38 protein-coding genes and 1 tRNA gene are annotated in these 45404 nt (G+C 64.9%); 22 read left to right on the top strand and 17 right to left on the bottom strand.

The genetic code is table 11. The annotated features are described in order from the left end of the window. Positions 1–45: 45 nt before the first annotated feature. Positions 46–1071 carry a tRNA (adenosine(37)-N6)-threonylcarbamoyltransferase complex transferase subunit TsaD gene (tsaD, locus tag CC207_RS16440; protein ID WP_028689043.1) on the bottom strand — a complete coding sequence of 342 codons (1026 nt, stop codon included), beginning with the start codon at positions 1069–1071 and terminating at the stop codon, positions 46–48. Between the two features lie 205 nt (positions 1072–1276). Between tsaD and rpsU the strand changes: the two genes are divergently transcribed. From rpsU to CC207_RS16415, 5 genes are all read left to right on the top strand, one after another. After that, the gene (gene rpsU / locus CC207_RS16435) at positions 1277–1492 is read left to right on the top strand and encodes a 30S ribosomal protein S21 (RefSeq protein ID WP_003255575.1); all 216 of its coding nucleotides are present in this window, start codon (positions 1277–1279) and stop codon (positions 1490–1492) included. Positions 1493–1773: 281 nt separating this feature from the next. Further along, entirely contained in the window at positions 1774–3762 is a 1989-nt protein-coding gene (dnaG, locus tag CC207_RS16430) for a DNA primase (protein ID WP_088852412.1), read from the top strand. Positions 3763–3829: 67 nt separating this feature from the next. Beyond that, positions 3830–5680, top strand: coding sequence for an RNA polymerase sigma factor RpoD (gene rpoD, locus CC207_RS16425; protein ID WP_028689045.1), 1851 nt, complete (start codon positions 3830–3832; stop codon positions 5678–5680). Between the two features lie 120 nt (positions 5681–5800). Beyond that, entirely contained in the window at positions 5801–9544 is a 3744-nt protein-coding gene (locus tag CC207_RS16420) for an EAL domain-containing protein (protein ID WP_088852411.1), read from the top strand. Positions 9545–9561: 17 nt separating this feature from the next. After that, a tRNA-Ile gene (locus CC207_RS16415) sits at positions 9562–9638 on the top strand. 80 nt (positions 9639–9718) lie between these two features. Here CC207_RS16415 and prfH read toward each other — a convergent pair. Further along, entirely contained in the window at positions 9719–10339 is a 621-nt protein-coding gene (prfH, locus tag CC207_RS16410; protein ID WP_088852426.1) for a peptide chain release factor H, read from the bottom strand. Further along, on the bottom strand, positions 10339–11475 hold the full coding sequence (locus tag CC207_RS16405; protein ID WP_088852410.1) for an RNA ligase RtcB family protein: 1137 nt from the start codon (positions 11473–11475) through the stop codon (positions 10339–10341). The genes prfH and CC207_RS16405 overlap by 1 nt, the downstream gene beginning before the upstream one ends. A 451-nt stretch (positions 11476–11926) precedes the next feature. Between CC207_RS16405 and CC207_RS16400 the strand changes: the two genes are divergently transcribed. Next, positions 11927–12298 carry a hypothetical protein gene (locus tag CC207_RS16400; RefSeq protein WP_088852409.1) on the top strand — a complete coding sequence of 124 codons (372 nt, stop codon included), beginning with the start codon at positions 11927–11929 and terminating at the stop codon, positions 12296–12298. Positions 12299–12352: 54 nt separating this feature from the next. Here CC207_RS16400 and CC207_RS16395 read toward each other — a convergent pair whose 3' ends face one another. Further along, positions 12353–13048 carry a CatB-related O-acetyltransferase gene (locus tag CC207_RS16395; RefSeq protein WP_088852408.1) on the bottom strand — a complete coding sequence of 232 codons (696 nt, stop codon included), beginning with the start codon at positions 13046–13048 and terminating at the stop codon, positions 12353–12355. Positions 13049–13204: 156 nt separating this feature from the next. On the opposite strand from CC207_RS16395, the gene CC207_RS16390 reads away from it, so the two are divergent. After that, complete coding sequence (locus CC207_RS16390) at positions 13205–13666, top strand: Lrp/AsnC family transcriptional regulator (protein WP_088852407.1); 462 nt, start codon at positions 13205–13207, stop codon at positions 13664–13666. Between the two features lie 16 nt (positions 13667–13682). Here CC207_RS16390 and CC207_RS16385 read toward each other — a convergent pair whose 3' ends face one another. Next, positions 13683–13973, bottom strand: a complete 291-nt coding sequence (locus tag CC207_RS16385; protein ID WP_028689051.1) for a DUF3077 domain-containing protein — start codon at positions 13971–13973, stop codon at positions 13683–13685. A gap of 637 nt (positions 13974–14610) precedes the next feature. Between CC207_RS16385 and CC207_RS16380 the strand changes: the two genes are divergently transcribed. The 9 genes from CC207_RS16380 (at position 14611) to CC207_RS16340 (ending at position 24655) form a co-directional block, all read left to right on the top strand. After that, positions 14611–16293 (top strand): NAD(P)/FAD-dependent oxidoreductase, encoded by a 1683-nt coding sequence (locus CC207_RS16380; RefSeq protein ID WP_028689052.1) that lies wholly within the window; start codon positions 14611–14613, stop codon positions 16291–16293. Between the two features lie 16 nt (positions 16294–16309). Then, entirely contained in the window at positions 16310–17092 is a 783-nt protein-coding gene (locus CC207_RS16375) for a carbon-nitrogen hydrolase family protein (protein ID WP_088852406.1), read from the top strand. 52 nt (positions 17093–17144) lie between these two features. Beyond that, positions 17145–19460, top strand: a complete 2316-nt coding sequence (gene pqqF, locus CC207_RS16370; protein ID WP_088852405.1) for a pyrroloquinoline quinone biosynthesis protein PqqF — start codon at positions 17145–17147, stop codon at positions 19458–19460. A 171-nt stretch (positions 19461–19631) separates the two neighbouring features. Further along, the gene (gene pqqA / locus CC207_RS16365; RefSeq protein ID WP_003243383.1) at positions 19632–19703 is read left to right on the top strand and encodes a pyrroloquinoline quinone precursor peptide PqqA; all 72 of its coding nucleotides are present in this window, start codon (positions 19632–19634) and stop codon (positions 19701–19703) included. A 91-nt stretch (positions 19704–19794) separates the two neighbouring features. Then, a complete protein-coding gene (gene pqqB, locus CC207_RS16360; protein ID WP_028689055.1) occupies positions 19795–20706 on the top strand; it encodes a pyrroloquinoline quinone biosynthesis protein PqqB in 912 nt (303 codons plus the stop codon). Between the two features lie 27 nt (positions 20707–20733). Continuing rightward, the gene (gene pqqC / locus CC207_RS16355) at positions 20734–21471 is read left to right on the top strand and encodes a pyrroloquinoline-quinone synthase PqqC (RefSeq protein ID WP_175406172.1); all 738 of its coding nucleotides are present in this window, start codon (positions 20734–20736) and stop codon (positions 21469–21471) included. Then, positions 21468–21743: a pyrroloquinoline quinone biosynthesis peptide chaperone PqqD gene (gene pqqD / locus CC207_RS16350; protein WP_028689057.1), complete on the top strand. Its 276-nt coding sequence runs from the start codon at positions 21468–21470 to the stop codon at positions 21741–21743. The genes pqqC and pqqD overlap by 4 nt, the downstream gene beginning before the upstream one ends. Beyond that, positions 21715–22863: a pyrroloquinoline quinone biosynthesis protein PqqE gene (gene pqqE, locus CC207_RS16345; protein WP_028689058.1), complete on the top strand. Its 1149-nt coding sequence runs from the start codon at positions 21715–21717 to the stop codon at positions 22861–22863. Before pqqD ends, pqqE begins: the two co-directional genes overlap by 29 nt. Continuing rightward, positions 22844–24655 carry a S9 family peptidase gene (locus CC207_RS16340; RefSeq protein WP_088852404.1) on the top strand — a complete coding sequence of 604 codons (1812 nt, stop codon included), beginning with the start codon at positions 22844–22846 and terminating at the stop codon, positions 24653–24655. Before pqqE ends, CC207_RS16340 begins: the two co-directional genes overlap by 20 nt. Positions 24656–24796: 141 nt before the next feature. On the opposite strand, the gene CC207_RS16335 is transcribed toward CC207_RS16340, so the two are convergent. Then, positions 24797–24955 (bottom strand): YqaE/Pmp3 family membrane protein, encoded by a 159-nt coding sequence (locus CC207_RS16335; protein WP_009681539.1) that lies wholly within the window; start codon positions 24953–24955, stop codon positions 24797–24799. A gap of 157 nt (positions 24956–25112) precedes the next feature. After that, entirely contained in the window at positions 25113–26390 is a 1278-nt protein-coding gene (locus tag CC207_RS16330; RefSeq protein WP_088852403.1) for an aspartate aminotransferase family protein, read from the bottom strand. Between the two features lie 208 nt (positions 26391–26598). On the opposite strand from CC207_RS16330, the gene CC207_RS16325 reads away from it, so the two are divergent. Then, a complete protein-coding gene (locus tag CC207_RS16325) occupies positions 26599–27522 on the top strand; it encodes a LysR family transcriptional regulator (RefSeq protein ID WP_062362936.1) in 924 nt (307 codons plus the stop codon). A gap of 385 nt (positions 27523–27907) precedes the next feature. On the opposite strand, the gene CC207_RS16320 is transcribed toward CC207_RS16325, so the two are convergent. The 9 genes from CC207_RS16320 to bioB all read right to left on the bottom strand — a co-directional run bounded on the left by CC207_RS16320 (position 27908) and on the right by bioB (position 38402). After that, on the bottom strand, positions 27908–29686 hold the full coding sequence (locus CC207_RS16320) for an acyl-CoA dehydrogenase C-terminal domain-containing protein (protein WP_062362933.1): 1779 nt from the start codon (positions 29684–29686) through the stop codon (positions 27908–27910). Positions 29687–29821: 135 nt separating this feature from the next. Then, positions 29822–31105: a diguanylate cyclase gene (locus CC207_RS16315; protein WP_028689063.1), complete on the bottom strand. Its 1284-nt coding sequence runs from the start codon at positions 31103–31105 to the stop codon at positions 29822–29824. 378 nt (positions 31106–31483) lie between these two features. Further along, entirely contained in the window at positions 31484–33289 is a 1806-nt protein-coding gene (locus CC207_RS16305; protein WP_028689064.1) for a phenylacyl-CoA dehydrogenase, read from the bottom strand. A gap of 250 nt (positions 33290–33539) precedes the next feature. Then, positions 33540–33836 (bottom strand): hypothetical protein, encoded by a 297-nt coding sequence (locus CC207_RS16300; protein WP_028689065.1) that lies wholly within the window; start codon positions 33834–33836, stop codon positions 33540–33542. 109 nt (positions 33837–33945) lie between these two features. Further along, positions 33946–34626, bottom strand: coding sequence for a dethiobiotin synthase (bioD, locus tag CC207_RS16295; RefSeq protein WP_028689066.1), 681 nt, complete (start codon positions 34624–34626; stop codon positions 33946–33948). Position 34627: 1 nt separating this feature from the next. Further along, positions 34628–35452, bottom strand: a complete 825-nt coding sequence (bioC, locus tag CC207_RS16290) for a malonyl-ACP O-methyltransferase BioC (RefSeq protein ID WP_088852401.1) — start codon at positions 35450–35452, stop codon at positions 34628–34630. After that, positions 35445–36176 carry an alpha/beta fold hydrolase gene (locus CC207_RS16285; protein ID WP_028689068.1) on the bottom strand — a complete coding sequence of 244 codons (732 nt, stop codon included), beginning with the start codon at positions 36174–36176 and terminating at the stop codon, positions 35445–35447. Before CC207_RS16285 ends, bioC begins: the two co-directional genes overlap by 8 nt. Next, positions 36169–37341 carry an 8-amino-7-oxononanoate synthase gene (gene bioF, locus CC207_RS16280; RefSeq protein WP_028689069.1) on the bottom strand — a complete coding sequence of 391 codons (1173 nt, stop codon included), beginning with the start codon at positions 37339–37341 and terminating at the stop codon, positions 36169–36171. Before bioF ends, CC207_RS16285 begins: the two co-directional genes overlap by 8 nt. A 2-nt stretch (positions 37342–37343) precedes the next feature. After that, entirely contained in the window at positions 37344–38402 is a 1059-nt protein-coding gene (gene bioB, locus CC207_RS16275; RefSeq protein WP_028689070.1) for a biotin synthase BioB, read from the bottom strand. Between the two features lie 90 nt (positions 38403–38492). On the opposite strand from bioB, the gene CC207_RS16270 reads away from it, so the two are divergent. The 4 genes from CC207_RS16270 (at position 38493) to rarD (ending at position 42059) form a co-directional block, all read left to right on the top strand. Next, entirely contained in the window at positions 38493–39230 is a 738-nt protein-coding gene (locus tag CC207_RS16270; protein WP_088852400.1) for a ComF family protein, read from the top strand. Between the two features lie 57 nt (positions 39231–39287). Further along, positions 39288–40052: a TOBE domain-containing protein gene (locus tag CC207_RS16265; protein ID WP_062362918.1), complete on the top strand. Its 765-nt coding sequence runs from the start codon at positions 39288–39290 to the stop codon at positions 40050–40052. A gap of 80 nt (positions 40053–40132) precedes the next feature. Next, entirely contained in the window at positions 40133–41107 is a 975-nt protein-coding gene (locus CC207_RS16260; protein WP_088852399.1) for a serine/threonine protein kinase, read from the top strand. Between the two features lie 64 nt (positions 41108–41171). Then, positions 41172–42059, top strand: coding sequence for an EamA family transporter RarD (gene rarD / locus CC207_RS16255; protein ID WP_028689074.1), 888 nt, complete (start codon positions 41172–41174; stop codon positions 42057–42059). 248 nt (positions 42060–42307) lie between these two features. Here the strand turns inward: rarD and CC207_RS16250 are convergent, their stop codons facing one another. Beyond that, on the bottom strand, positions 42308–42826 hold the full coding sequence (locus CC207_RS16250; protein WP_028689075.1) for a glycine cleavage system protein R: 519 nt from the start codon (positions 42824–42826) through the stop codon (positions 42308–42310). A gap of 460 nt (positions 42827–43286) precedes the next feature. Here CC207_RS16250 and CC207_RS16245 point away from each other — a divergent pair. Next, on the top strand, positions 43287–45404 hold a 2118-nt coding region (locus CC207_RS16245; protein WP_088852425.1), incomplete at its 3' end, for a malate synthase G.

The raw sequence follows: 45404 nt of genomic DNA, 5'->3' as shown, positions 1-45404 counted from the left end.
GGGCGCGAGCGCCATTTCTGAGGCGCCCGCACAAGCCGGCACCTTTCACACCGCCGGCAACTGCTCCATCGGCCAGCGCGCCTGCACGCTGATGGCCAGGTCCTGCCGCTGCCCGGCCAACAGGCGCTGGCAACCGGCATAGGCGATCATCGCGCCGTTGTCGGTACAGAACCGTGGACGGGCGTAATAGACGTTGCCCTTGATGCTGGCCAGCATTTCTTCCAGCGAAACGCGCAAGGCCTTGTTGGCGCTCACGCCACCGGCGATGACCAGGCGTTTGAGGCCAGTCTGCTTGAGCGCACGCTTGCACTTGATGGTCAGAGTCTCCACCACCGCCTGCTGGAACGCCAGCGACACGTCGCAACGGGTTTGCTCGTTGTCGTCCCCGGCGTCGCGGCATTGCTGCCAGGTGTTCAGGGCGAAGGTCTTGAGGCCGCTGAAGCTGAACTGCAGGCCCGGCCGATCGCACATCGGCCGCGGGAACACGAAGCGCCCGGGCGTGCCTTGCTCGGCCAGGCGGGCGATCTCGGGGCCGCCCGGATAATTGAGGCCGATCAGCTTGGCGGTCTTGTCGAAGGCTTCGCCAGCGGCGTCGTCCAGGCTCTCGCCCAACAGCTCGTACTGGCCGATGCCATCGACGCGCACCAGCTGGGTGTGCCCACCGGACACCAACAAAGCGACGAACGGAAATTCCGGCGGCTGCTCCTCGAGCATCGGCGCCAGCAGGTGGCCTTCCATATGGTGCACACCGATCGCCGGAATATCCCAGGCAAAGGCCAGCGCCTGGGCGCAGGAGGCGCCCACCAGCAGCGCGCCGACCAGGCCGGGACCTGCGGTGTAGGCGATGGCGTCGATCTCGGTGGCGACGCAGTCGGCTTCCTGCAGCACCTGGCGAATCAGCGGCAGCATGCGCTTGACGTGGTCGCGCGAGGCGAGCTCGGGCACCACGCCGCCATAGACGCGGTGCAGGTCGATCTGGCTGAACAGCGCGTCGGCCAGCAGGCCGCGCTCACTGTCGTATAATGCGACGCCAGTTTCGTCGCAGGATGTTTCCAATCCCAGTACTAGCATGGGTCCGTGCCTTGTTGAGGCTGAATTCGAAGGCGCGCATGATAGTCCCCGTGTCCGGTGCCGACCAGCGGTTTTCGATCAGAGGCTTTGCATTCCGGCCAGCTAAGGGTTAACATCCGCAACCCTTGAAAACCGACGTTCTCCAGCACACCTTATGTTTTGCCAGGAGCACGTCTACCCCGGTAATGAATTAAGGTAGCCCTGGATGCCAGCCGTCAAAGTTAAAGAGAACGAACCCTTCGACGTAGCTCTGCGTCGTTTCAAGCGCTCCTGCGAAAAAGCCGGTGTACTGGCTGAAGTTCGTAGCCGCGAGTTTTACGAGAAGCCGACCGCCGAGCGCAAGCGCAAAGCCGCTGCCGCTGTAAAGCGTCACGCCAAGAAGGTTCAGCGCGAACAGCGCCGCGCCGTTCGTCTGTACTAAGTACAGCCGTTCTACGCAAAGCTTCTGCCATGCCCGGCCTCGTGCCGGGCAGATGGCAGCGGTCGCTTCAAACCCTTGGCCATGCGCCTTGGGCGCCCCGGCAAAAGCCATGGGCAACCCGCATCAACGCGTCAGAACTGGTCCTCGACCAGGCGTGCACGTCCTTTCTGACGAGCCCTTCATGGGCTGGTGACGAGCACACTCCTCTTCCTGCGAGATACCCCACGCCAAACCCGCGCACAAGCGTTTAGACTTGCCAGTTGCCAGATGACGAGACTGCCATGGCCGGGCTGATTCCCCAGAGCTTCATCGATGACCTTCTCAACCGCACCGACATCGTCGATGTGGTGAGTTCGCGCGTCCAGCTGAAGAAGACCGGCAAGAACCTGTCCGCCTGCTGCCCGTTCCACAAGGAAAAGAGCCCCTCCTTCACCGTCAGCCCCGACAAGCAGTTCTACTACTGCTTCGGCTGCGGCGCCGGCGGCAACGCGCTGGGCTTCATCATGGACCACGACAACCTGGACTTCCCCCAGGCGGTCGAGGAGCTGGCCCGCGCGGCCGGCATGGAGGTACCCCGGGAAGAGGGCCGCCGCGGACAGAAGCCGCGCCAGCCAACCGATTCACCGCTGTACCCGCTGCTGGAAGCAGCCAGCGAGTTCTATCGCCAGGCCCTGCGCGGCCATGCCACTCGCAAGGCAGCGGTGGACTACCTCAAGGGCCGCGGCCTGTCCGGCGAGATCGCCCGCGACTTTGGCCTGGGCTTCGCCCCGCCGGGCTGGGACAACCTGCTCAAGCACCTGGGCGCCGACGCGTTGCAGCAAAAGGTGATGATCGACGCAGGCCTGTTGATCGAGAACGCCGAGAGCGGCAAGCGCTACGACCGTTTCCGTGATCGGGTGATGTTCCCGATCCGCGACAGCCGTGGCCGGGTCATCGCCTTCGGCGGCCGGGTACTGGGCGACGACAAGCCCAAGTACCTGAACTCCCCGGAAACCCCGGTATTCCACAAGGGCCAGGAGCTGTATGGCCTGTACGAGGCGCGCAAGCACAACCGCAACCTCGACGAGATCATCGTGGTCGAGGGCTACATGGACGTCATCGCCCTGGCCCAACAAGGCCTGCGCAACGCGGTGGCCACCCTCGGCACCTCCACCAGCGAGGAGCACCTCAAGCGCCTGTTCCGCGTGGTGCCCAGCGTGCTGTTCTGCTTCGACGGCGACCAGGCCGGCCGCAAGGCCGCCTGGCGCGCCCTGGAGGCGACCCTGTCGAGCCTGCAAGACGGCCGCCGCGCGCGCTTCCTGTTCCTGCCCGAGGGTGAAGATCCGGACAGCCTGGTGCGCGCCGAAGGCACCGACGCCTTCCAGGCCCGCATCAACCAGCACGCCCAGCCTTTGGCCGACTACTTCTTCGAGCAGTTGAGCAACGAAGCCGACCCGCGCTCGCTGGAAGGCAAGGCGCACATGGTCACACTGGCCGCGCCGCTGATCGAGAAAGTGCCGGGCGCCAACCTGCGCCAATTGATGCGCAACCGCCTGAAGGACATCACCGGGCTTGACCCGCAGCAGATGGAGCAGCTGGCGCAGAGCGCGCCAACGCCAAGCGTGCCGGACTACGACCCCGGCTACGATTACGACGCCATGGCCAGCTACACGCCTGACCATGGCGACATGCACTACCCGCCCGACTATACGCCGCAGCAGCAGGAGCAACGTCCCTGGACGCCAAACAAAGGCGGTAGCAAGAAACAGTGGGACGGCAAGCCATGGGACAAGAAAGGCGGCAAGCCCTGGCAGCGCGACGGCCAGCGCGGCGAAGCCCCGCCACGGGTGCCAGCGCCGGTCGAACCGCCGACACTCTCGGCCCTGCGCACCTTGCTGCACCACCCGCTGCTGGCCGGCAAGGTCGAGGACGCCAGCCACTTCGCCGACGAAGAGCAAATGTACAGCCAGCTGCTGGTGGCGCTGATCGAGGCCGCGCAGAAAAATCCTAAGCTAAGCTCAATGCAGCTGATCGCACGCTGGCACGGCACCGAGCAGGGCCGCCTGCTGCGCGCCCTGGCGGAAAAGGAATGGTTGATCGATGCCGACAACCTTGAACAACAGTTTTTCGACACTATAACTAGTTTGTCAGCTCGCCAGCGCGAGCGCATCTTGGAACATTTGATCAGAAAATCGCGTCAAATCGACTTGGACGGGGAAGAAACCGCCAAGCTTCGCGAACTGCTCAGACGCAATGTTCCAGCACAAAACCCGACCTCATCTGGCGCGTGAGGTCCAGGTTCGGGTATAATCCTCGGCTTGTTTTTTGCCCGCCAAGACCTTCAGTGGATAGGGTGTTATGTCCGGAAAAGCGCAACAGCAATCTCGTATCAAAGAGTTGATCACCCGCGGTCGTGAGCAGGGCTACCTGACTTACGCGGAGGTCAACGACCACCTGCCTGAGGATATTTCAGATCCGGAACAGGTGGAAGACATCATCCGCATGATCAACGACATGGGGATCAACGTATTCGAGAGTGCTCCGGATGCGGATGCCCTGTTGTTGGCGGAAGCCGACACCGACGAAGCCGCAGCCGAAGAAGCCGCAGCCGCGTTGGCGGCAGTTGAGACCGATATCGGCCGCACGACCGACCCGGTGCGCATGTACATGCGCGAGATGGGTACCGTCGAACTGTTGACCCGCGAAGGCGAGATCGAAATCGCCAAGCGTATCGAGGAAGGCATCCGTGAAGTCATGGGCGCCATTGCTCACTTCCCGGGCACCGTCGACTACATCCTCGGCGAATATGATCGCGTCACCAGCGAAGGTGGCCGTCTGTCTGACGTTCTCAGCGGTTACATCGACCCTGATGACAACATCGCCGCGCCGACCGAAGAAGTGCCGATTCCAGGTGCCAAGGCCGCTGCCGCGAAGGAAGAGGAAGACGAAGAAGACGAAGAAAACGCCGACGGCGATGACGAGGAAGAGGCCGAAAGCGGTCCGGATCCGGTCGTTGCCGCGCAGCGTTTCGGTGCGGTCAAGGATCAGCTGATCGACACCCTCAAGGTGCTGAAAAAGCACGGTCGAAGCCACAAGGACAGCATCGGCGCCATGCAGGCCCTTGCCGACCTGTTCATGCCGATCAAGCTGGTGCCGAAGCAGTTCGACGCACTGGTCGAGCGTGTACGCAGCGCCCTGGACCGTCTGCGCCAGCAGGAACGCGCCATCATGCAGCTGTGCGTGCGTGATGCCCGCATGCCGCGCGCCGACTTCCTGCGCCTGTTCCCGAGCAACGAGACCGACCAGACCTGGTCCGGTGACCTGGCCAAGCGCAACACCAAGTGGGCCGCCGCCCTGGGTGAGAAAGACGCCGCCATCGTCGCCTGCCAGCAAAAACTGATCGACCTCGAGACCGAGACCGGCCTGACCGTCGCCGAGATCAAGGACATCAACCGTCGCATGTCCATCGGCGAAGCCAAGGCCCGCCGCGCCAAGAAGGAAATGGTCGAGGCGAACCTGCGTCTGGTGATCTCGATCGCCAAGAAGTACACCAACCGCGGCCTGCAGTTCCTCGACCTGATTCAGGAAGGCAACATCGGCCTGATGAAGGCGGTGGACAAGTTCGAATACCGTCGCGGCTACAAGTTCTCGACCTACGCCACCTGGTGGATCCGCCAGGCGATCACCCGCTCGATCGCCGACCAGGCGCGCACCATCCGTATCCCGGTGCACATGATCGAGACGATCAACAAGCTCAACCGCATTTCCCGGCAAATGCTGCAGGAAATGGGTCGCGAACCGACCCCGGAAGAGCTGGGCGAACGCATGGAGATGCCTGAGGACAAGATCCGCAAGGTCCTGAAGATCGCCAAGGAGCCGATCTCCATGGAAACCCCGATCGGTGACGACGAAGATTCGCACCTGGGCGACTTCATCGAGGACTCGACCATGCAGTCCCCGATCGACGTGGCCACGGTCGAAAGCCTCAAGGAAGCGACCCGTGACGTGCTCTCGGGCCTGACCGCACGTGAAGCCAAGGTGCTGCGCATGCGTTTCGGCATCGACATGAACACCGACCACACCCTCGAAGAGGTAGGCAAGCAGTTCGACGTGACACGCGAGCGGATCCGTCAGATCGAAGCCAAGGCGCTGCGCAAGCTGCGCCACCCGACGCGAAGCGAGCATCTGCGCTCCTTCCTCGACGAGTAAAGACGAACCCCGGCCCAGGCCGGGGTTTTTCTTATGTGACAGAAGGTCGTTGCCACTGTCTACCCAGCGGGTGGAATGCCCGTCTACACTCGAATCAGACCCCCTGATCGAGAGGCCGCTATGCCCATGATGCCGGCCTTCCTGTTGCTGCTCCTGCTCACCTGGAACACAACGGCCGGCGCCCTGACCCTGACCGACGAGGAACAAGCCTGGCTCAGCGCCCACCCCGAGCTGCGCCTGGGCGTCGATGCTTCATGGCCGCCGTTCGAGTTCCGCGACCAGGAAGGTCGCTACCAGGGATTGGCCGCCGATTACATCGCCGTGATCCAGGAACGTCTGGGGGTCACCCTCAAGCCGATCGAGCCCAGCAGCTGGACAGAAGTGCTCGAACAGGCGCGCAGCAATCGCCTCGACCTGCTCCCCGGGATCATGTCCACTCCGGAGCGCCAGAACTACCTGGCCTTCACCCGCCCCTACCTGGACTTCCCGATCGTCATCCTCGCCCACTCCGGCGGCGCGCAACCACGCAACCTCAAGGACCTCTACGGCCTGAAGATCGCCGTGGTGGAAAACTACGCCCCCCACGAGCTGCTGCGCACCCACCACCCCGACCTCAACCTGGTGGCCATGCCCAATGTCAGTTCGACCCTGCAGGCCCTGGCCACCGACGAAGTGGACGCGGTGGTCGGCGACCTTGCCTCGAGCATCTGGAGCCTGCGCCAGCTCAAGCTGGACGGCCTGTATGTCAGCGGCGAGACACCGTACCGCTACCAGCTGGCCATGGCCGTGCCCCGGCAGCAGAAGGTGCTGGTCGGCATCCTCGACAAGGTGATGGCCGACATGAGCAGCAGTGAAGTCAGCCGTATCCAGCAACGTTGGGTGGGCAACGTCGTCGATCAGCGGACCTTCTGGCACGATGTCCTGCTCTATGGCCTGCCGGCGGTGCTGGTGCTGATGGCCATACTGGCGGTGGTGATCCGCATCAACCGGCGCCTGAGCTCGGAGATTTCCCGGCGCATAGCCCTGGAGCAGGAACTACGCAGCAGCGAGTACCACTATCGCGGCCTGGTCGAGAGCCTGTCGGCGGTGGCCTGGGAAGCCGACGCCAACGACTTCAGCTACAGCTATGTCTCGCCCCATGCCGAAGACCTGCTCGGCTACCCCACGGCGCAATGGCTCAAGCCCGGCTTCTGGCGCAGCATCCTGCACCCGGAGGACGCCCTTTGGGCGCAGGCCTACTGCGACAGCGAAACGGCAGCCGGGCGCGACCACAGCCTCGACTACCGGGTGATCCGCGCCGACGGCCACACCCTGTGGGTACGCAATATCGTCAGCATGATCGAGCACGGCCACAAGCCGCTGATGCGCGGACTGATGATCGATATCAGCGAAACCAAGCACACCGAGGATGCCCTGCGCCTGTCAGAGCAGAAGTTCGCCTCGGTGTTCCAGCAGTGTCCGGACATCCTGGTCATAGCCCGGCACAGCGATGGCTGCCTGCTGGAGGTCAATGAAGCCTTCGAGGAGCTGATCGGTCTGAGCCCCACCCAGGTGATCGGTCGCACCGCCACCGAGCTCGGCCTGTGGGGCGTGGCCGGCACCGGCCCGGCGCTGCTCGAACGCCTGCACCGGGGCGGCATTCGCAACCTGGAAATGACCTTCCGCCGCAGCAACGGCGAACTGTTCACCGGCCTGACCTCGGCCGAAACCTTCGAACTGGACAGTATGCCGGCACTGGTGGTAGCGATCCGCGACATCAGCCAGCTCAAGGAAACCCAGCAACAGTTGCAGACCTCCGAAGAGAAGTTCGCCAAGGCCTTCCACGCCTCCCCCGACGGCCTGCTGCTGTCGCGCCAGAGCGACGGCCTGCTGCTGGAGGTCAACGAAGGCTTCTGCCGCCTGACCGGCTACGACATCAGCACCACGGTCGACCAGACCTCGCTGGACCTGGGCATCTGGGTCGACCTCAACGAGCGCCAGCGCCTGGTCGACCAACTGCAGCGCGACGGATTCGTGCGCGATTTCAGCTGCCATATTCGTCGCAGCGACGGGCAGATCCGTCTCTGCGAGCTGTCCGCCCGGCCACTGCCGATCGGCGGCGTCGACTGCATGCTGACCATCGCCCGCGACATCACCGAGCGCCACCTGATGCAGGAAAAGCTGCAACTGGCCGCCACGGTGTTCGAGAACACCGCCGAGGGGGTGCTGATCACCGACACCGACCAGCGTATCAGCGCGGTCAACCGCGCCTTCAGCGAGATCACCGGCTACAGCGAGATCGAAGCCCTCGGCCAGACCCCGCGCCTGCTCGCCTCCGGCCAGCACGACAGCGCCTTCTACGCCGCCATGTGGCACCAGCTGACCGCCGAGGGCCACTGGCAGGGCGAAATCTTCAACAAGCGCAAGAACGGCGAGCTGTACCCCGGCTGGCTGACCATCAGCGCCGTGCGTAACCACGAGCGCGAGATCACCCACTTCGTCGCCGTGTTCGCCGACATCTCCAGCCTCAAGCACGCCCAGGCCAAGCTCGACTACCAAGCCCACCACGACCCGCTCACCGGCCTGCCCAACCGCGCCCTGTTCGAAAGTCGCCTGCAGGGCGCGCTGACCTGCGCCCAGGTGTCCAACCGCCAGGGCGCGGTGCTGTTCCTCGACCTCGACCGCTTCAAGCACATCAACGACAGCCTCGGCCACCCGGTGGGCGACCTGCTGCTCAAGGGCATCGCCCAGCGCCTCAAGGAGCAGGTGCGCGACGTGGACACCGTGGCCCGCCTCGGCGGCGACGAGTTCATCATCCTCCTGCCCGGCCTGCACAAACCCAGCGATGCCAGCGCCATCGCCAACAAGCTGCTGGCCGGCTTCCATGCACCATTCCAGGCCGGCGAGCACGAATTCTTCACCAGCGCCAGCATCGGCATAAGCCTGTACCCGCAGGACGGCACCGATGTCGCCAGCCTGATCCGCAACGCCGACGCCGCGATGTACCGTTCCAAGGCCAAGGGTCGCAACCGCGTCGAGGCCTACACCCGCGAGCTCACCACCCAGGCCAGCGAACGCATTGCCCTGGAACACGAGCTGCGCCGCGCCATCGAGCGCAACGAGCTGAGCCTGTGCTACCAGCCCAAGTTCAGCCTCAAGACCCAGAGCCTGGTCGGCGCCGAGGCGCTGGTCCGCTGGTCCCATCCCACTTTCGGCGAAGTGCCGCCCGAGCAGTTCATCCACTTGGCCGAGGAGAACGGCACCATCCTGCAGCTCGGCGACTGGGTGCTGGAGCAGGCCTGCCGGCAGATGCACGCCTGGAAGAAGGCCTACCACGCCTTCGGCCCGCTCTCGATCAACCTGGCCGGCGCCCAGTTGCGCCAGCCCAACCTGGCCCGGCGCATCGAACAGCTGCTGCGCAGCTACCAGCTCAAGGCCGGCGACCTGCAGTTGGAGATCACCGAGAACTTCATCATGAGCCAGGCCGAGGAAGCGCTGAGTGTGCTGCACCAGCTCAAGCTGCTGGGCGTTCAGCTGGCCATCGACGACTTCGGCACCGGCTACTCGTCACTCAGCTACCTCAAGCGCCTGCCGCTGGACATCCTCAAGATCGACCAGTCGTTCATCCGGGGCCTGCCCGACGATCCCCACGACGCCGCCATCGCCCGCGCCATCATCGCCCTGGGCCGCAGCATGCAGCTGACGATCATTGCCGAGGGCGTGGAAAACCAGGCGCAGCAGCGCTTCCTGGCCGCCGAAGGCTGCGAACAGATCCAGGGCTACATCGTCAGCCTGCCGCTGCCGCCGGACGAGTTCGCGGCGACCTTTCTTCGCATAGCACAAACGGATCTTTCGGATGGCACCCTATCGAAACCCTCGTTATAATCCAGCGCTCCTGCTGAGGGCCTATAGCTCAGTCGGTTAGAGCAGAGGACTCATAATCCTTTGGTCCACGGTTCGAGTCCGTGTGGGCCCACCAAACAGAAAGCCGCGCGATGCGCGGCTTTTGCGTTTTTGGCGGGACCACCTCAGATACAGTCCTATGGTCTCGCTCACAATCTACTCGTCAGCCGGCTCGAAGCGCTCGCCACGAAACACCCGATGTGGATTGCCACGCTCGACGCGGTGATGGAACAACCGCCGCTTCGCGCGCAGTTCGCTGTCGACCTGCTCTGCCTGTTGCGCCAGGCGTTGACCGATGAGCAGCAGCGCCAAGCGCTTGTTGGCGTGCTGGCTACGCTCGCTCTGTACCTTGACGCTGATGCCGCTGGCCAGGTGCGTGGCGCGCACTGCCGAGTCGGTGGTGTTGACATGCTGACCACCCGGCCCGGACGAACGCAAGGTCTCGAAGTGGATCTCGCTCGCCAATTCCGGTGCCGGTGGCGCAAACCGTGCGCACCCAAAGAACCAGTTCTTGCGCGCATGCCCCGGCCGGTACGGACTGCTGCACGTCCATTGCAGCGAGCCCGTCCAGTGATCTGCCAGGTGCTCGGCCTGCTCGCCCTCCAGTGCCAGCAACACAGAGCGCAAGGTACCGCGACGCTGCCCCGGCTCTTCTTCGAGTATCCGTACCGCCACGGCCTGGGCATCCGCTTCGGCCTGCAGCCTGAGCAATGCCTTGGCCACTGCCAGGGCACATTCTTCCGGCCCCTGAGCCGCCGAGAGTTGCAGTAGGATCATCAGCAGCACCCTCCGCGCGTCTTGTAGGTGAGCACCGGTTTCAGTCGTGCCAGCACGCGAACCAACCCCGCTTCACGCAAGGCACCCACCACCGAGTCGATAGCCTTGTAGGCCTCCGGCGCTTCCTCGTAGATCAGCGCCCGGTCGGCGCAGATCACGCGGCTGCCTAGTGCCGTACGACTCAGTTGCTCGACGCTGTAGCGCGAGACGAGGCGGTCCTTGCACTCGCTGCGCATCCATTTGCGTCCGGCGCCATGGGCCAGGGACAACAGGCTGCGCTCGTCGGCGATCGGCTGTACCAAGTAGCTGTAGTCGCCGCGCGAACCAGGGATCACCACCGCCCCCTGATCCGACGGTGTGGCGCCTTTGCGATGCAGCCAACCATCGAGCCCGTCGACCTGCGCTGGCGACACCAGGTTGTGGTTGATGTCGAGCAGTACATCGCCATCGGCACGCAAGCGGTCGAGCATGCGCCGGGCAATCAACTGACGGTTGGCTTCGGCAAAACGCAGCGCGCCGTCGTGCCGGCCCAGGTAATGAGTGCTGGCCTCGCTGCCCGCCTCCAGTCCGTGATGACCGAACAGGTCGACCTGCTCACGCAAGATCGCCTCGCCCAAACCACGCGAGCCGCTGTGCACCAGCAACAGCAGGTGTTTGCGCTCGATGCCCAAGGCTGCCAGGGCCGTATCGTCGTAGCTTTCATCGAGTTGCTGCAGCTCGGCGAAGTGGTTACCACCACCAATGGTGCCTAGAGAACGCTCGTGCCCCGTGGCAGGCAAACCGAAGCTGGCGACGGCCTCCTGCCACGTCTCGTCGAGCGGCAGGCCGAGGTTGCCAAGGCGTTTCTCCAGCTTGTCCAGATGCAGCTTGGCGGTCGGGATGTCCGTGCGCCACAGCGCCATGCCACAGCCGATGTCATTGCCGACCAGTGCCGGGTACAAACGCCCCACGGAAAAGAATGCCGCGCCGACCGGATAGCCACGCCCCGGATGCAGGTCCGGCATGCCGGCCACCCGATGCATGCCCCCTAGGCGAGCGGTGGTTGCGAGTTGTTGGATCGCTTTTCCTTCGATCCAGGTGTCGTCCGCGGCGACCAATACGGCGCCGTCGGACAAATTGCGAATGCAAGTGCCCATAGTCCAATCCTGATGGGTTGAAACAAAAAGATGTTCGGATTGGCAGGCCAGAGGCCGGGCGTTGCGGTACCGCTAACGAGTAGCGGCGAATGCGATCAAGCCAGGCGCGACCTGCAAAGGGTGATCAACTGTTGCATGATGTACCTCCTTTGCTGTCGGGTGAGAGAAGGCGGGCATCTTAGGTGTGTAATTGCCACCGTGCAACAACCTTGATCACATTTTCACCATGAGAACAACGTCATGGCCGAAAAACCTGACCGCTCCGCGGTACAAAAAACAATACACTGGCGGTACAGTGCCCAGCTTCCCCTGGATCTGTAGTTCGGGTCGCTCTGAGCAGCGGCAAAGTGCCTTTAGCACACCCGTTCTATTTCGCCATTACTGCCGCGTTTCTAGAATCCCTCCATCGCTTCGGCACCGGGTCGGAGCCCAGTGATCGAGGGAACGTCACATGAACATCCAAGGAACGCTTGGGGCCCTGCTCGTTGTGCCGATGCTGGCCACGCTCGCAGGTTGCGTGGCACCGGGCTCCTACAACCAGGGCCAGCAGCCCAGCCAGATGGCCGGCGGCAACGCCCCTTGCACGCCCAGTGCGACCGACAACCTGATCTCCACCGGCCGCAGCCTGCTCAGCATCGCCAACTCGGTGCTGGAAACCAAGCACAGCATGAATGGCACCTCGGCCACCTATGACCAGCGCATGCAGCTTGCGGAGAACGCGCAGAAGGTCAACAAAGGTAATCAGATGCTCGACAACGTCGAGAGCATGACTGCTGGCCTGAAGTCGCCTTGCGCCACGGCGCAGACCAGTGCGTCACGTTGATCAAATTCGATCAGGGCTGCGCAGCAGCCCCGGTCGTGACAGATTCTCGGCAATTCAAGCCGACGTCAGCACCTTGCAGCCCCGCCGCGAAATCTCGATCCTCGCATAACTTGCCTCACCGAGCCCGCTGATCCGATCAAGGCAGGCGGCAGGATCGTGCAGCGGCAGTTCCAGCAACTGTCGGGTATCGCGCTCCCACCAGCGCGATGCCAGCAGGCGCTCGATCATCGCTTCCGGGTATCGAAAACGCACGACCTTGGCCGGAAAGCCCGCCACCACGGCGTAAGGCGGTACGTCCCGGGTGACCAGGGCGCGGGTGGCAATGATCGCGCCCGTGCCCACCTCGACGCCTTCCATGATCATCGCGCCCTCGCCGATCCACACGTCGTGGCCGATCCGCGCCGGTGTGCTCGGCGGTTCGTATTGCCACTGGGTGCCGGTGAACTGGAAAGGGTGCGAACTCAGCCAATCGGTGGGGTGAGCGTATTTTTCCTGGCCGATGACCACCGCGCTGCCAATGGAGCAGTAACGCCCGATCGATTCGACCACCTGCAGCGAACCGCCGCTGCGGATATAGGTATGAGCCCCGATCGAGAGGTCGAGGGTGGCGGCGCTGACCGCCACATCGCCAATGCGCACTTCGGCCTCAAGCGCCAGCTTTGCCCGCTTGCCGAACTTGGAAATGCCTGTGCTCACCTTGCAACCGTGTTGGCGAATCCATCGCCGCCAGTACCAGTCCTTGAACTTCATGGGTCAATCACTCCTGCCATGGTCCAGGCTGCCCGATGGCAGCGGCCTGCCATCGTACCGTCTTGTCGGCGCAATGCCAGCCCCGGACGCCTCTGTGCGCCTTGCGCGAAGCGGTCGCGCTTGCATAGGCTAGCAGCTCGACAAAAGAGACCTACCATGCCGGCCACCTCCTCCATCGCCCTTGACGCCATCGATCGCCAGTTGATCGCGCTGCTGCAGATCAATGCCCGCGAAAGTGTCGCCACCCTCGCCCGCCAGCTGGGCATCGCCCGCACCACGGTGAACTCGCGGCTCGAGCGCCTGGAGCGCAACAAGGTGATCACCGGCTATGGCGTGCGCCTGGGGCAGCGCCTGATCGGCGGCGGCCTGCAGGCGTACGTGGGGATCAAGGCGCAGCCGCGTTCGGGCAAGGACATCGTGCGCCACCTCAGCGCCATGGGGCAGGTCCAGCAACTGTGCGCGGTCAGTGGCGAGTTCGACTACGTGGCCTGGCTGCTCAGCGACTCGCCGGAGCAACTGGACCAGTTGCTCGACCTGATCGGCAGCCTCGACGGGGTGGAGAAGACCACCACATCGATCATCCTCAGCAGCAAGGTGGACCGCGGCCAGCCGGGCTGACCGCGGCGCCCGATCCTCAGGCCTCCATCGCGTCGAGCAGCCCTTCCAGCAGCGCGCGTACCGTTTCCGCCGAATGCAGGATCGACCAGATCATCGCCCGCCCCGCCTCGGGGGCATGGTGCTGGGCGTAGTCGTCGGCGATTTCCTGGATGGCCCGGGCCAGCATGCTGGCGTGGACCAGGGCGTCGGCGGCATCGACGCCGGGGCGCACGGTGAAGATGGGGGGATGACTGGACTGGCAGGAGCAGAAGGACTGCTCGGTGGTTGGGTTCAGGGCGAGGGGTGGGTCGGGGACGATCTTTTTCATAGCGCAGTATCCAAGTTGAGCCAGGAATTACTGCCATCGGCGTCCTTCTCACGGGAATTGGGTGGCAGCCGTACGCGGGGTGAGAATCCGGCCAACTTGGAAACCGGCCAGGCAAAAGCCTGCCCGCGCAAGGCTGCCATAACGCATACCTCGGCGCTCAAGTTGGAAGAGGGTTCTCACGCCCGATCACCGAATAGGCGGTGACCGGCTGAAGTTAACCGCCAAGGGTTCTCCCAAACTGCCAGACCGAGGCTACATGGCGCGTAGGATACTTCCTGTTATTACTTGTCTCTGTAGGACCAAGCTGATCCTCGTCAGAAAGACGCGGTCGCTATAGGGGGCGCGCAGGAAACAAAGTTGCAAGCATCACCGGCTTGGGAACGGGCTTGCCCCGCGATGCGGTGTATGGCACCGACTTCGCCGGTGATCGCGGGTCAAGCCCGCTCCCCCAAAGAGAGCAGCTGATACCGGGTCAAAATCGTCATTTTATGCAAAAAATAGAACACTATGACGAAACAAATCACATAACGACGCCAATCTGCACCTTAATAACGAACACCCCACTTCATAAAATGGCCACCAGGCATTCTCTATACTCAGGCTCCGCCCCCTGCGCAGCCCCTGGCAAGGTCATTACATGAACAAGAAAAACCGCCACCCCGCCGACGGCAAGAAACCCATCACCATCTTCGGCCCCGACTTCCCGTTCGCCTTCGACGACTGGCTGGAGCACCCGGCCGGCCTGGGCAGCATCCCCAAGGAGCGCCATGGCGAAGAGGTGGCGATCGTCGGTGGTGGCATCGCCGGGCTGGTGGCGGCCTACGAGCTGATGAAGCTGGGCCTCAAGCCCGTGGTGTACGAGGCCTCCAAGCTGGGTGGCCGGCTGCGCTCGCAGGCGTTCAACGGCACCGACGGCATCGTCGCCGAACTGGGCGGCATGCGCTTCCCGGTGTCGTCCACCGCGTTCTACCACTACGTCGACAAGCTTGGCCTTGAGACCAGGCCCTTCCCCAACCCGCTGACCCCGGCTTCGGGCAGCACGGTGATCGACCTGGAAGGCCAGACCTACTACGCCGAAAAATCCGCCGACCTGCCGCAGCTGTTCCACGAAGTGGCCGACGCCTGGGCCGACGCCCTGGAGAGCGGCGCGCAGTTCGGCGATATCCAGCAGGCCATCCGCGACCGCGACGTGCCGCGCCTCAAGGACCTGTGGAACAAGCTGGTGCCGCTGTGGGACGACCGCACCTTCTATGACTTCGTCGCCACCTCGCGCTCGTTCGCCAAGCTGAGCTTCCAGCACCGCGAGGTGTTCGGCCAGGTCGGCTTCGGCACCGGCGGCTGGGACTCGGACTTCCCCAACTCGATGCTGGAAATCTTCCGCGTGGTGATGACCAACTGCGACGATCACCAGCACCTGGTGGTCGGCGGCGTCGAGCAGGTGCCGCAGGGCATCTGGCGCCATGTGCCGGAACGTTGCGCCCACTGGCCGGCCGGCACCAGCCTCAGCGGCCTGCACGGCGGCGCGCCACGCACCGGGGTCAAGCGCATCGCCCGGGCCAGCGACGGGCGCCTGGCGGTCACCGACAACTACGGCGACGTGCGCCACTACGCGGCGGTGCTCACCACCTGCCAGAGCTGGCTGCTGACCACCCAGATCGACTGCGAGGAGTCGCTGTTCTCGCAAAAGATGTGGATGGCCCTGGACCGCACCCGCTATATGCAGTCGTCGAAGACCTTCGTCATGGTCGACCGGCCGTTCTGGAAGGACAAGGACCCGGAAACTGGCCGCGACCTGATGAGCATGACCCTCACCGACCGCCTGACCCGTGGCACCTACCTGTTCGACAACGGCGACGACAAGCCTGGGGTGATCTGCCTGTCATACGCGTGGATGAGCGACGCCCTGAAGATGCTGCCGCACCCGACCGAAAAGCGCGTGCAGCTGGCCCTCGACGCGCTGAAGAAGATCTACCCCAAGACCGATATCGCCGGGCATATCATCGGCGACCCGATCACCATCTCGTGGGAGGCCGACCCGCACTTCCTCGGCGCCTTCAAGGGCGCGCTGCCGGGCCACTACCGCTACAACCAGCGCATGTACGCGCACTTCATGCAACAGGATATGCCCGCCGAACAGCGCGGCATCTTCATCGCCGGTGACGACGTGTCGTGGACCCCGGCCTGGGTGGAAGGCGCTGTGCAGACTTCGCTCAATGCCGTGTGGGGTATCATGAACCACTTCGGTGGCCAGACCCACCCGGACAACCCCGGCCCGGGCGATGTGTTCCACGAGATCGGCCCGATCGCCCTGGCCGACTGAGCGAAGGAGTAGCGCCATGCGCATCGCCCTGTTCCAGGGCACGCCCAAGCCGTTGGACGTGCCCGGCAATCTCGAGCGCCTGCAGCACCAGGCCCAGCAGGCTGCCGCCCAAGGTGCGCAGTTGCTGGTGTGCCCGGAAATGTTCCTCAGCGGCTACAACATCGGCCTGGACCAAGTGGAACGCCTGGCCGAGGCCGAGGACGGCCCCTCGGCCATGAGTGTCGTCGAGATCGCCCAGGCGCACCGGATCGCCATCGTCTACGGCTATCCGGAACGGGCCGAGGACGGGTCGATCCACAACAGTGTGCAACTGATCGACGCCCATGGCCGCAGCCTGTGCAACTACCGCAAGACCCACCTGTTCGGCGAGCTGGACCGCTCGATGTTCAGCCCGGGCGACGATCACTTTCCGGTGGTCGAGCTGGACGGCTGGAAGGTCGGGCTGCTGATCTGCTACGACATCGAATTCCCGGAGAACGCCCGACGCCTGGCGCTGAACGGCGCCGAGCTGATCCTGGTGCCGACGGCGAACATGGCGCCTTACGACTTCGTCTGCCAGGTGACCGTGCGCTCGCGGGCGCAGGAGAACCAGTGTTATCTGGTATACGCCAACTACTGCGGCAGCGAAGGCGAGATCCAATACTGCGGGCAGAGCAGCATCGTCGGGCCGGATGGTGATGTGCTGGCGATGGCCGGGGACGAAGAGGAGCTGTTGCTGGCGGATCTGCAACGCGAGCGGGTATTGAGAGGTCGGGAGGCGTTTCCCTACCTGGCGGACCTGCGTCGGGATCTGCATTAACAGCGACAGGGCCAGAACAGACAACCTCGGCATTGCACGCTAGCATGGCGTCATGTCCGACGCCATTCGCCACCTCACCCTCGCCAACGGCCTGCACCTGACCCTGCGCCACGCGCCACGCCTCAAGCGTGCGGCGACGGCGTTGCGGGTGCATGCCGGCAGCCATGACGCACCCGCGCGCTGGCCGGGCCTGGCGCACTTTCTCGAACACCTGTTCTTCCTCGGCAACAGGCGTTTTCCGCTGGACGACGGCCTGATGCGCTACGTCCAAGGCCTGGGTGGCCAAGTCAACGCCAGTACCCGCGAACGCACCACCGACTTCTTCTTCGACGTGCCCCCCATAGCGTTGGCCGGTGGGCTGGAGCGTCTGTGCCAGATGCTCGCCGAGCCGGACTTCGCCATCGCGCGCCAGCGCCGCGAGCGCGAGGTGATCCATGCCGAGTTCATCGCCTGGTCGCGCAATCCCGACGCCCAGCGTCAGTTCGCCTTGTTGCAGTCGGTGTCGGCACGCCATCCGCTCACCGGCTTTCACGCCGGCAACCGGCACAGCCTGCCGCTGGAAAACGATGCCTTCCAGCAAGGGCTGAGGCAGTTCCACCACGACTTCTACCAAGGCGGGCAACTCACCCTGAGCCTGGCCGGCCCGCAGCCGCTGGATGAGCTGGCGCACCTGGGCAGGCAGTTCGGTGGTCTGTTCGCCAAGGGCGAAAGCGTCGCCCGGCAACGGCCACCCGCCTTGCTCGACACGCCGCTGCGCCAACCAGGCGGCTGGGGCAACCGCCACGACCTGCTGTTCGCCCATGATGGACTGCCGGATGGCGCAGAGCAGGCACTCGAGCTGTTGCTGGCCCAGCTCACCGACAGCCGACCCGGCGGTTGGCTGGATGCCTTGCGCCAGCGCGGCTGGCTGCAGGGCTGCAAGGCGCAACAACTTCACGCCCATGCCGGGCAGTTGCTCTGGCATGTCCAGTTGCAGCTGTCGGACCAGGCTTGTCTGGACAAGACCCGGGAGCTGCTGCACGGCTGGCTGGGTTTTCTGCGCCAACAGGACCACAAGCCGCTGAACGACCGCTTCGCCCGCCTGCAGCAACGCCACGAACAGGCCGCCAGCGCAATGGAACTGGCCCAGCGCGACAGTGCCGGCCGGCCTTTCGCAGGGCTGGGAACACAAGGCCTGGAAGCCTTCGCTGCACTGCTGTGGGACCTGCCTTCCGCGGATGCCGGAGACTGGCAATTGCCCCCCGATGAAGCGCTGCTGGCAACCGAACTTCCCATGATCGACACGCCGTTGCCAGCAGGACTTGGTCTCGGTGACTGCCTGCCGCCCTCTCGTCAGTTTGCGAGCCTCAACCTGCGTTGGCACATTCCTTCGCCGCTGCGTCAGCGCATGCAGGTCGTTCTGCAACATAGTCTGCAACCCCTGCGCGAGCGTGCCGACCAGGCAGCGTTGCGACTGGGCTTCGAGGCCATTGGCGATTACTGGCAGTTGCGCCTCGCGGGGTACCCGCTGGCCGTGATCAATGCCACGCACGAGGCCCTGACCTTGCTGCGCACGCCAGCCCAGGAGCATTGGTACTCGCCAGCGGCAGCCGAAGCACCGCTGATACCGATCCGTGCGCTGCTGAAGGCACTGCCGGACGCTTTACTGATGGGTGAAGAGCAACCGCAGCCGGCTTGCACCCTGGACCAGCCGCGGCTCGACGCACTCTGGCAGCAAGCCCGCTGGCAGGGTTTGGCGCAAGGGTTCGCCCCCGCCCAACAGGGCGCCTTGGGCACGGCACTGCAAGGCCTCATGGGACAACCGATCGCCCCCTCGCCAGCGTGCCCGATACTCGGACGCCACTGGCGGCAGATCCCGACTTCGGGCAGCGAGCCCGCGCTGTTGCTGTTCTTCCCGCTGCCGGCTGATCTGCAGGCCGCCGGTCGACTGCTCGCCCACGTGCTGCAAGGCCCGGTCTATCAGCGTCTGCGCGTCGAGCTGCAGCTGGGTTACGCCGTGTTCAGCGCCTTTCGTCAGATCGAAGGCTACGGCGGACTGCTGTTCGGCGTGCAATCGCCGCACGCCAGCCACGCACAGATCCTGGGCCATCTGCTGGACCTGCTGCGCGAGGGCGTCGCGCTGGCCCCAGCGGCGCGAGCGCAGCTGGCCGATCAGTTCGACGAGACAGCGATGACCAACGCCGATGTCACGCAATGGGCCTGGCAGGCACATATCGCGACACACAATGCCGACCTGTCGCGCATGCGAAGGTCTATCCTCAATGTCGAACAAGGCCAGCTGGATGCGTTGCTCCAGCAGTTGCTCGATGCCAGGCACGGTTGGTTGTGCCTGGCCAATGCCAGTGCCCCGGACGCCGAATGGCTATGAAAAAACGGCGGGATTGTTACCGCAAATGCAATGGCGCTTTTCGAAGAATTAACCTTTCGGTACAAATTTTTCTTGTAAGATAGCGCAATCTCGGCCAATGGAACCTCTCTCTGCGGGGAGTACCCAATAATGAGCCGACCACCCCAAACCCCATCCGGAAGGAGCAAGCCCATGTGGACCAAACCTGCATACACTGACCTGCGTATCGGCTTCGAAGTGACCATGTACTTCGCCAACCGTTAAACGGCTGCGCAGTTAGACGCCCCGGCCCGCCGGGGCGTTTGTGTTTTTCCGATATGGCTTTCGGGCTAACCTTTCCGGCTAGAGAGTACCCATGTACATCCAGATCCTCGGTTCCGCCGCCGGTGGCGGGTTCCCCCAGTGGAACTGCAACTGCGTCAATTGCAAGGGCTACCGTGACGGTACCCTGCGCGCCACCGCGCGCACCCAGTCGTCCATCGCCCTGTCCGACGACGGCGAGCACTGGATCCTGTGCAATGCCTCGCCGGACATCCGCGCCCAGCTCCAGGCGTTCGCGCCGATGCAGCCGGCCCGCGCCCTGCGCGACACCGGTATCGACGCCATCGTCCTGCTCGACAGCCAGATCGACCACACCACCGGCCTGCTCAGCCTGCGCGAGGGCTGCCCGCACCAGGTGTGGTGCACCGACATGGTCCACCAGGACCTGACCACCGGTTTTCCGCTGTTCAACATGCTCAGCCACTGGAACGGCGGCCTGGTGTGGAACCGCATCGAGCTCGAAGGCAGCTTCGTCATCGACGCCTGCCCGAACCTGCGCTTCACCCCCTTCCCGCTGCGCAGCGCCGCGCCGCCTTATTCCCCGCACCGTTTCGATCCGCACCCGGGCGACAACCTCGGGCTGCTGGTGGAAGACACCCGCACCGGCGGCAAGCTGTTCTACGCACCGGGCCTGGGCCAGGTCGACGCCAAGTTGCTGGAGATGATGCACGGCGCCGACTGCCTGCTAGTCGACGGCACCCTGTGGGAGGATGATGAAATGCAGCGCCGCGGCGTCGGCACCCGCACCGGCCGCGAGATGGGCCACCTGGCGCAGAACGGCGCAGGCGGCATGCTTGAGGTGCTGGATGGCTTCCCGCGCCAGCGCAAGGTGCTTATCCACATCAACAACACCAACCCGATCCTCGACGAAGACTCGCCGGAACGCGCCGAAGTGCAGCGCCGGGGCGTGGAAGTCGCCTTCGATGGCATGAACATCGAGTTGTAAGGAGGCCCTGTGAGCGACGCAACGCCGATGTCCCCTGCCGAGTTCGAGCAGGCCCTGCGCGCCAAGGGCGCCTACTACCACATCCATCACCCCTACCATGTGGCGATGTATGAAGGCCGCGCCACCCGCGAGCAGATCCAGGGCTGGGTGGCCAACCGCTTCTACTACCAGGTCAACATTCCGATGAAGGATGCCGCGATCCTGGCCAACTGCCCGGACCGCGAAGTGCGCCGCGAGTGGATCCAGCGCCTGCTCGACCACGATGGCGCGCCCGGCGAGGACGGCGGCATCGAAGCCTGGCTGCGCCTCGGCCAGGCCGTGGGCCTGGATCCCGACCAACTGCGCAGCCAGGAGCTGGTGCTGCCCGGCGTGCGCTTCGCGGTCGACGCCTACGTCAACTTCGCCCGCCGCGCCAGCTGGCAGGAAGCCGCCAGCAGCTCGCTGACCGAACTGTTCGCCCCGCAGATCCACCAGTCGCGCCTGGACAGCTGGCCGCAGCACTATCCGTGGATCGACCCGACCGGCTACCAGTACTTCCGCACCCGCCTGGGCCAGGCCCGGCGCGATGTGGAGCACGGCCTGGCGATCACCCTGCAGCACTACACCACCCGCGAGGGGCAGGAACGCATGCTCGAGATCCTGCAGTTCAAGCTGGATATCCTGTGGAGCATGCTCGACGCCATGAGCATGGCCTATGAACTGAACCGCCCGCCGTATCACAGCGTCACAAGTGAGCGGGTCTGGCACAAGGGGATCGCCCTATGAGTTTCGACCGTCAACAGGTGCCTGCCTGGCGCCCCGGCTACCGTTTCCAGTACGAGCCGGCGCAGAAGGGCCATGTGCTGCTGTACCCCGAGGGGATGATCAAGCTCAACGACAGCGCCGGGCTGATCGGCGGGCTCATTGATGGCCAGCGTAGTGTCGCTTTGATCATCGCCGAACTCGAGCGGCAGTTCCCCGGTGTGCCCGAAGTCGCCGACGACATCGAGCAATTCATGGAGGTGGCCCGTGCCGAACACTGGATCACCCTCGCCTGAAGTACCGGTAGGACTGCCGCTGTGGCTGCTGGCCGAACTCACCTACCGCTGCCCGCTGCAGTGCCCGTACTGTTCCAACCCGCTGGACTTCGCCGAGCAGGGCAAGGAGCTGAGCACCGAGCAGTGGTTCAAGGTGATGGCCGAAGCCCGCGAGATGGGCGCCGCGCAAATCGGCTTCTCCGGTGGCGAGCCGCTGGTGCGCCAGGACCTCACCGAGCTGATCGGCGAAGCCCGTCGCCTGGGCTACTACACCAACCTGATCACCTCCGGCATCGGCCTGACCGAGCAGAAGATCGCCGCGTTCAAGCAGGCCGGGCTGGACCATATCCAGATCAGCTTCCAGGCCAGCGACGAGCAGGTGAACAACCTGCTGGCCGGCTCCAAGAAAGCCTTCGCGCAAAAGCTGGAGATGGCCCGGGCAGTGAAGGCCCATGGCTATCCGATGGTGCTCAACTTCGTCACCCACCGGCACAATATCGACAAGATCGACCGCATCATCGAGCTGTGCCTGGCCCTGGAGGCCGACTTCGTCGAACTGGCTACCTGCCAGTTCTACGGCTGGGCGCACCTCAACCGCCTGGGCCTGCTGCCGACCCGCGCCCAGCTGGAGCGGGCCGAGCGCATCACCAACGAGTACCGGGACAAGCTCAAGGCCGAAGGCAAGCCGTGCAAGCTGATCTTCGTCACACCGGACTACTACGAAGAGCGCCCCAAGGCCTGCATGAACGGCTGGGGCAGCCTGTTCCTGACCATCACGCCGGATGGCACCGCGCTGCCGTGCCATGGCGCACGCCAGCTACCGGTGCAGTTCCCCAATGTGCGCGACCACGACCTGCGGCATATCTGGTACGACTCGTTCGGTTTCAACCGTTTCCGCGGCTATGACTGGATGCCCGAACCGTGCCGCTCGTGTGACGAGAAGGAGAAGGACTTCGGTGGCTGCCGTTGCCAGGCCTTCATGCTCACCGGCGATGCCAGCAAGGCCGACCCGGTGTGCGGCAAGTCGCCGGACCATGGCATCATCCTCAAGGCCCGCGAGGAGGCCGAACACGCAACGCTGGAGATCGAACAGATGACCTTCCGCAACGAGCGCAATTCCCATGTCATCGCCCGTGGCTGAGTTCAGCGCCGCCCAGGCGGTGGCCGCTGGCACCGATTTCGCCGAGCTCAAGGTCGGCGCGCAAGGGGTGTTCTGGAACGAGTTCCGCCCCGCCGATGGCGCCTGCCGGGTCTGGCACTGGCGCGATCGGCAGGCCCGCTGCCTGACCCCGGACGGGTTCAGTGTGCGCAGCCGGGTCTATGAGTACGGTGGCGGCAGCTTCTGCCTGGGCGACGACGGGCTGGTGTTCGTCAACGAAAAGGACCAGCAGGTCTACCTGCAGGCCCTGGATGGCAGCCCACCGCGCCCGCTCACCCACGCCGACGACTGCCGCTATGGCGACGTGCAGTGGCAGGCCGGTCAGGTGCTGGCCGTCGAAGAGCAGCATGGCGAACAGGTTGTACATCGCCTGGTGGGTCTCTCGACGCAGCATCGGCAAATCCTGGCCGAAGGGGCCGACTTCTACGCCTCACCCACGCTGAGCCCCGACGGCTGCCGACTGGCCTGGATCGAATGGAACCGACCTGCCCAACCTTGGACCGTCACCCGCCTGATGTGCCGGGAACGCGAACCTTCTGGCGCCTGGGGCCCGGCATGCTGCATCGCCGGGCAGGACGAATCGCTGCAACAGCCGCGCTTCGATGAGCAAGGCCGCTTGTACTGCCTGTCCGACCGCGACGGTTTCTGGCAGCCCTGGGGCGAACTCGACGGACACTGGCAACGCCTGCCCGCCGCGCCCGCCGATCATGCCGCCGCCCCCTGGCAACTGGGCGCCAGCACCTGGCTGGCCCTTGGCCCGTCCAGCTACCTGGCCAGCTGGTTCGAGGACGGTTTCGGCCAACTGGGGCTGCGCCGCGCCGATGGCGAGGTGGAGCGTTATGCCAGTGCGTACACGCGTTTCCGTGGCCTGGCGCTGGATGACGGACAGCTCTATGCCGTAGCCGCTTCGCCGATCAGCCCACCGGCGGTAATCGCCATCGACCGGCGCAGCCATGAAGTCCAGGTGCTGGCAGGTGGCGCCGAGGTGCTGCCCGCCGAGGACATCAGTCTTCCACAACCGATTCGTTACGCCAGTGGCGAAGGCACCGCCCACGGATTCTTCTACCCCGCCATGCAAGGCACGGGCGGGCCATCGCCGCTGGTAGTGTTCATTCACGGCGGTCCGACTTCGGCCTGCTACCCGGTGCTCGACCCGCGCATCCAGTACTGGACCCAGCGCGGCTTTGCCGTCGCCGACCTCAACTACCGGGGCAGCAGCGGCTATGGTCGCGCCTACCGCCAGGCACTGCACCTGAACTGGGGAGCGAGTGATGTGGAAGATGCCTGCGCGGCTGTCGCCCACCTTGCCGGCCAGGGCCTGATCGACCCTGACCAAGCCTTCATTCGTGGCGGTAGCGCCGGCGGTTACACCACCCTGTGCGCCTTGGCCTTCCGGGACGTCTTCCGCGGCGGCGCCAGCCTGTACGGCGTCAGCGACCCCGAAGCGCTGGGGCGGGCCACCCACAAATTCGAAGGCGACTACCTGGACTGGCTGATCGGCGACCCCCGGCGCGATGCCGAGCGTTATCGCCAGCGCACGCCGCTGCTGCACGCCGGGCGGATCAAGGTGCCGGTGATCTTCTTCCAGGGTGAGCTGGACGCGGTAGTGGTGCCGGAGCAGACCCGCAGCATGCTTGAGGCGCTCAAGGCCAATGGTATCGAGGCAGAGGGGCATTTTTACGCGGGCGAGCGGCATGGCTTGCGCCAGGCGGCGAACCTGGCGCATGCGCTCGAGGAAGAGTGGAGGTTCTACAGCCGGTTGCTTGGCCGGTAGGGCAAACGTCGTTCCAGGCTTCAACCGGAACGGCGTGGGAGCGGGCTTGCCCCGCGAGGCGGTGCCTGGCACCGGCTTCGCCGGTGTTCGCGGGGCAAGCCCGCTCCCACGCTGATCATGCTTGCAGAGCGGTCTTTGATCTCAGCGCTTGGCGATGATGTACACCGCATGCACGATCCCGGGGATATAGCCCAGCAAGGTCAGCAGGATATTCAGCCAGAACGCCCCGCCGAACCCCACCTGGAGGAACACGCCCAGCGGCGGCAGGATGATGGCGATGATGATGCGGATGAAGTCCATGTGCTGCGCTCCTTGAGGGTGTATCAACACAGACTAGCCGTGCCTCGCAGAGGTTCCACCAAGCAAAAAAAACGCCCCGGGCCATGTATTTCAGGCCAGGGGCGATGCGCAGGAACGCCAGACGGTTCGTTGAAATTCTGTATGCCGGAGCAATCGGTCAGGCCGGCACTTCGCGGCGGTTGTGCTGCTGGGCATGCAGGCGGGCGAACGCCCGGGCCAGGCGCAGGAGCATCTCGTCGATATTGCCCTTGCTCACGGTCAGCGCCGGCGAGAACCGCACCACGTCGACCTGCGGCGCATTGAGCAGCAAGCCCTCCTGCAGCGCGGCCTCGACCAGCTGCGCCGCGCTGTCTTCACGCAGTTGCAGACCCCACAGCAGCCCCTGGCCACGCACCTCGCCCTGGCCGTAGCGACCCGCCAGGCGGCTCAGGCCATCGCGCAGGTGCCGGCCACTGTCCAGCACCTGCTCGAAGAAGCCCGCCTCCAGCACGGTCTGCAACACGGCCAGCCCTGCAGCGCTCATCAGCGCGTTGCCATGGTGGCTGCCCTCCAGCTCGCCCGGTTCGGCGCAGCAGGCACGGCCACGAGCCAGTAGCGCCGCCAGCGGCACGCCACCGCCCAGGCCCTTGCCGAGAGTGATGATGTCGGCCCGCACTCCGTAGGATTCTTCTGCCAATAGGGTGCCGCAGCGTCCTACACCGGTCTGCACTTCATCGAGAATCAGCAGAATGCCCAGCTCACGGCATAGGCGCTCGACACCCTGGAGGTAATCACGGGTGGCCGGGATCACGCCGGCTTCGCCCTGGATCGGCTCGAGCATGATCGCCACGGTGCGCGAGTCGACCGCTGCGTGCAGCGCCGCCAAGTCGTTGAACGGCACTTTGCTGAAGCCCGGCAAGCCGGGCTCGCAGCGGTTGCACGGCAGCGGATCGGAAGCCGACAACGCCCCAAGGGTGCGCCCATGGCAACCCTGGCTGGCGGTGATGATGTGATAGGCGCCGTTGCGGTGTAGCTGGCCCCACTTGCGCGCCAGCTTGATCGCGCCCTCGCAGGCTTCGGCACCGCTGTTGAGCAGGTAGGCCTGGTCACTGCCAGTGCGCTGGCATAGTAGCTCGACCAGGCTCAGCAGACCGCGGCTGTGATAGCCCGCACCGGGGTTGATCAGCGCCTGGGCCTGGTTGCCCAGCGCCTTGACCAGCACGCTCGGGCTGTGCCCCAGGCTGTTGACCGCGCAACCCTGGGTGAAGTCCAGGTAGGCGTGCCCCTCGCTGTCCCACAACCAGGAACCCTGGCCACGCACGAACACCTGCGGCGCACGCTCGGTGCTGGGCATCAGCCGCTCGCGGGAGAGCTGCGCGCCGGCCGGCTCGATCACCGGAGCACGCTTGGGCTCGGCGACGGCGGGCGCCGAGCGGCGCAGGTTGAACAGGTTCATCGGGGCTCCGGCCAATCACGGGTGGGCGGTCAAGGTTCCGGTCTGGCGCCGGAATCGGATATTTTGCCTTGCCTATCAAAAGTGTTTTTCATTCGGGGTAACAATCGCCTTGAAGACCGCTGTAACCCGTTGGAATACGGCGATAGACTAGGCTTACGGCCAATTTGCGGCCATTTCGTTTTTCCAGCTTTTTCGATAAGTATCACTTATGGATTTCCGACAACTGCGTTACTTCGTCGCGGTCTACGAAGAGGGCCATGTGGGCCGCGCCGCCGAACGTCTGTCACTGTCGCAGCCAGCACTGTCGCAGCAGATCCGCCAGCTGGAACATAGCCTCGACCTGAGCCTGTTCGAACGCAGCAACAAGCGCCTGCTGCCCACGCTGGCCGCCCACACCCTGTACAACCACGCCGTGCCCCTGCTCGACGGTCTGCAACGGGCCCACGAAGCCATGGGCAACTTCAAGGGCCAGTCGCTGCGCACCCTGGCCATCGGCGTGCTGCAGACCGTACGGCCAAGCCTGGTGCCACAGTTGCTGGAAAGGGTGCGCAAGGCCCAGCCGCATCTGGTGGTGCAGATCTATGAACTGTCAGGGTCGGAGATCGAGCGGCGCCTGCTCAATGGCAGCCTGGACATCGGCATCAGCTACCTGCCGCCGCGCCAGCCGGGGCTGCATGGTTTGCTGCTGTACGAGGATGAGCTTCAGCTGGTGATCCCCAGGACCCACCCGCTGAAAGACTTCAAGAAGGTCTCTATCCGCCAGGCGGCGGAGCTGCCGATGCTGATGCTCGGCGAGGAGTTCCAGATCCGCCAGATCTGGAAGGCGCAGCTGGCCAGCCAGGGTCGCAGGCCCCAGGTGCAGGCCGAGATGAACAACATGGCGGGGATCCTCGACAGCCTGGCGCACACGGCGCTGGCGACCATCCTGCCGGGCCGGGCCAAGGATGCCGCGCAGGACGACCAGGAACTGCTGTGGAAGCCCCTGAGCGAGCCGCGGGTGCCGCTCAAGGTCGGCCTGGTGTTCCGCGATGCCCAGCGCCAGCAGGCTTCGGTGGAGCTGCTGCGGACCTTGCTGGAAGAGGAAGCCGACCCACGTCAGCTGGGTGCCTCGCCACTGGATGTGCTCGGCTGAAAAATACGCGCACAAAGAAAACCCCGCCTAAGCGGGGTTTTCCAGACTGTTTCCCTTCGACATCCCTATCAACCCGCCGTCCTGGCAGGAAATCCTTCGTGTCCCTGTTCTATCTTTTCGCGCTTCCTGCGCTACTTCCGTGTAAGGCGTCCTGCTCTGTCCATTGCGCGTCCTGCGCTACGTCCATGTAAGAAAGAGTAACCGTGGATCCAATCTTAGGAAAGAGGCGAAACGTCACTACGTCGTGTAAGCCAAAGCTTACAAAAGCAGTCCTTGCACAAACACACCACCCTGACAAAGCAAAAGGCCGCCCCTGCAGAAGGATTGCATCCCCCTGCAAGAGCGGCCTTGAGCCGCAACGGACTGCTATGCAGCCCCGCAATGGTTAGAACTGCGCGGCGTCCAGCAGATAGAGCGACTCGCTCCCCGCCTTCACCGATGCCACCAGCGAGTGAACCCGTGGCAGCAGGCGTGCGAAGTAGAACCGCGCCGTGCCCAACTTGGCACCGTAGAAGTCGGCATCCCCGTCACCGGCCTTGGCCGCCCGCGCCATCAATGCCCACATGTAGGCGTAGGCGACGTAGCCGAACGCGTGCAGGTACTCGACCGAGGCCGCGCCGATTTCGTTGGGATTGCCCTTGGCCTGGTCCAGCACCCAGGCAGTCAGCTCATCGAGCTGATCAAGGGATGCCGCCAGCGGCTTGGTGAATTCACCCAGCTCGCCGCCGGCGGTGGCGATGAACTGGCGGATCTCGTCGGCGAACAGCGTGTAGTAGGCGCCGCCGCTGGCCACCACCTTGCGGCCGACCAGGTCCAGCGCCTGGATACCGTTGGTGCCTTCGTAGATCTGGGTGATGCGCACATCGCGCACCAGTTGCTCCTGGCCCCATTCGCGGATGTAGCCATGGCCGCCGAAGACCTGCTGGCCATGCACGGTGCACTCCAGGCCCAGGTCGGTGAGGAAGGCCTTGGCCACCGGGGTCAGCAGCGCCACCAGCTCCTCGCTGCGCTTGCGGACCGCGGCGTCTTCACTGTACTTGGCGCTGTCGAGCTGCATCGCCACATAGGTGGAGAACGCGCGACCGCCTTCGGTCAGCGCCTTCATGGTCAGCAGCATGCGGCGCACGTCCGGGTGGACGATGATCGGGTCGGCCACCTTGTCCTTGGCCTGTGGCCCGGTCGGAGCACGGCTCTGCAGACGGTCGCGGGCGTACTCCACGGCGTTCTGGTAGGAGCGCTCGGCCGAAGCCAGGCCCTGGATACCGACCCCCAGGCGCTCGTAGTTCATCATGGTGAACATGGCCGCCAGGCCCTTGTTCGGCTCACCGACGATGTAGCCGACCGCCTCGTCGAAGTTCATCACGCAGGTGGCCGAGCCCTGGATGCCCATCTTGTGCTCGATCGAGCCGCAAGTGGCCGGGTTGCGCGCGCCGAGGCTGCCATCCTCATTGACCAGGAACTTGGGCACCAGGAACAGCGAGATGCCCTTCGGACCTGCCGGGGCGTCCGGCAGCTTGGCCAGCACCAGGTGGATGATGTTCTCGGTGAGGTCGTGCTCGCCGCCGGTGATGAAGATCTTCGTGCCGCTGATCTTGTAGCTGCCGTCGGCCTGAGGCTCGGCCTTGGTGCGGATGATGCCCAGGTCGGTACCGGCGTGGGGCTCGGTGAGGCACATGGAACCGGCCCAGACGCCGGCGTACATGTTCGGCAGGTACTTTTCCTTGAGCGCTTCACTGGCGTGGGCGTTGATCGACAGGCAGGCGCCGGCGGTCAGCATCGGGTACAGGCCGAAGGCCAGGCTCGAGGCGTTGACCATCTCCTCGACCTGCGCCGAGACGACCTTGGGCATGCCCATGCCACCGAAGAGCGGATCACCGCCAACGCCGACCCAACCCCCTTCGGCATAAGTCTGGTAGGCCTCGATGAAGCCCGCCGGGGTACGCACCGAACCGTTGTCCCAGTGGCAACCCTCTTCGTCGGCGGCGCGGCTCAGCGGCGCGATTGTCTTGCCGGTGACCTTGCCGGCCTCCTCCAGCACGGCCATGGCCGTGTCCGCATCGACCGCCTCGGCCAGGCCGGGCAGTTGCGACCAGAGCGTGGCCACGTCGAAGACTTCATTGAGGACGAAGCGCATATCGCGCAGGGGCGCTTTATATTCAGCCATGACAACCTCTCGCTATCGGGGTCGGGGCGGCCCGTCGGGGCCGCGGCACTGGGATGACCGCAGTGTAACCGAACAACTTTTACGAGACATAGGGTCATCATGCGACCGAGTAGTCTTACATAGTCACACAACAACTCACGCCATGCGCACGGCGCCGCGCCTCGATTGCTGGCCGAAGGTCATGACGCAGTTACGCCCCGCGCCCTTGGCGCTGTACAACGCCTGGTCGGCAGACTTGAGCACTTCGTCGGGATTGCGGTGCTCGACCTGGCGCTCGGCGACGCCGATACTGATGGTCACCGACACCGTGGTGTTGGCCCCTGCGCCACGGCGCTGGCGCCCGGTGGAATCATCCTGCGGCCGGCTGTTCTGGTCGCGCAGCTGGATGGCGTAGTTGGCGATCATCTCGCGCACCGCCTCCAGGTGCGGCAGGCACTCTTCGGCGGTCTTGCCGGCGAACACCAGGGCGAACTCCTCGCCGCCGTAACGGTAGGCGCGCCCGCCGCCGGTCACCTTGGAAAGGCGGCTGGCGACCAGGCGCAATACCTGGTCACCGACGTCGTGGCCGTGGGTGTCGTTGAATTTCTTGAAGTGGTCGACGTCGGTCATGGCGATCACATAGTTGCGCCCCAGGCGCTGCATGCGCTCGTTGAGGGCCCGCCGCCCGGGCAGGCCGGTCAGCTCGTCGCGGAAGGCCATCTGGTAGGCCTCGTGGGACACCGCAGCGGCGATCATCAGCATCACCTGGCTGCACATGATGTTCAGGGTGAACGGCAGGATGAAGGTCTTGGGCAGCATCCAGAAGATGCCGATCAGGCCGATGATCTGCGCGGCATGCAACGGCCTTGGCTCGCGCAGGTACTGCACCACCAGCAGGATGAACACCGCCAGGAACAAGGGGTAGGCCAGCTGGATCAGGCTCATCCACTGGCCATGCAGCGCGGGCCAGCGGATCTCGGCCAGCCAGCCCAGCAGCGCCTCGGGAAAACTCTGCTCCAGCGCCACCGCCACGCTGCTCACGGCGAACAGCACGGCGAAGCGCGCCAGCAGGTCCTGGGCCAGGTGGGTGCGCTCCTGCCACGCCCCGTACAGGCCGAACAGCGCCGGCAGCAGCAGGCACACCAGGTGGAAGATCACCGCCGCATCCTCGCGGACCCGGCCGTTGTCGCGGTAGAAATCGGTCTGGGTATCGAGCAGGAAATAGGCGATATACACCGTAACCATCAGGAACAGCTCGCGCTGGCGGCGGTACACGGCGCAGTAGGCGCCACCCAGCAACAGCACCAAGGTGGGTAGAACGTTGAACAGCGATGTGAAGAAGACGCTGAGGTCCCTCACATAGGCTGCCGCAAGCCCTGCCAGCAACAGAATCAGCGAAGGCAGGAAGTGGCTCGCGCGTACAGCGGATAGACGAAACAAGGGTAATCTCCGACCCGGCAGATCAATAATGGCATTGTGCCCCTACTTCATCGGCAGTGCACATGAATAGATGAATACAGATGCCCGCTTTAACGGCAGATCAGGGGCGAAGCTTGAGACTTTCTCGTTACGGGATGCGACACCCGGTAGGATTTTTCCTGTTTACGCGTTCCCTGTGGGAGCGGCCTTGCGTCGCGAAAGGGCTGCAAAGCAGCCCCGGCGATCTTTGCATCAACGCTGGAATCCTGGGGCTGCTCTGCAGCCCTTTCGCGACGCAAGGCCGCTCCCACAGACGACCGCGTAAGTCGCAGCTGAAATCCAGGCGAAAAAAAACCGCCTGCCGGTAAGGGCAGGCGGTTTTTCGTACAACCAACCGGCTTAGATGGACAGACCGAAGTCTTCTTCCTTCATCGCCATCAGGTTGTCGGCGCCGGACAGGATCGCCGCGACGTGGCTGCGGGTACGCGGCAGGATGCGCTGGAAGTAGAAGCGCGCAGTCTGCAGCTTGGCGGTGTAGAACGCCTCTTCGCTGGTGCCGGCCGCCAGTTTCTCGGCAGCCAGGCGGGCGATGTCGGCCCAGAAGTAGGCCAGGCACGCGTAGCCCGAGTACATCAGGTAGTCCACCGAAGCGGCACCCACTTCCTCGCGGTCCTTCATCGCGGCCATGCCGATCTTCATGGTCAGCTCGCCCCATTCCTTGTTGATCGCCGCCAGCGGCTCGACGAACTCCTTGGTGGCTGCATTGCCTTCCTGACCCTGGCAGAACTTGTGGACGATCTTGGTGAAGCCCTTGAGTGCCTCGCCCTGGGTCATCAGCACTTTACGGCCGAGCAGGTCGAGGGCCTGGATGCCGGTGGTGCCTTCGTACAGCATGGAGATACGGCTATCGCGCACGTTCTGCTCCATGCCCCACTCGGCGATGAAGCCGTGACCGCCGTAGATCTGTACGCCGTGGTTGGCGGCCTCGAAGCCGACTTCGGTCATGAATGCCTTGGCAATCGGGGTCAGGAAGGCCAGCAGGGCGTCGGCCTTCTTGCGCTCCTCCTCGTCCTGGCTGTACTTGACGATGTCCACCTGCTTGGCGGTGAAGTACACCATCGCGCGGTTGCCTTCGGCAAAGGCCTTCATGGTCAGCAGCATGCGACGCACATCCGGGTGGACGATGATCGGGTCAGCGGCCTTGTCCGGCGCTTTCGGGCCGGTCAGCGAGCGCATCTGCAGGCGGTCACGGGCGTACTTCAGGCCACCCTGGAACGCCACCTCGGCGTGGGCCAGGCCTTGCAGCGCGGTACCCAGGCGAGCGGTGTTCATGAAGGTGAACATGCAGTTCAGGCCTTTGTTGGCCGGGCCGATCAGGTAGCCGGTGGCGCCGTCGAAGTTCATCACGCAGGTGGCGTTGCCGTGGATGCCCATCTTGTGCTCGAGGGAGCCGCAGCTCACGCCGTTGCGCTCGCCCGCACCGCCTTCGGCGTTGGGCAGGAACTTCGGCACGATGAACAGCGAGATGCCCTTGGTGCCAGCCGGGGCGTCGGGCAGGCGGGCCAGGACGATGTGGACGATGTTGTCGGCCATGTCGTGCTCACCGGCCGAGATGAAGATCTTGGTGCCGGAAACCTTGTAACTGCCGTCGGCCTGAGGTTCGGCCTTGGTGCGCAGCATCCCCAGGTCGGTGCCGCAGTGCGGCTCGGTCAGGCACATGGTGCCGGTCCACTCGCCGGACACCAGCTTGGTCAGGTAGGTGTGCTGCTGCTCGGGGGTGCCGTGGGCGGAGATGGTGTTCATCGCGCCATGGGACAGGCCCGGGTACATGCCCCACGACCAGTTCGACTCACCGACCATTTCGCTCAGGGCCAAGCCCAGCGACTCGGGCAGGCCCTGGCCGCCGTGCTCGACATCGTGGGCCAGGCTCGGCCAGCCGCCCTCGACGAACTGCTGGTAGGCTTCCTTGAAGCCGGTCGGGGTCTTCACGCCCGACTCGCTCCAGGTGCAGCCCTCGAGGTCGCCGACGCGGTTCAGCGGGGCCAGCACCTCTTCACAGAACTTCGCGCCTTCCTCCAGGATCGCGTCGACCATGTCAGGCGTGGCGTCCTGGCAGCCCGGCAGGCTCTGATAGTGCGCCTCATAGCCGAGCAGCTCGTCGCGGACGAAGCGGATATCACGCAAGGGGGCTTTGTAATCAGGCATTGCGATGAACCTCTGTGATGAGTTCGGTGGGGAGACCGCGGATACCGACCAGCTCTTGGCGGCTTTCGGTCAAACAGTTGTTTGAAACTTACGTTTAGGTGGCCTCGCTGTCAAGGTGGGCTAGCGACGGCATTTGTGCCGCCGAATATGCCATTTACGCCAACCGCCCTCAAACGCATCGCGGGGCAAGCCCGCTCCCACGGATGGAAGCGGGCTTGCCCCGCGATGTAAGCAAAAGTAATTCAGCGGGTCAGACGTAGGTGTCGATGAACCGACCGAGCATTTCATCGGAAGCCTTGGCGACTTTGGCACCGAGTTCGACTTCGTGCTTGCCCAAGGCCAGTTGCACGGTGCTGGTGGCCAGATCCAACTGCTGGCTGCGGTCGACACCGCGCAGGCGCTCGGCCTGGTATTCGGTGGACTGCCCGCTGGCGCCACGCTCGACAGCGCCGCTGGCGATCTGCTGGGCAGCCTGGTCAACACGGTTCTGGCCGTTCTGGATGGCACCCAGGCCCGCGTAGAAGGCGGAGCTCGCATTGATTTCCATGTCAGGACTCCATGACGCTGGATGAGGAACAGGCCTTATTAAAGCAGCACAGCGGGAAAAAGGCCCGTTTAAATCCCTAATAGCCTAGTGCCAGCTAATAGGCAAAGGCCTAATCCAGCAGGTCCAGCTGCAAATGCGCAGCCACCGCGTCCGCACCAGCCTGCTTCAACCAGGGCACCCGCCCCAGGCAGGGCGCGGGCAGGCGCTCGGCCAGGCTGGATAGGTTTTCTTCCAGGCGCGATGTTCGCGGATCGACGATGTTCGCCACCCATCCCGCCAGTTGCAGGCCGTCCCGGGCAATGGCCTCGGCACTGAGCAAGGCGTGATTGATGCACCCAAGTCGTACCCCCACCACCAGGATCACCGGCAGCTTCAGGGCGATGGCCAGATCCGACAGGTTGGCATGGTCGGACAGCGGCACGCGCCAGCCACCGGCGCCTTCGATCAAGGTGAAATCGGCGTGCTGCGCCAGTACCTGCTGCATGGCATCGCGCAACGCCGGCACGCTCAGCGCCACTCCGGCCTCGCGGGCTGCCACATGCGGAGCGATGGCCGGTTCGAAGGCGAAGGGATTGACCGCTTCATAGGGCAGTTTGACCGAACTTTCGTCGATCAGCGCCAGGGCGTCGCTGTTACGCAGCCCCTTGGCCGTCACCACGCACCCGGACGCCACCGGCTTGGCCGCCAGGGTGCTCAATCCCAGTTGCCGCGCCGCATGCAGCAAACCTGCGGCGATGGTGGTCTTGCCGACATCGGTGTCGGTGCCGGCAATGAAATAGGCCTGGCTCATGTCACTGCTCTCCGTCCGACGGCTTGCGTAAGACGCCGTAGACCACTTGGTAGGTGGCCGGCAGGCCTTGCACCTGGCGGTACTGTTCGTAGGCCTGCAACAGGCCCTGCATCCGCGCCCGACCGGTGAGCCCCGACGGACGCCCTGGGTTGAGGTTGTGCGCACCCAGCGCCTTGAGCTCATGGGTCAGGCTGCGCACATCGGGATAATGCAGCACGTGGGGACGCCGCTCCAGGTCGATCAGCTCCAGTCCGCTGTCACCGCACAGACGCTGGTAATCCTCGAAACGCCGGAAGCGATTGACGTGCACCATGCCATCCACGGCCTGCCAGCTGGCGCGCAATTCATCCAGCGTGCCCACGCACAGGCTGCTGAAGGCCAGCACGCCGCCGGGGCGCAGCACCCGCCTCGCCTCGCCCAGCACGCTGGCGAACTGACCGCACCACTGCACCGCCAGGCTGCTGAACAAAAGGTCGACGCAACCATCGCGCAACGGCAGGTGCTCGGCGTCCCCCGCCACATGATGCCGGGCGCCGCCCTGCTCGCGGGCATGGCGCAGCATGCCTTCGGCGATATCCACCGCCACGCCACTCGATTGCGCGAAGCGCTCGGCCAGCACCCGGCTGAAGTGGCCGGTGCCGCTGCCCATGTCCAGCCAGCGCGCAGGCGCAAGGTTGCTGGGCAGCTTTTCCAGCAGTGCCATGCCCACCGCGCGCTGCAAGGCCGCGACGCTGTCGTAGCTGGCCGCGGCGCGGGAAAACGAAGCCGCCACCTGACGCTTGTCCGGCAGGGTGCCGGGCAGGGGGGGCTGGGAAAGGTCAGTCATCACCACTCTCATGCAGGAAACTCTTGATGCCCGCCGCCAGCTCCTGGGGATACTCCAGCAGGAAAGCGTGGGAACTGTCTTCGACCAGGCCGACTTCCACGTCGGGCAGCAGGTCGCTCAGGGCCTTGGCCGCTTCCACCGGCACCAGCGCGTCACTGCCAGCGAACAGGTGCAGCTGCGGGCCGCCGTATTGCTCCAGGGCGGTGCGGGTATCGAGGCTGGCCAGCACTTCCAGGCCGGTTGCCAGGTACAGCGGATCGGTGTCGGGCACGCCCACGCCCAGCTGCCGCAGCAGGGTGCGCGGTTGCTGCGCGCCCTCGCTGCACAGGGTGCGGAAGCGCTTGAGGGTGACATGGGTATGGCTGCGGCAGCCGTCGAGGAAGGTGCCGAAAGTGTCGGCGGGCATGCCGTGCGGCCAGTCCGGCCGGGCCACGAAGCTGGGGTTGCTGGCCAGGGTGAGCAAGCCGCAGCAGTGGTCGCCCCGTTTGTGCGCCAGGGCGCTGGCGAGCATGCCACCTAGCGACCAGCCGCCCAACCAGACGTCGGTCGGCAGCCTGCGGTCCAGATGGTCGACCCAGGCCTGGACATCGCTGTGAGCCAGTTCCGGCAGCGCCATCAACTCGACCTGCAGGCGTGGATCCTGGGCGCGCAGGCTGGCGGCCAGCGGCTCCAGTGAAGCGGTGCCCAGGCCCCAGCCGGGCAGGAGGATCAGTCGGTTACGCATCGGCGGACTCCAGTTGTGGATAACACTCGGCCAATGCATTCAACAATAGCTGCACCTGCGCCTCACCGTGGGCGGCGCTCAGGGTCACCCGCAGGCGGGCACTGCCGGCGGGCACGGTGGGCGGGCGAATCGCCGTGACCAGCAACCCGCGCTCGCGCAGCAGGTGGGACAATGCCAGCGCCCTCCCCGCATCGCCGATCAGGATCGGCTGGATTGCGGTGTGGCTGTCCATCAGGGTCAGGCCGATCTGCTCGGCACCCGTGCGGAACTGCCGGATCAGCGCCGCCAGGTGCTCGCGCCGCCAGTGTTCGCGGCGCAGCAAGTCCAGGGCCTTGAGCGTGGCGCAGGCCAGCGCCGGTGGCTGGCTGGTGGTGTAGATGTAGGGCCGGGCGAACTGCACCAGCGCCTCGATCAGTTCCTCGCTGCCGGCGACAAAAGCACCGGAGGTACCACAGGCCTTACCCAGCGTGCCGATCAACACCGGCACGTCCTCGACGCCGAGGCCGCAATGCTCGACCAGGCCACCACCCTTGGCGCCAAGGGTCCCCAGGCCATGGGCATCGTCGACCATCAACCAGGCACCACGCTCGCGGGCCACCTTGGCCAGGGCCTGCAGGTCGGCGCAATCGCCGTCCATGCTGAACACACCGTCGGTGACCACCAGGGTATTGCCGGTCGCTTTGTCCAGGCGGCTGGCCAGGCTGGCCGGGTCGTTGTGTAGATAGCGGCTGAAGCGGGCGCCGCTGAGCAGCCCGCCGTCGAGCAGGGAGGCGTGGTTGAGGCGGTCCTGCAGCACCGTGTCGCCCTGCCCGACCAGCGCGGTGATCGCGCCGAGGTTGGCCATGTAGCCGGTGGAGAACAGCAGCGCACGCGGCCGGCCCGTCAGTTCGGCCAGCGCCTCCTCCACCTCGTGGTGCGGGGTGCTGTGGCCGATCACCAGGTGCGAGGCACCGCCGCCGACACCCCAGCGATCGGCGCCGTCGCGCCAGGCCTTGATCACCTCGGGGTGATTGGCCAGGCCCAGGTAGTCGTTACTGCAGAAGGCCAGCAGCGGCTGGCCGTCGACCACCACCTGCGGCCCCTGCGGGCTTTCAAGCAGTGGTCGCTGGCGGTACAGGTCGGCGGCACGCCGTTCGGCCAGCCGCGCGGCAAGATCGAAGGCCATGCTCAGGCCGAGGCTGCGTCGTAGAACAACTCGCTGCTGCGCTGCTCGACCAGCGCCTGCTCGATGGCGGCCTGGTGCACTTCGTCGGCGTGCTCTTCACGAGCTTCCGGCTGGATACCGAGGCGGGCGAACAGCTGCATGTCCTTGTCGGCCTGAGGGTTGCCGGTGGTCAGCAGTTTCTCGCCGTAGAAGATCGAGTTGGCGCCGGCCATGAACGCCAGGGCCTGCATCTGCTCGTTCATTTGCTCGCGACCGGCCGACAGGCGCACATGGGACTTGGGCATGAGGATCCGGGCCACAGCCAGCATGCGGATGAAATCGAACGGATCGACGTCCTCTTCATCGGCCAGCGGCGTGCCGGCGACCTTGACCAGCATGTTGATTGGCACCGACTCCGGGTGCTCGGGCAGGTTGGCCAGCTGGATCAAGAGGCCTGCGCGGTCGTCCAGCGACTCGCCCATGCCGAGGATGCCGCCGGAGCAGATCTTCATGCCGGCATCGCGCACGTAGGCCAGAGTCTGCAGGCGCTCGCTGTAGGTGCGGGTGGTGATGATGCTGGCGTAGAACTCCGGCGAGGTATCGAGATTGTGGTTGTAGTAGTCAAGGCCCGCCTGGGCCAGGGCCTGGGTCTGCTCCTGGTCGAGCTTGCCGAGGGTCATGCAGGTTTCCAGGCCCATGGCCTTGACCCCTTTGACCATCTCCAGCACGTAGGGCATGTCCTTGGCCGACGGGTGCTTCCACGCCGCGCCCATGCAGAAGCGGGTCGAGCCGATGGCCTTGGCCCGGGCGGCCTCCTCCAGCACTTTCTGCACTTCCATCAGCTTCTGTTTTTCCAGCCCGGTGTTGTAGTGACCGGACTGCGGACAATATTTGCAATCTTCCGGGCAGGCGCCGGTCTTGATCGACAGCAGCGTGGAAACCTGCACGCGATTGGGGTCGAAGTGCGCGCGGTGGACGGTCTGGGCCTGGAACAGCAGGTCGTTGAACGGCTGCAGGAACAGGGCCTTGACCTCGGCCAGGGACCAGTCGTGACGTGTGGTTGCAATTGCGCTGGCGCTCATTGGCGTTTCCTTATCTATGGTCTGACTGACGCCGGGACAGGAAAACCCTCCAGCGCATCACGGATAGCTCGCATAGTCACGGAAGGCTCCATGAACTGTCAACCAATCAAGAGCATGCTGGTTTACATCTGTACAAATACCGATCAATTCTGTTTGCTCTGCGACGAGCCTAGCGAGCAGCTCTATCCTTTGTGCATTGCCTGCGAGCAGGCACTGCCCTGGCTGGATGAGCAGTGCCGCCGTTGCGCGCTGCCCCTGGCCATGGATGGCCTTCTCTGCGGTGGTTGCCGCCGTCGCCCACCGGCATTCAGCCGGGTAATCGCGCCCTGGCATTACGGTTTTCCCATCGACACCCTGGTCAGCCGTTTCAAGCACAGCAGCCAGTGGCCGCTGGGGCGGCTGTTGGCACAATTGCTCGGCCACAGCCTGACGCACCGCTACAACGAAGGCCTGCCACGGCCGGACCGTCTGTTGCCCGTGCCGCTGGCCAAGCGTCGACTGCGCCAGCGCGGCTTCAACCAGGCGGCGATGCTCGCCCGCTGGCTCGCCGGGCAACTGCGCCTGCCCTGTGACGAGCGCCTGCTCCAGCGTGTGCGCGATACCCCGGCGCAGCAGGCCCTTGGCGCCCGGGCCCGGCACCGCAACCTGCGCCAGGCCTTTGCCCTTGCTCCCGGCTGCGAGCTCGACGGCCTGCACCTGGCACTGGTCGATGACGTACTGACCACCGGGGCGACCGCACAGGCCATCGCCCGCCTGCTGCGCCAGGCCGGCGCCCGGCGGGTCGACATCTACTGCCTGGCGCGCACGCCCAGGCCGGGCCAGGCTTGACTTGCCCCGGTGACGGCGGCAACGTCGCGGGACCTACACCACACCCGATGCCCGCCCATGTCCCTGCCTGCCCTGCTCACCCAGCACATCGTCCGCCGCCCACAGCGCATCGCCCTGTTGCAGCATGTCGCCGAACAAGGCTCGATCACCCGCGCCGCCAAGGCTGCGGGCATCAGCTACAAGGCCGCCTGGGACGCCATCGACGAACTCAACAACCTGGCGGCGCAGCCCCTGGTGGAGCGCAGCACCGGCGGCCGCGGCGGCGGTGGCGCACGGCTGTCCGCAGAAGGCGAGCGGGTGCTGTGCCTGTACCAGCGCCTGCAGGCCCTGCAGGCGGAGATTCTCGAGTCCGCCGAGGACAGCAGCGACCTCGACCTGCTCGGCCGCCTGATGCTTCGTACCAGTGCGCGCAACCAGCTGCAGGGGCGGATCAGCGGGCTGCGCCGCGAAGGCCGGCATGATCGCATCAGCCTGGACCTGGGCGGCGGGCTGGAGATCGAGGCCTTGATCACCCGGGGCAGCACCGAGCGGCTGGAGCTGGCGTTGGGGGGGACGGTGGTGGCGCTGCTCAAGGCCGGCTGGGTACGGTTGCTGGACGCGGCTGAGACGCCGGAGCCAGGGAGCAACTGCCTGAAGGCCAAGGTCGAGGAGGTACTCATCGAAGAGGATGGGCCGGGTGAAGTGCGCCTGGCGCTGGGCAATGGCCAGACCTTGTGCGCCATCGCCGAGGCAGCCTGGCTGGCGCAACGGCAGGTCCAGCCAGGAAGCGCCCTGCGGGTACAGTTTCATCCGTCGTTCGTGTTGCTGGGAGTGCCGGTCTAACCTGGCCGCGAAGCCCAGGCCGGCTTGGCCCGGGGTTTGGGGTAACATGCAGGCCGCAGTCCCCGCGACCGGAGCCTTTCATGTCCCATCCCTTCGACACCCTCACCCCCGACCTCGTACTGGACGCCGTGGAAAGCCTCGGCTTTCTCAGCGACGCACGGGTGCTGGCGCTCAACAGCTACGAGAATCGCGTCTACCAGGTGGGCATCGAGGACGCGCAGCCGCTGATCGCCAAGTTCTATCGCCCTGGGCGCTGGAGCGACGCGGCGATCCTCGAGGAACACGCCTTCACCCGTGAGCTGGCCGAGTGCGAAGTGCCGGTGGTGGCGCCGTTGCTGCACGATGGGCGCTCCCTGTTCGAACACCAGGGATTCCGCTTTACCCTATTCCCACGCCGTGGCGGCCATGCCCCGGAGCCGGGCAACCTCGACCAGCTCTATCGCCTCGGGCAGTTGCTCGGGCGCCTGCACGCGGTAGGCGCGAGCAAACCCTTCGAGCACCGCGAAGCGCTGGCTGTGGACAACTTTGGCCACGCCTCGCTCAAGACCCTGCTCGACGGCGAGTTCGTGCCCCGCGAGCTGCTGCCGGCTTATGAATCGGTGGCCCGCGACCTGCTCAAGCGGGTCGAGGACATCTACGCCCGCACCTCGTACCAGACAATCCGCCTGCACGGCGACCTGCACCCCGGCAACCTGATGCACCGTGACGACGTCTACCACGTGGTCGACCTCGACGACTGCCGCATGGGCCCGGCCGTCCAGGACCTGTGGATGATGCTCGCCGGCAGCCGCGAAGAGCGGCTCGGCCAGCTGGGCGAACTGATCGACGGCTACAACGAATTCCACGACTTCGACCCGCGTGAGCTGGCCCTGATCGAGCCGCTGCGCGCCCTGCGCCAGTTGCACTACAGCGCCTGGCTGGCGCGGCGCTGGGACGATCCGGCGTTCCCGCCGAGCTTCCCCTGGTTCGGCCAGCCGCGCTACTGGGGCGACCAGATCCTCGCCCTGCGCGAACAGATCGCCGCGCTCGATGAACAACCGTTGAAATTGTTCTAGGTCAACGCCGCGCTCTGTCTACAATAGGCGTCGCTTTATTTAGCTACCTAAGCAAGGATTCTGCATGCACGCCGCCAACCCGCGCCGCGGGTACCTCCTGGGCCTTGGCGCCTACATCATCTGGGGCCTGTTCCCCCTGTACTTCAAAGCGATCCAGAGCGTTCCGGCGGTGGAAATCATCGTCCACCGCGTGCTCTGGTCGGCCCTGTTCGGCTCGCTCCTGCTGCTGGTGTGGAAGCACCCCGGCTGGTGGCGCGAACTGCGCGACAACCCGCGGCGCCTGGCGATCCTCGCCCTCAGCGGCACGCTGATCGCCGGCAACTGGCTGACCTACGTGTGGGCGGTGAACAACGGGCGCATGCTCGAGGCCAGCCTGGGCTACTACATCAACCCGCTGATCAACGTGCTGCTGGGCATGCTGCTGCTCGGCGAGCGCCTGCGCCGCCTGCAATGGCTGGCGGTCGCCTTGGCAGCCTTGGGCGTCGCCCAACAGGTGTGGCAGGTGGGCAGCCTGCCCTGGGTGTCGCTGGCCCTGGCGCTGTCGTTTGGCTTCTATGGCTTGATCCGCAAGCAGGCACCAGTGGCGGCGCTGCCAGGGCTGGTGGTCGAAACCTGGATGCTGGTGCCCATTGCCATCGGCTGGTTGCTGCTGCACCCGACGGCCAGCAGCGCCAGCCCTGAGTTCTTCGGCAGCAGCGAAGCGCTGTGGCTGATCGCCGCCGGCCCGGTGACACTGGTGCCGCTGGTGTGTTTCAACGCCGCCGCACGCCACCTGCCCTACACAACACTGGGCTTCCTGCAGTACCTGGCACCGACCCTGGTGCTGCTGCAGGCGGTGCTGCTGTTCGACGAACACCTGTCGTCGAGCACATTGATGGCGTTCGCCTTTATCTGGGCGGGGCTGGCTGTCTACAGCGTCGATGCCTGGCTGAGTTTGCGCAAGCGCGCCTGATCAAAAAATGATCAGACTGCTGCAAGCCACGGATAACGTGGCCTGCAGCAAGCGCTCCAAAGGTTATCCACACCCTCGTCCCCGCCGTTTGTGCACAAGCCACTGAATAGTGGACATTTTTTGCTCAAATCTCGCCAGGCCTTGCTGTAACTGGCCTCCAGCGTAGCGCCCCCAGCTTATCCACAGGGGCTTCCCCGCAAAATCGGGATAACCACCTCAGGGCCGCTTCGCGCCCCGGCGATCTCGAATCACTCCTCCGGCCGCAACCGCAACTCCACCATCAGATCATCCGCCAGGCTCTCCAGCCGCGCCTGCAGATCCTCCAGCGACAAGGTCAACGGCAACGCCAGCAATGCATCGGCATGAAACAGCGGCTCGCTGCTCATCGGCGCCGGCCGGACCTCGGTACTCAGGCGCTCGACGTTCACCCCTTGCTCGGCCAGCAAGCGGGTGATATCACGGACGATACCCGGCCGGTCGTTGCCCACCAGCTCCATGGCGATCGGTTTCCAGGTGCAGGACGGCTCGATCCCGCTTTCGGCAATGAGTACACGGATGCCGTGGTCACCCAGTTTCTGCAGCGACTCGACCAGTTCGGCGTAGTTCTCCGCCGGCACCGCCACCCGCAGGATCCCGGCGAACTGCCCAGCCATGCGCGACATGCGGCTTTCCAGCCAGTTGCCATTATGATCGGCGATGCACTGGGCGATACGCTCGACCTGCCCGGCCTTGTCCGGGGCGATCACGGTGAGTACGAGATGGTCCACGGGCCACTCCTTCATTCGTCTGCGAAGGCCGCCCCAGGCGACCGGAATACGGGGATCGAATCAGTATAGGCAAGGCGCGGCAACCTGCCGCAGGACAGTCATGGCAATCAATCGTGTACTGTTTCAAGATTTATCTGGAACAATCCACCTGTTTTTTGCGAACATGTCGTCTCCCAGCGTGACCCCATGCGACCAACCGGTCGCAGAGCGACGCTTTTAGTCTGATGTTCACCTGCCTGCTGCTTCATGTAGTATGCGTCGACGCGGACTACAAAACGTCGTTTCGATGTCTGCCAAGGCGCCTGTGAAAATACGCCAACCGCCCGCCGGCCCGTCTGGCGAGCCGCACCCAGCCGCCCCCGGAGCACGTGGGCACGCACTGGTGCCGTGTTTAGAGAAGCGCTACAGGCTTAATACAGAAGAGCGAAAGCGAAATAGCTGAGCAGAGGTGAGGCAAGCAATGACTGGATACGTTCAAGTCGGTGGCCTTCAGGTCGCCAAGGTCCTGTTCGACTTCGTCAACAACGAAGCCATTCCGGGGACCGGCATCAACGCCGAGCAGTTCTGGGCCGGTGCCGAGAAGATCATCAACGACCTCGCTCCCAAGAACAAAGCCCTGCTCGCCAAGCGCGACGAGCTGCAAGCGAAGATCGACGCCTGGCACCAGGCCCGCAAGGGCCAGGCCCACGATGCCGTGGCGTACAAGGCGTTCCTCGGGGAAATCGGCTACCTGCTGCCACAGGCCGAGGACTTCCAGGCCACCACCCAGAACGTCGATGAAGAAATCGCCGTCATGGCCGGCCCGCAACTGGTGGTGCCGGTGATGAACGCCCGCTTCGCCCTGAACGCCGCCAATGCTCGCTGGGGTTCGCTGTACGACGCCCTCTACGGCACCGACGTCATCAGCGACGAGGGCGGCGCCGAGAAAGGCCAGGGTTACAACAAGCTGCGCGGCGACAAGGTCATCGCCTTCGCCCGTGCCTTCCTCGACGAAGCCGCGCCACTGGCCGCCGGCTCCCACGTCGACTCCACCGGCTACCGCATCGAAGGCGGCAAGCTCGTTGTGGCCCTCAAGGGCGGCAGCAACAGCGGCCTGCGCGACGACGCCCAGCTGATCGGCTTCCATGGCGACGCCAAGGCACCGACCGCCGTGTTGCTCAAACACAACGGCCTGCACTTCGAAATCCAGGTCGATGCCAGCACCCCGGTCGGCAGCACCGACGCCGCCGGCGTGAAGGACATCCTGATGGAATCGGCGCTGACCACCATCATGGACTGCGAGGACTCGGTCGCCGCCGTCGACGCCGACGACAAGGTGATCGTCTACCGCAACTGGCTGGGCCTGATGAAAGGCGACCTGGCCGAAAACGTCAGCAAGGGTGGCAAGACCTTCACCCGCACCATGAACCCGGACCGCGAGTACGCCGCCCCCAATGGTGGCAGCGTCACCTTGCACGGTCGCTCGCTGCTGTTCGTGCGCAACGTCGGTCACCTGATGACCAACCCGGCGATCCTCGACGCCCAGGGCAACGAAATCCCCGAAGGCATCCAGGATGGCCTGTTCACCAACCTGATCGCCCTGCACAACCTCAACGGCAACACCAGCCGCAAGAACACCCGCAGCGGCAGCGTGTACATCGTCAAGCCGAAGATGCACGGCCCGGAAGAAGTGGCCTTCGCCGCCGAGATCTTCAGTCGCGTCGAAGACCTGCTGGGCATGCCGCGCAACACCGTCAAGGTCGGCATCATGGACGAGGAGCGCCGCACCACGGTCAACCTCAAGTCCTGCATCAAGGCCGCCGCCGAACGTGTGGTGTTCATCAACACCGGCTTCCTCGACCGCACCGGTGACGAGATCCACACCTCCATGGAAGCCGGCGCCGTGGTGCGCAAGGGCGCCATGAAGAACGAGAAGTGGATCGGCGCCTACGAGAACAACAACGTCGACGTGGGCCTGGCCACTGGCCTGCAGGGCCGCGCGCAAATCGGCAAGGGCATGTGGGCCATGCCCGACCTGATGGCCGCCATGCTCGAGCAGAAGATCGCCCACCCGCTGGCCGGCGCCAACACCGCCTGGGTACCGTCGCCGACCGCCGCCACCCTGCACGCCCTGCACTACCACAAGGTCGATGTGCAGGCCCGTCAGCGCGAGTTGGCTTCGCGCACCCCGGCTTCGGTCGACGACATCCTGACCATCCCGCTGGCCGCCGACACCCACTGGTCGGCCGACGAGATCCGCAACGAGCTGGACAACAATGCCCAGGGCATTCTCGGCTACGTGGTGCGCTGGATCGACCAGGGCGTGGGTTGCTCGAAGGTGCCGGACATCAACGATGTCGGTTTGATGGAAGACCGCGCCACCCTGCGTATCTCGGCCCAGCTGCTGGCCAACTGGCTGCGCCATGGCGTGGTCACCCAGGAGCAGGTGCTGGAAAGCCTCAAGCGCATGGCCGCAGTGGTCGACAAGCAGAACGCGGGGGACGCCCTGTACCGCCCGATGGCGCCGAACTTCGATGACAACATCGCGTTCCAGGCCGCCGTGGAGCTGGTGGTCGAAGGCGCCAAGCAGCCGAACGGC

This window comes from Pseudomonas sp. DrBHI1 (assembly GCF_002205115.1).
Classification (GTDB): domain Bacteria; phylum Pseudomonadota; class Gammaproteobacteria; order Pseudomonadales; family Pseudomonadaceae; genus Aquipseudomonas; species Aquipseudomonas mosselii.
The sequence above is the reverse complement of the archived record's forward strand: the minus strand, read 5'-3'. Positions and strand labels throughout refer to the sequence as shown.

What these genes read in the sequence shown, in the direction of transcription:
- CC207_RS16380 (WP_028689052.1), top strand. Translation starts at nt 14,611, where the DNA reads ATGAACAAGAAAAACCGCCACCCCGCCGACGGCAAGAAACCCATCACC.
- bioC (WP_088852401.1), bottom strand. Translation starts at nt 35,452, where the DNA reads ATGACTGACCTTTCCCAGCCCCCCCTGCCCGGCACCCTGCCGGACAAG.
- CC207_RS16330 (WP_088852403.1), bottom strand. Translation starts at nt 26,390, where the DNA reads ATGAACCTGTTCAACCTGCGCCGCTCGGCGCCCGCCGTCGCCGAGCCC.
- CC207_RS16390 (WP_088852407.1), top strand. Translation starts at nt 13,205, where the DNA reads ATGCCGGCCACCTCCTCCATCGCCCTTGACGCCATCGATCGCCAGTTG.
- rpsU (WP_003255575.1), top strand. Translation starts at nt 1,277, where the DNA reads ATGCCAGCCGTCAAAGTTAAAGAGAACGAACCCTTCGACGTAGCTCTG.
- pqqB (WP_028689055.1), top strand. Translation starts at nt 19,795, where the DNA reads ATGTACATCCAGATCCTCGGTTCCGCCGCCGGTGGCGGGTTCCCCCAG.
- CC207_RS16265 (WP_062362918.1), top strand. Translation starts at nt 39,288, where the DNA reads ATGTCCCTGCCTGCCCTGCTCACCCAGCACATCGTCCGCCGCCCACAG.
- CC207_RS16300 (WP_028689065.1), bottom strand. Translation starts at nt 33,836, where the DNA reads ATGGAAATCAATGCGAGCTCCGCCTTCTACGCGGGCCTGGGTGCCATC.
- CC207_RS16400 (WP_088852409.1), top strand. Translation starts at nt 11,927, where the DNA reads ATGAACATCCAAGGAACGCTTGGGGCCCTGCTCGTTGTGCCGATGCTG.
- CC207_RS16270 (WP_088852400.1), top strand. Translation starts at nt 38,493, where the DNA reads ATGAACTGTCAACCAATCAAGAGCATGCTGGTTTACATCTGTACAAAT.
- CC207_RS16375 (WP_088852406.1), top strand. Translation starts at nt 16,310, where the DNA reads ATGCGCATCGCCCTGTTCCAGGGCACGCCCAAGCCGTTGGACGTGCCC.
- dnaG (WP_088852412.1), top strand. Translation starts at nt 1,774, where the DNA reads ATGGCCGGGCTGATTCCCCAGAGCTTCATCGATGACCTTCTCAACCGC.
- pqqC (WP_175406172.1), top strand. Translation starts at nt 20,734, where the DNA reads ATGTCCCCTGCCGAGTTCGAGCAGGCCCTGCGCGCCAAGGGCGCCTAC.
- CC207_RS16305 (WP_028689064.1), bottom strand. Translation starts at nt 33,289, where the DNA reads ATGCCTGATTACAAAGCCCCCTTGCGTGATATCCGCTTCGTCCGCGAC.
- CC207_RS16285 (WP_028689068.1), bottom strand. Translation starts at nt 36,176, where the DNA reads ATGCGTAACCGACTGATCCTCCTGCCCGGCTGGGGCCTGGGCACCGCT.
- bioF (WP_028689069.1), bottom strand. Translation starts at nt 37,341, where the DNA reads ATGGCCTTCGATCTTGCCGCGCGGCTGGCCGAACGGCGTGCCGCCGAC.
- CC207_RS16335 (WP_009681539.1), bottom strand. Translation starts at nt 24,955, where the DNA reads ATGGACTTCATCCGCATCATCATCGCCATCATCCTGCCGCCGCTGGGC.
- CC207_RS16340 (WP_088852404.1), top strand. Translation starts at nt 22,844, where the DNA reads ATGTCATCGCCCGTGGCTGAGTTCAGCGCCGCCCAGGCGGTGGCCGCT.
- bioD (WP_028689066.1), bottom strand. Translation starts at nt 34,626, where the DNA reads ATGAGCCAGGCCTATTTCATTGCCGGCACCGACACCGATGTCGGCAAG.
- CC207_RS16420 (WP_088852411.1), top strand. Translation starts at nt 5,801, where the DNA reads ATGCCCATGATGCCGGCCTTCCTGTTGCTGCTCCTGCTCACCTGGAAC.
- CC207_RS16405 (WP_088852410.1), bottom strand. Translation starts at nt 11,475, where the DNA reads ATGGGCACTTGCATTCGCAATTTGTCCGACGGCGCCGTATTGGTCGCC.
- pqqF (WP_088852405.1), top strand. Translation starts at nt 17,145, where the DNA reads ATGTCCGACGCCATTCGCCACCTCACCCTCGCCAACGGCCTGCACCTG.
- CC207_RS16385 (WP_028689051.1), bottom strand. Translation starts at nt 13,973, where the DNA reads ATGAAAAAGATCGTCCCCGACCCACCCCTCGCCCTGAACCCAACCACC.
- tsaD (WP_028689043.1), bottom strand. Translation starts at nt 1,071, where the DNA reads ATGCTAGTACTGGGATTGGAAACATCCTGCGACGAAACTGGCGTCGCA.
- bioB (WP_028689070.1), bottom strand. Translation starts at nt 38,402, where the DNA reads ATGAGCGCCAGCGCAATTGCAACCACACGTCACGACTGGTCCCTGGCC.
- CC207_RS16320 (WP_062362933.1), bottom strand. Translation starts at nt 29,686, where the DNA reads ATGGCTGAATATAAAGCGCCCCTGCGCGATATGCGCTTCGTCCTCAAT.
- pqqD (WP_028689057.1), top strand. Translation starts at nt 21,468, where the DNA reads ATGAGTTTCGACCGTCAACAGGTGCCTGCCTGGCGCCCCGGCTACCGT.
- CC207_RS16325 (WP_062362936.1), top strand. Translation starts at nt 26,599, where the DNA reads ATGGATTTCCGACAACTGCGTTACTTCGTCGCGGTCTACGAAGAGGGC.
- rarD (WP_028689074.1), top strand. Translation starts at nt 41,172, where the DNA reads ATGCACGCCGCCAACCCGCGCCGCGGGTACCTCCTGGGCCTTGGCGCC.
- prfH (WP_088852426.1), bottom strand. Translation starts at nt 10,339, where the DNA reads ATGATCCTACTGCAACTCTCGGCGGCTCAGGGGCCGGAAGAATGTGCC.
- CC207_RS16395 (WP_088852408.1), bottom strand. Translation starts at nt 13,048, where the DNA reads ATGAAGTTCAAGGACTGGTACTGGCGGCGATGGATTCGCCAACACGGT.
- rpoD (WP_028689045.1), top strand. Translation starts at nt 3,830, where the DNA reads ATGTCCGGAAAAGCGCAACAGCAATCTCGTATCAAAGAGTTGATCACC.
- CC207_RS16260 (WP_088852399.1), top strand. Translation starts at nt 40,133, where the DNA reads ATGTCCCATCCCTTCGACACCCTCACCCCCGACCTCGTACTGGACGCC.